The sequence below is a fragment of the Bacteroides sp. AM37-9 genome (assembly GCF_003603455.1).
Lineage (GTDB): Bacteria > Bacteroidota > Bacteroidia > Bacteroidales > Bacteroidaceae > Bacteroides > Bacteroides xylanisolvens.
The window spans coordinates 1-46021 of record NZ_QTNF01000042.1 but is presented as its reverse complement, the minus strand read 5'-3'; the positions used below and the strand labels follow the sequence as shown (position 1 = coordinate 46021).

The 46021-nt window shown below is 41.2% G+C and carries 37 protein-coding genes and 1 tRNA gene; 19 read left to right on the top strand and 19 right to left on the bottom strand.

What is annotated here, in order from left to right:
* The 5 genes from DW862_RS22300 to DW862_RS22280 form a co-directional block, all read left to right on the top strand.
* Positions 1 to 2791 (top strand): SusC/RagA family TonB-linked outer membrane protein (locus DW862_RS22300; protein WP_243636522.1); only part of this gene is annotated, 2791 nt, incomplete at its 5' end.
* Between the two features lie 17 nt (positions 2792 to 2808).
* Entirely contained in the window at positions 2809 to 4359 is a 1551-nt protein-coding gene (locus DW862_RS22295) for a SusD/RagB family nutrient-binding outer membrane lipoprotein (protein ID WP_117808913.1), read from the top strand.
* A 27-nt stretch (positions 4360 to 4386) separates the two neighbouring features.
* Positions 4387 to 5520, top strand: coding sequence for a glycoside hydrolase family 18 (locus DW862_RS22290; RefSeq protein ID WP_120070487.1), 1134 nt, complete (start codon positions 4387 to 4389; stop codon positions 5518 to 5520).
* Positions 5521 to 5528: 8 nt separating this feature from the next.
* The gene (locus DW862_RS22285) at positions 5529 to 6728 is read left to right on the top strand and encodes a DUF1735 and LamG domain-containing protein (protein ID WP_120070484.1); all 1200 of its coding nucleotides are present in this window, start codon (positions 5529 to 5531) and stop codon (positions 6726 to 6728) included.
* A gap of 23 nt (positions 6729 to 6751) precedes the next feature.
* Positions 6752 to 7705 (top strand): DUF4999 domain-containing protein, encoded by a 954-nt coding sequence (locus DW862_RS22280; RefSeq protein ID WP_182425148.1) that lies wholly within the window; start codon positions 6752 to 6754, stop codon positions 7703 to 7705.
* 731 nt (positions 7706 to 8436) lie between these two features.
* Here DW862_RS22280 and DW862_RS22275 read toward each other — a convergent pair.
* Entirely contained in the window at positions 8437 to 9429 is a 993-nt protein-coding gene (locus DW862_RS22275) for a FecR family protein (protein WP_120070481.1), read from the bottom strand.
* Between the two features lie 164 nt (positions 9430 to 9593).
* On the opposite strand from DW862_RS22275, the gene DW862_RS22270 reads away from it, so the two are divergent.
* Genes DW862_RS22270 through DW862_RS22245 form a run of 6 tightly spaced genes read left to right on the top strand, consistent with a single transcriptional unit; the run spans position 9594 to position 18353 of the window.
* Positions 9594 to 10202 (top strand): RNA polymerase sigma-70 factor, encoded by a 609-nt coding sequence (locus tag DW862_RS22270; protein WP_008640553.1) that lies wholly within the window; start codon positions 9594 to 9596, stop codon positions 10200 to 10202.
* Positions 10199 to 10825, top strand: coding sequence for a YhcH/YjgK/YiaL family protein (locus tag DW862_RS22265; RefSeq protein ID WP_004313620.1), 627 nt, complete (start codon positions 10199 to 10201; stop codon positions 10823 to 10825). Before DW862_RS22270 ends, DW862_RS22265 begins: the two co-directional genes overlap by 4 nt.
* 8 nt (positions 10826 to 10833) lie before the next feature.
* Positions 10834 to 14004 (top strand): exodeoxyribonuclease V subunit beta, encoded by a 3171-nt coding sequence (locus tag DW862_RS22260; protein ID WP_120070475.1) that lies wholly within the window; start codon positions 10834 to 10836, stop codon positions 14002 to 14004.
* Positions 14001 to 14618 carry a radical SAM protein gene (locus DW862_RS22255; RefSeq protein ID WP_120070472.1) on the top strand — a complete coding sequence of 206 codons (618 nt, stop codon included), beginning with the start codon at positions 14001 to 14003 and terminating at the stop codon, positions 14616 to 14618. Before DW862_RS22260 ends, DW862_RS22255 begins: the two co-directional genes overlap by 4 nt.
* Positions 14611 to 15444 (top strand): energy transducer TonB, encoded by an 834-nt coding sequence (locus tag DW862_RS22250; RefSeq protein ID WP_120070469.1) that lies wholly within the window; start codon positions 14611 to 14613, stop codon positions 15442 to 15444. Before DW862_RS22255 ends, DW862_RS22250 begins: the two co-directional genes overlap by 8 nt.
* A 29-nt stretch (positions 15445 to 15473) precedes the next feature.
* The gene (locus tag DW862_RS22245) at positions 15474 to 18353 is read left to right on the top strand and encodes a PD-(D/E)XK nuclease family protein (RefSeq protein WP_120070466.1); all 2880 of its coding nucleotides are present in this window, start codon (positions 15474 to 15476) and stop codon (positions 18351 to 18353) included.
* Between the two features lie 147 nt (positions 18354 to 18500).
* On the opposite strand, the gene DW862_RS22240 is transcribed toward DW862_RS22245, so the two are convergent.
* Both DW862_RS22240 and DW862_RS22235 read right to left on the bottom strand, forming a co-directional pair.
* Complete coding sequence (locus tag DW862_RS22240) at positions 18501 to 19634, bottom strand: hybrid sensor histidine kinase/response regulator (protein WP_008017655.1); 1134 nt, start codon at positions 19632 to 19634, stop codon at positions 18501 to 18503.
* A 19-nt stretch (positions 19635 to 19653) separates the two neighbouring features.
* Positions 19654 to 20583: a UDP-glucuronic acid decarboxylase family protein gene (locus tag DW862_RS22235; RefSeq protein WP_120070463.1), complete on the bottom strand. Its 930-nt coding sequence runs from the start codon at positions 20581 to 20583 to the stop codon at positions 19654 to 19656.
* Positions 20584 to 20783: 200 nt separating this feature from the next.
* Here DW862_RS22235 and DW862_RS22230 point away from each other — a divergent pair, with 200 nt between their 5' ends.
* On the top strand, positions 20784 to 21743 hold the full coding sequence (locus DW862_RS22230; RefSeq protein ID WP_004313613.1) for a hypothetical protein: 960 nt from the start codon (positions 20784 to 20786) through the stop codon (positions 21741 to 21743).
* Between the two features lie 236 nt (positions 21744 to 21979).
* Complete coding sequence (locus DW862_RS22225) at positions 21980 to 22939, top strand: hypothetical protein (protein WP_008022188.1); 960 nt, start codon at positions 21980 to 21982, stop codon at positions 22937 to 22939.
* 99 nt (positions 22940 to 23038) lie between these two features.
* Here the strand turns inward: DW862_RS22225 and DW862_RS22220 are convergent, their stop codons facing one another.
* From DW862_RS22220 to DW862_RS22160, 12 genes are all read right to left on the bottom strand, one after another.
* Complete coding sequence (locus DW862_RS22220) at positions 23039 to 26266, bottom strand: fimbrial protein (RefSeq protein WP_120070459.1); 3228 nt, start codon at positions 26264 to 26266, stop codon at positions 23039 to 23041.
* Positions 26267 to 26310: 44 nt separating this feature from the next.
* Entirely contained in the window at positions 26311 to 27918 is a 1608-nt protein-coding gene (locus DW862_RS22215) for a fimbrillin family protein (protein WP_004308181.1), read from the bottom strand.
* Between the two features lie 41 nt (positions 27919 to 27959).
* Entirely contained in the window at positions 27960 to 29072 is a 1113-nt protein-coding gene (locus DW862_RS22210) for a fimbrial protein (protein ID WP_004308184.1), read from the bottom strand.
* Positions 29073 to 29074: 2 nt separating this feature from the next.
* Positions 29075 to 30073, bottom strand: coding sequence for a FimB/Mfa2 family fimbrial subunit (locus tag DW862_RS22205; protein ID WP_004308186.1), 999 nt, complete (start codon positions 30071 to 30073; stop codon positions 29075 to 29077).
* 276 nt (positions 30074 to 30349) lie between these two features.
* A complete protein-coding gene (locus DW862_RS22200; RefSeq protein ID WP_004308188.1) occupies positions 30350 to 32059 on the bottom strand; it encodes an Mfa1 family fimbria major subunit in 1710 nt (569 codons plus the stop codon).
* Positions 32060 to 32116: 57 nt separating this feature from the next.
* Entirely contained in the window at positions 32117 to 33628 is a 1512-nt protein-coding gene (locus tag DW862_RS22195; protein ID WP_087321852.1) for a DUF3868 domain-containing protein, read from the bottom strand.
* 8 nt (positions 33629 to 33636) lie between these two features.
* On the bottom strand, positions 33637 to 34209 hold the full coding sequence (locus DW862_RS22190) for a DUF3575 domain-containing protein (protein WP_004313607.1): 573 nt from the start codon (positions 34207 to 34209) through the stop codon (positions 33637 to 33639).
* Between the two features lie 21 nt (positions 34210 to 34230).
* A complete protein-coding gene (locus DW862_RS22185) occupies positions 34231 to 34596 on the bottom strand; it encodes a hypothetical protein (RefSeq protein ID WP_120070456.1) in 366 nt (121 codons plus the stop codon).
* 702 nt (positions 34597 to 35298) lie between these two features.
* Complete coding sequence (locus DW862_RS22175; RefSeq protein ID WP_004313605.1) at positions 35299 to 35841, bottom strand: ParB/RepB/Spo0J family partition protein; 543 nt, start codon at positions 35839 to 35841, stop codon at positions 35299 to 35301.
* The gene (locus tag DW862_RS22170) at positions 35838 to 37142 is read right to left on the bottom strand and encodes a DUF3440 domain-containing protein (protein WP_004313604.1); all 1305 of its coding nucleotides are present in this window, start codon (positions 37140 to 37142) and stop codon (positions 35838 to 35840) included. The genes DW862_RS22175 and DW862_RS22170 overlap by 4 nt, the downstream gene beginning before the upstream one ends.
* A 3-nt stretch (positions 37143 to 37145) precedes the next feature.
* Positions 37146 to 37553, bottom strand: a complete 408-nt coding sequence (locus DW862_RS22165) for a hypothetical protein (protein WP_008022169.1) — start codon at positions 37551 to 37553, stop codon at positions 37146 to 37148.
* A gap of 112 nt (positions 37554 to 37665) precedes the next feature.
* Positions 37666 to 38073 carry a hypothetical protein gene (locus tag DW862_RS22160; protein ID WP_055236513.1) on the bottom strand — a complete coding sequence of 136 codons (408 nt, stop codon included), beginning with the start codon at positions 38071 to 38073 and terminating at the stop codon, positions 37666 to 37668.
* A gap of 231 nt (positions 38074 to 38304) precedes the next feature.
* Between DW862_RS22160 and DW862_RS22155 the strand changes: the two genes are divergently transcribed.
* From DW862_RS22155 to dnaB, 3 genes are all read left to right on the top strand, one after another.
* Entirely contained in the window at positions 38305 to 38607 is a 303-nt protein-coding gene (locus tag DW862_RS22155; protein ID WP_055236512.1) for a DUF4248 domain-containing protein, read from the top strand.
* A 267-nt stretch (positions 38608 to 38874) separates the two neighbouring features.
* A complete protein-coding gene (locus DW862_RS22150; protein WP_074706544.1) occupies positions 38875 to 39492 on the top strand; it encodes a hypothetical protein in 618 nt (205 codons plus the stop codon).
* 8 nt (positions 39493 to 39500) lie between these two features.
* Positions 39501 to 40880, top strand: a complete 1380-nt coding sequence (gene dnaB / locus DW862_RS22145) for a replicative DNA helicase (RefSeq protein WP_055236510.1) — start codon at positions 39501 to 39503, stop codon at positions 40878 to 40880.
* A gap of 134 nt (positions 40881 to 41014) precedes the next feature.
* On the opposite strand, the gene DW862_RS22140 is transcribed toward dnaB, so the two are convergent.
* Positions 41015 to 41233: a DUF4248 domain-containing protein gene (locus DW862_RS22140; protein ID WP_008022164.1), complete on the bottom strand. Its 219-nt coding sequence runs from the start codon at positions 41231 to 41233 to the stop codon at positions 41015 to 41017.
* Between the two features lie 412 nt (positions 41234 to 41645).
* Here DW862_RS22140 and DW862_RS22135 point away from each other — a divergent pair, with 412 nt between their 5' ends.
* Positions 41646 to 42650 carry a beta-ketoacyl-ACP synthase III gene (locus DW862_RS22135; RefSeq protein WP_117683760.1) on the top strand — a complete coding sequence of 335 codons (1005 nt, stop codon included), beginning with the start codon at positions 41646 to 41648 and terminating at the stop codon, positions 42648 to 42650.
* Between the two features lie 74 nt (positions 42651 to 42724).
* On the opposite strand, the gene DW862_RS22130 is transcribed toward DW862_RS22135, so the two are convergent.
* A tRNA-Asp gene (locus tag DW862_RS22130) sits at positions 42725 to 42798 on the bottom strand.
* Between the two features lie 152 nt (positions 42799 to 42950).
* Here DW862_RS22130 and DW862_RS22125 point away from each other — a divergent pair.
* Together DW862_RS22125 and DW862_RS22120 are read left to right on the top strand one after the other, a co-directional pair.
* On the top strand, positions 42951 to 44267 hold the full coding sequence (locus DW862_RS22125) for a pyridoxal phosphate-dependent aminotransferase (RefSeq protein ID WP_120070453.1): 1317 nt from the start codon (positions 42951 to 42953) through the stop codon (positions 44265 to 44267).
* 94 nt (positions 44268 to 44361) lie between these two features.
* On the top strand, positions 44362 to 44952 hold the full coding sequence (locus tag DW862_RS22120; RefSeq protein WP_004300427.1) for a YqgE/AlgH family protein: 591 nt from the start codon (positions 44362 to 44364) through the stop codon (positions 44950 to 44952).
* 4 nt (positions 44953 to 44956) lie between these two features.
* Here DW862_RS22120 and DW862_RS22115 read toward each other — a convergent pair whose 3' ends face one another.
* Complete coding sequence (locus DW862_RS22115) at positions 44957 to 45493, bottom strand: GNAT family N-acetyltransferase (RefSeq protein ID WP_004326972.1); 537 nt, start codon at positions 45491 to 45493, stop codon at positions 44957 to 44959.
* Complete coding sequence (locus tag DW862_RS22110) at positions 45490 to 45948, bottom strand: hypothetical protein (protein WP_044131866.1); 459 nt, start codon at positions 45946 to 45948, stop codon at positions 45490 to 45492. The genes DW862_RS22115 and DW862_RS22110 overlap by 4 nt, the downstream gene beginning before the upstream one ends.
* Positions 45949 to 46021 lie beyond the last annotated feature (73 nt).

Genomic DNA, 46021 nt, shown 5'->3' with positions numbered 1-46021 from the left:
CTCCCAAACAATCACGCTTGCCAACGCACAACCTATAAAAGTAACCTTAGGAGAAGATACGCAAGTATTGGACGAAGTAGTTGTTACTGCATTGGGTATCAAGCGTGCAACTAAGGCGTTAAGTTATAATGTACAAGAGGTAAAAGGTGACGAATTGACAGCTGTAAAAGATGCCAATTTTATGAATTCACTATCAGGAAAGGTTGCCGGTGTTCAGATTAATAGTGGTGCAACCGGTGCTGGTGGTGCCACACGTGTTGTTATGCGTGGTATGAAATCTCTGACTAAAGATAACAATGCATTGTATGTAATTGACGGTGTACCTATTTTTAATACAGGAAAAAGCGGTGGCGAAGGATTATTTGGAGAGATGGGAGGATCAGATGCTGTTGCTGACTTAAATCCGGACGATATTGCTAGTATTAGTATGATGACCGGTCCTTCTGCGGCAGCATTATATGGTTCTGCTGCGGCAAACGGTGTTGTTTTAATTACTACTAAAAAAGGCCAAACAGAGAAAACTACCATAACAGTATCCAACAGTACTACTTTCTCTAAAGCATATATTATGCCGGATATGCAGAACCGTTATGGTACAAGTTCCGGATTATTCAGCTGGGGAGAATTGGCAAACCGTCGATATAACCCATCTGACTTCTTTGAAACAGGCTCCAATGTTATCAATTCGGTAGCATTATCTACAGGAAATACCAAAAACCAGACCTATCTTTCTGCTTCTACAACTAACTCCGGTGGAATTCTTCCGAATAACTCCTATAACCGTTATAATTTTACGGCACGTAATACCACCCATTTCCTGAATGATAAACTTACTCTGGATATCGGTGCACAATATATCGTTCAGAACAACAAAAACATGGTTTCTCAAGGACAGTATTATAACCCTCTCCCATCACTGTATCTATTCCCTCGTGGAGACAACTTTGACGAAATTCGTTTGTATGAACGTTATAATACTAACTACGGCTATATGGAACAATATTGGCCTTATGGTGATGCAAGTTTGTCATTACAAAATCCATATTGGATACAAAATCGCATCAACCGTACTTCCAACAAGAAACGTTATATGATGAACGCTTCTTTGAAATGGCAGGCTACAGATTGGCTCAATGTTGTCGGTCGCGTCAATCTGGACAATTCCGACTACCGGAATAAAAACGAAAAATCAGCTTCTACATTAACAACATTCTGTGGTGTAAGTGGTGGTTTTGAAGATGCCATGCGTCAGGAACGTTCTTTATATGCCGATTTCCTGGCTAATATAGATAAAACATTTGGTGATTTTCATTTAACAGCCAATGTTGGTGCTTCCATATATCATACTTCAATGGATCAGTTATATATTGCAGGTGACCTGGTTATCCCCAACTTCTTCCAGATCAACAATATTAATTTCTCTGCCAACTATAAACCGGATCCTACCGGATATGAAGATGAAATTCAAAGTATTTTTGCCAGTGCTGAATTAAGTTGGAAAAATCAACTGTATCTAACTGTAACCGGACGTAATGACTGGGATTCAAAACTCGCATTCTCCAAACAAAAATCGTTCTTTTATCCGTCAGTCGGTTTATCGGCTTTATTATCAGAAATGGTTAAACTACCAGAGGTGATTTCTTATGCTAAAATACGCGGTTCGTATACAGTGGTAGCCTCTTCTTTCGATCGTTTCCTTACTAATCCGGGGTACGAATACAACAGCCAGACACATAACTGGGCGAATCCGACCGTATATCCGATGGACAATATGAAACCTGAAAAGACTAAATCCTGGGAAATCGGTTTGAACTTGAAATTCTGGGGAAATCGTTTTAATTTAGACGCTACTTACTATCGTTCTAACACACTGAACCAAACATTTAAGGTAGATATCCCCTCTTCTTCCGGATATAAACAAGCGATTGTACAAGCTGGTAACGTGCAAAATCAGGGTATTGAATTAGCTTTAGGATTCAGTGATAAATGGGCAGGATTCGGATGGTCTTCTAATGCAACCTTCACTCTAAACCGTAACAAGGTGAAACGACTGGCAAGCGGTAGCGTGAATCCCGTGACAGGAGAAGCTATCCAAATGGATGAAATGAATGTGGGTTGGTTAGGTAAAGAGAATGTAGCTCCTCGCGTCATCCTGACAGAAGGAGGTTCCATGACTGATATCTATGTATACAACCAACTGACAAAAGACAATAACGGTAATATAAAAGTCGATCAGAATGGTAATCTGGGTATCACTTCATCAAACACTCCGGTAAAAGTAGGTAATCTGGATGCTGATTTCAATCTCGGATGGACCAATCATTTCACTTATAAAGAAATTGATTTAGGAGTTGTATTATCAGCCCGTGTAGGCGGATTAGCTTATTCGGCTACTCAAGGTATTTTAGATTATTATGGAGTATCCGAAACATCTGCAACGGTTCGTGATAATGGTGGTATACCTATTAATAACGGCAAAGTTAACGCCCAAAAGTATTACCAGACTATTGGTACGGGTGAAGGTGGCTACGGTCGTTATTATCTATATAGTGCAACCAATGTACGTTTGCAGGAATTAAGTCTAAACTATACACTTCCTAAAAGATGGTTTAAAAATGTGGCGAATGTTACTTTGGGTATTGTAGGACGTAATTTATGGATGATTTATTGTAAAGCCCCATTCGACCCGGAATTGTCTGCCTCTACCTCCAGTAACTATTATATGAATGTAGACTACTTTATGCAACCTAGCTTGCGTAACTTCGGTTTTAATGTGAAAGTTCAATTCTAAAAGAAAAAGCTAATGTTATGAGAAAATATTTAAGAAATATCACAGTCGGTGCCGCTCTGTTGTTACTGGCAGGAAATTGTACCGATAAATTTGAGGAGTATAATACGAATCAATATCAAATTCATGATGCAGACCCTGCGACTTTGATGAAGTCTATGATTGAAACAATTGTGAATATTCAACAGAATGACTCTCAAATGCAAGATCAGATGGTGGGACAGCTGGGCGGCTATCTATGCTGTTCTAACACATGGAGTGGTACAAACTTCAGCACATTCAATCAGAGTGATGCCTGGAATGCTACCCCCTGGAACACTCCGTTTGAAAAAATATATGGAAACTTTTTCCAAATACAGGAAGCAACTAATTCTACGGGACATTATTATGCTTTTGCGTGTATGATACGTGCAATAACGATGCTTCGTGTAGCAGACTGTTATGGACCGATGCCTTATAGTCAAGTAAAGAAAGGTAATTTTTATGTTTCTTATGATACTCAGGAACAAGTTTATGCAAATATATTAAGTGATTTAGCTAATGCTGCTGACGTTCTTTATAATTATTATGTAGAGACTAATGGTAACGCACCATTAGGTGCCAATGACCCGGTTTTCGATGGAAATTATTCAGGTTGGGCTAAGCTAGCCAATTCAATGCGTTTACGTGTTGCTATGCGAATCAGCGGAACATGGCCTGGCATTGCTCAAGAGGCAGCTGAAGCAGCAGTAACACATAAAGCAGGATTGATTGAAAGTAATTCGGATAATGCTATGCTTTCTTGTGGCACACAGAGTAATCCATATCAACTGGCAGCTGTAAGTTGGGGTGATCTGCGTGTGAATGCAAATATTGTAGATTATATGAATGCATATGGCGATCCACGTATGCCGAAGTTCTTTAATAAGTCTACCCTTGCCGGGAAAACAGATAAATATGTAGGTATGCGTACTGGAGATGCCGATTTTAAAAAGGCAGATGCAGCAGGATTCTCTATTCCTGCATATACGGCAACTTCTAAATTAATGGTTTTCTGTGCTGCAGAGACAGCGTTTTTACGTGCAGAAGGAAAATTGCGTGGTTGGAATGTCGGTTCTAAAACAGCAAAAGCCTATTATGAAGATGGTATTAATTTGTCAATGGAACAATATCAGGTTTCAGCCACTGAATACATGAAGATTGACGAAGCTCCTGTCGTATCACATGAAAGTGATGCTGTGCAAAATGCTACTGCTACAATTACCAATACAGTGAGTGTGATGTGGGATGACAGTGAGGCTGACAACGTAAATGGAAAGAATTTCCAACGTGTCATTACTCAAAAATGGATCGCCAATTATCCATTAGGATTGGAAGCATGGGCTGAATATCGCCGTACAGGTTATCCGGAACTTTATCCTTGTATCGACAATCTATCAGATTGTGGTGTGAGCAGCCAACGCGGTATGCGTCGTTTAAGCTTCCCTTATACAGAGGCACAAAACAATAAAGCCAATTATGATCTGGGAGTAGCAGAACTAGGCAGTGCTGATAACGAAGCTACTGACTTAAAGTGGGCTAAGAAGAACTAATTTATATAATGCATAAAAAGAACTTTTATGAAGAAAATTTATTTATTATACATTGTACTCATATCACTGGCAACGACCTCATTGATCGGTTGCAGTGACTGGACGGAATCGGAAACAAAAACTTTTCCCGAATCGATCGTATCGGATGAATATTATGCGGCCTTGCGTGCCTATAAGCAGACAGATCATCAGGTAGCATTTGGTTGGTTTGGTGGCTGGAGTGGTGAAGGCGCTTTTATGAAAAGTTCTCTGGCTGGTATCCCGGATAGCGTAGATATCGTTTCTATCTGGGATAATGGAACAAATCTTTCAGAAGCTCAACGTAAGGATATGGCTTTTTGCCAAAACATGAAAGGTACAAAAATTGTATACTGTTCAATTATCGGTTCTGTAGGAGACAAATTAACTCCTCAAAACATACTGGATAATTGGGAAGAAATGGGATATAATAGTAAGCAAGAAGCGATTAACGCATTTTGGGAATATCCTTCAGACGAAAGTAACATACAGGCAGTAGAAGTTTCAATACGCAAATACGCAAAAGCTATTATAGATACTTTAAATCTATATGGCTACGACGGATTTGATATAGATTATGAGCCTGTGGCTGGACCATACACAGGAAATATAGTTGATAAAGATGAACATTTGTTTTTCTTTATTGATGAACTAGGCAAGTATCTGGGTCCAAAGTCTGGAACAGGAAGACTACTGGTTATTGATGGTGAACCTCAAAGAATTACTACCAAGCCTGAAATTGGAACTTACTTTGATTATTTCATTATTCAGGCCTATAAACCTGGTAGTGATTCAAATCTAGACAAACGACTGATTGACGGTAAGGTTTGGGGACCGGGATTGGTAGAAACTTTCGGCGGAGTAATGTCCGAAGAGCTAATTACAAAAAGAACCATAATGACCGAAAATTTTGAGGCAACCGATGCTGCCATGGATGGTGGTTATCCTTATACCGACCGTTATGGAAATAGCATGAAATCTTTAGAAGGCATGGCACGTTGGCAGCCTAGAAATGGTTTCCGTAAAGGCGGGGTAGGAACTTATCACATGGAAGCTGAATTTGGTACCTCACCGGAATATAAGAATATACGCCGTGCTATTCAAATTATGAACCCGTCATCACATTCATTACTTAAAAATTAATGTAAACTATGAAACGTATGAATTATATAAAAATTTTATGCTTCTCCGCAGTCATTACAGGCTTAGGAAGTATAGTAAGTTGTGGAGATGCAAAATACGATACTTTAGATACACATGCTTATATTGAAGAAGCACTTTCCAGTACAAGTCAGAAAGTAACAGTACAAGCTTCTGGAGAAAGCTTTACTACCTTAAATGTGCATCTAAGTAATCTTTCTTCTACTGATAATCACTATAAGCTGGTCACAGATCAATCAGTATTGGATGCTTATAACCATATAAATGGAACCGGATATATAATGTTGCCCGAAGGATATTATACATTACCGGAAACCATTACAGTGAAAGCCGGACAATATGCTACTGATGCCCTTTCTATTGCTTTGAAAGCTTTTAGCCAGGAAATGATGAAGTCAGGAGAATCATATGCACTGCCTGTAAAACTTGTATTGCAGGATGGAAGTATTTCACCGATGGAAAATACCGGAACCTTTGTTATTTTGGCAGAAAGTATTATCGAATTTTCAGCTCCAATGTTTGTTGGCGCTCCTAGCTTAAAAGCTAATAAATTCACAGAATCTCCCGAAACGTATTCACAATATACGATAGAGGTTCGTTTTCAGGTAGCCAACACAGCTGACCGTGACCGTGCAGTCTTTAAGAACGGAGGAGATGATGCAAACTTCATCCTTTTACGTTTTGAGGATCCTCAAAGTGACAATGAAAATTATAAGGCACATTCATTAGTACAGATTGTAGGACGTAACCGGCTTTATTTGAATCCAAGTAATTCTTTCAAGCCAAACGAATGGCAACATTTAGCATTGGTCTGTGATGGTTCCAACTATCGACTTTACATAAACGGAGTTGATTCGGGTGTGTTGAGTATACCAACAGGAGCTACAACTTTCTCTGATGTAAATTGGTTCTGCTTAGGTGATGATTCTTATAGTAGATGGGGAAACTGTAAAATTTTGATGAGTGAAGCACGTATTTGGTCCGTAGTTCGTTCCGCTTCTCAAATTCAGAATAACATGACGCAGGTTAGCCCTAAATCTGTAGGTTTGGAAGCTTATTGGCGATTCAATGAAGGACAAGGTAATGTGTTCGAAGATGCAACCGGTAAAGGTCATACTTTGACAACTTCTGCTACTCCTACCTGGATTGACGGTATTTTATCTACAGATAAGGCTACTGAATGGAAATAGTAAAAATTAAATTGTATATGTATATGAAAAATATATTTCAATCACTATCAATAGCAACTCTACTCGGCTTGTTTGTCCCATTCATTTCGTCCTGTAGTGATGATGAAGAAGTTTTTAACGAGTGGAATGCTACGTATGTGTCTCTACAGAGAAATGACTATTTATCGGGGAATGTAAAAAAGTTCAATCTGACTCATGATGCGAATGGAATCGGAGGAGATGAAATTAAGATGGCTTTTACTGTAAAAACACAGAAAGCAGTCTCTACAGATATGGTTATCGCATTAAGTGCAAAAAGTGAAACAGAAGGGCTTGATGCAAGCCAGATCGTTTTAAGTTCCTCACAGGTTACTCTCAAAGAAGGACAGATGACTTCTGAAGAAATCACTGCAACGGTCGATCCAACGATATTCGCCAGTATCATGGAAAAAACAAGTTTCTCTTTCAGTGTATCAATCAGTAATGTAACTACCAATGATAAGAACACTGTCATTAGCAGTAATTTAAGTATCTTACCTGTCATCATTAATAAAGCTGCCTACTGTAATCTAAAAAGTGGTACTCCTAGCAATAGCCAACTTATCAGTAATCGTGCAGGTTGGATTGTTAATGTGGAAGAAGGAGTAGACGGCGCACCTAATAATTTAATTGATGGCAAGACTGGAACTGACGTTGCTCTGAATAATAAAGGCTTCTGGTTCACCGTTGATTTAGGAGAAACTAAGGTTTTAACAGGCATCAAAACGAATCATTGGGGAAATGCATATGCTCCTAGAGAAGTGGAAATATTACAGTCTGAAAATGGTACGACATGGAAATCATTGAGTTCATTAGCAATACCCGGTAATAGTACACAAAACATCACGTTCATCTCTCCTATTACTACGCGATATCTAAAATATCAGATTATCACTATCTCTACAAACGGTCGTACGGATGTTACAGAATTTAATGTTTACGAACCCAAAAGTGAATAAACATAATGAATAGGTAACATAGAAATGATAAAATAGAGGGTAATCCAATGGATTACCCTCTATTTTAGAAACATACTTCCAGACTATCAATCTATCTCCCAAAAGAATACTCCAGATCTCTACTTGTTAGTTCATCTTTGTACATCTTTCTTATGACTTATGGTTTTGAATTAAATTTCTCCTACTGAATCTTTACGCTATTATCCGGTTTCAGCCGTTTCAGTTTTGTTCGTAAACGCCTTGATAAAGAGCGATAACGGCTGAAACCGGATTTTTGTATCCCCCGCAGGAAGGGATTCTGGATAGGGAGAATGCTTTCAGCCTCTTAGGAGCGACATTGATATGTCGGATTAAAGTCGTTGACATGCCGGGTTAGTAAATCAGAGTCTCTATTCGCATAAAACGAAGGCTATGTTTCACTCAAACAGCGGCTCTATTGAAGGTAAATAGAGACTCTAAAAAAGAGACTATTTACATCTCCTTTTTGTTTTCAGGTTCGCGTTCAGCCAAAAGCACCGATGAAAAGGAACTTTTTAAGTAGACTGAAAGCTGAATGCGGTTTTTAACTAATTCTATTTAGATGGGCTCACCACGGTGAAGTTTGTTCAAAACTGCACCAAAACAAAATTTTCGATCAAACACTTGTTTCTCTAATGATCTAAGAAAGCCATAAAGGAAAGGGGGATTCTTAATGAGTTAAGAATCCCCCTGTAAAAAGACTTATTTATATCTTATTTCTTCATCACCCGAATAATCCGTCCGTCTTTCTTATAAGAAAAATGATTTGTATGCATCAAAACATTCAGTATTTCATCAGCAGTGCTATCAGTAGAGAATTCACCGGTAAACCGTTCTGATTTCAAAGCATCATCCTTATAGATAAATTTAATATCATACAACTTCTCCATAATATTGGTTATTTCCAATAAAGAATGTTGCTTGAATTCCAACTTACCTTTCATCCACAGGAGCACATCCGTAGGCTGGTTATATTCAATCAACTCTGCCTGATAAGTATCCGTATTCACATTCAATGTCTGTCCCGGTTTCAGTAAATAGCCATTCTCTTCCGTTCGTGGAGAATCCACCCGCACCAAACCTTGAAGCAAGGTAGTCACTACCCTATTCTCTTCTTCACGCGCACGCACATTAAATTTCGTACCAAGCACACAAGTCTTGATTTGTTTACTGTTTACGATAAATGGAGCATGTTTATCATGGGAAACCTCGAAATAAGCTTCACCCGACAAATCGATTTGGCGATCCGAACTCCAGAAAGAATTATGATAAACTAATTTAGAAGATGCATTCAGCCATACCCTACTACCATCCGGCAGTACAGTCTGTGCTCTCTGTCCGGCAGCAGTTATCACCTCATAATCTGAAAGTTTATTGGAAAGTAATCCCCAGGCAATTCCACCGGCAAAAACAAGTCCGGTAAGAAAAGCAGCAGACACAGTAGCATAACGTCCCCAACGGATTGAGATATTTTTCCGTTTAGTCTTTTTCTCCTTTTCTCTGATAGCCGACTTAAATTTATCTAATGACGCCTCTGTATCTATAGCATTCATCACCGCTATACGTTCACCTACAAAAAGAGTATAATAAAGTTGCTCTAAAGTTTTCCGATTCCCCGGTTCTTCCTCGCACCAAGTTTCCACCCGGGCAGCTTCTTCATCATTACATTCACCCTGCAGATAATTCAACAAGATAGTTTCATCCATGCTCATTTAACCTTTTTACAATAAAAAAACTATAAAACCTTTGTAGTAATACAGTTGTGAGTACAAATATACTAAACGAAAAAAGAAAAAAATATTTTTTCTCGCATTTTTATTTCATTTATCTACTTCTTTCATTATTTTTGTCTTACATAAATTAAAAGAGAATGCCACAATCTCCGATATATTTGGATATTAATAATAATAAGTCCGTCATCACTGCCTTAAAAGCAGGAGAGGAAAAAGTTTTTGACGTCGTCTACAGACATTATTTCCGTAGGCTATGTGCTTTTTGTTCTCAATACGTAAGTGAGCAGGAAGAAATAGAGGAGATTGTGCAGGAAACAATGATGTGGCTGTGGGAAAACCGTTGTACTCTGATGGAAGATCTGACACTCAAAACTCTTCTTTTTACGATTGTCAAGAACAAAGCCCTCAACCGTCTTTCCCATTTTGAGATTAAACGAAAAGTACATCAGGAAATCGTAGATAAATATGATAGTGAGCTCAATAACCCGGACTTCTATTTGAGTGATGAGCTTTTCCGTCTATATGAAGAAGCATTAAAAAGACTTCCGAAAGAATATCTCGAAGCCTACGAGATGAACCGTAATCAACATCTGACGCATAAAGAAATTGCCGAGAAACTGAATGTATCTCCACAAACGATTAATTACAGAATTGGACAAGCTTTAAAGCTATTACGAGTAGCTTTAAAAGACTATCTACCTTTATTCATACTTATTTTCGGACCTAATTTTTTCGAACAATCATGAAATCAAACTTCGTATTTAGTAGTTCAAGCCTGTTTATCGGACTTTTTCTTTTCTTCTTCACAGAAAATGTATATTCACAAGAATCTGCTGACAACTGGACTCTTAAACAAGCCCGCCAATGGACACAGAAACAAGAATGGGCGAACGGGCTGAAGGCAATGCCTCATAAGACAACCGATTATCAGGAGTTTGCCTCACAATATCACAAGAACAAGAAAGTGTGGGACAAGACTTTCCAATGGCTAGCTACCCACGACCTCGTAAATATGCCTGCCGGACGATACGAAGTAGATGGTGAACATTGCTACATCAATGTGCAGGATGCAACAACACAAGATGTCAGTAAACGTAAAATTGAAGCACACCGCCACGGCATCGATTTGCAATATGTAGTAAAAGGTACCGAACGTTTCGGAATTACTTCAGCCGAATATGCGGAGCCTATCACCGAATATAAACCGGATGTTACTTTCTACAAAGCCAAAAAAATAAAATATGTAGATTCCACTCCGGACACATTCTTCATGTTCTTCCCTAAAAACTTCCATCAGGCATTAGTAAAAGCCGGGAAAGAACCGGAAGAGATACGAGTAATCGTTGCTAAAATCGAATATATCCCTTAAACAAAAACATGAGTGAACTTTTAGTCTATAAAGCCTCTGCAGGTTCGGGTAAAACATTTACCCTGGCCGTGGAATACATCAAACTATTAATTTTCAATCCCCGTGCCTACCGGCAAATTCTCGCTGTAACCTTTACCAATAAGGCAACAGCAGAAATGAAGGAACGTATTCTTAGTCAGCTTTACGGCATACAGATAGGTGATAAAGATTCGGAAGCCTATCTCAACCGTATCAAAGAAGAGACAGGAAAAACAGAGCAGGAGATACGGGAAGCGGCAGGCATTGCCCTTAGCTATATGCTGCATGATTACAGCCGGTTCAGGGTAGAGACTATCGACTCATTTTTCCAATCTGTCATGCGTAACCTCGCACGGGAGCTGGAACTTAGTCCGAACCTGAATATCGAGTTAAACAACACCGAAGTTCTTAGTGACGCCGTAGATAGCATGATCGAGAAACTAGGTCCCACTTCCCCTGTCCTCGCATGGTTATTAGACTATATCAATGAGCGAATTGCCGATGATAAACGTTGGAATGTATCAGACGAAGTTAAAAGTTTCGGACGCAATATTTTCGATGAAGGCTATATTGAAAAAGGAGAAGGACTTCGGCAACGATTGCGTAATCCGAACACCATCAAAGAATACCGCAAACAACTGAAAGCTCTGGAAACGGAAATACTGGAGCAAATGAAAGGATTCTACGACCAATTCGAAGGAGAACTAGATGGCCACGCATTAACTGCTGATGATCTGAAAAACGGTTCACGCGGAATCGGAAGTTATTTCCGTAAACTGAATAATGGCGTTTTAAGCAATGATATCCGTAATGCCACAGTAGAGAAATGCTTGGAAGATGCCAAGCACTGGGCAACCAAGACTTCTCCCCGTTATGCGGACATCATCAACCTAGCTAATTCCAGCCTTATACAAATTCTGGAAGATGCTGAAAAGTTGCGTTCCAAGAATAATTTGTTGCTGAATAGTTGCCGGTTATCCTTGCAACATCTCAATAAAGTGCAACTTCTCGCCAATATCGACGAAGAAGTACGTCAGTTGAACCACGACAACAACCGTTTTCTGTTGTCAGACACGAACGCCCTGCTTCACCAACTGGTGAAAGACGGTGACTCCTCTTTTGTATTCGAAAAGATAGGGACAAATATCCATAATGTCATGATAGACGAGTTTCAGGATACCAGCCGAATGCAATGGGGCAACTTCAAACTGCTCTTGCTCGAAGGGTTGTCTCAAGGAGCAGACAGTTTGATTGTAGGAGACGTCAAACAGTCCATTTATCGTTGGCGGAATGGTGATTGGGGAATTCTCAACAGCCTGAATGACCACATCGAGCATTTCCCGATCCGTGTCAAGACGTTAGCCACCAATCGGAGAAGTGAAACGAATGTCATCCGGTTTAACAATCGAATCTTCACAGCTGCTGCCAACTATCTGAACGGAGTGTATAAACAGCAATTAGGCAAAGATTGTGAGGATTTGCAAAAAGCCTATGCCGACGTTGTGCAGGAATCTCCCCGAAGTACAGAAAAAGGATACGTTAAAGTCTCTTTTCTCGAACCCGACGAAGAACATGACTATACCGAGCAGACACTTATTAGCCTAGGATCAGAAGTGGAAAACCTCCTCACCTCCGGAGTACAGCTTAATGACATCGCCATCTTAGTACGAAAAAATAAAAGTATTCCCCGTATTGCCGATTACTTTGATAAGGAGCTACACTACAAAGTGGTATCAGACGAAGCCTTTCGCCTTGACGCCTCTCTTGCCATTTGTATGATGTTGGACGCCTTGCGATTTCTTTCCGACGAAAACAATAAAATAGCACGTGCCCAGCTGGCCATAGCCTATCAAAACGAAGTTTTACAAAAAGGATTGGATTGGAATACCCTCCTACTCCTCCCTGCCGAGAATTATCTTCCCGCCGCTTTTCTTGAAAAGATAAAAGAATTAAGGCTAATGCCTCTCTATGAGCTATTGGAAGAGCTTTTCAGTATATTCGAGATGAATCTTATCAAAGACCAGGATGCCTACTTATTCGCATTCTTCGATGCTGTCACTGACTATCTACAAAGTAACTCTTCCGAACTCGACGGATTCATCCGGTATTGGAATGAAACGTTATGCAGTAAAACAATTCCAAGCGGAGAAGTAGAAGGAATCCGGATTTTCTCCATACACAAATCCAAAGGATTGGAATTCCATACCGTGCTCCTCCCTTTCTGCGACTGGAAACTGGAGAATGAGACCAATAACCAACTTGTATGGTGTACCCCGCAAGCAGCACCATTCGACGCGTTGGATATTCTCCCTATCAACTACTCCACCCAAATGGCAGAATCTATTTATGGAAACGACTACCTGCAAGAACGTCTCCAACTTTGGGTAGATAACCTCAATCTGTTATACGTTGCTTTTACCCGTGCAGGAAAAAACCTTATTATCTGGAGCAGAAAAAATCAAAAAGGTACCATGTCCGAACTATTGGCAAACACTCTCCCAATCGTAGCTAAGGAAGAAGGTATTGATTGGGAAGAAGACTGTTACGAACAAGGACAACTATGTCCGTCAGAAAAAGAAAGAACAAAGACATCAACCAACAAGCTAACCCAGAAACCGGAAAAGCTCCCTATCCGGATGGAATCCATGCGCCATGATATTGAGTTTCGTCAGTCCAACCGTTCAGCGGACTTCATCCAGGGAATTGAGGAAGAAGATTCGGACGACCGCTTTATCAACCGCGGGCGTATGTTACACACCCTGTTTTCTGTTATTGAAACAGCAGAAGATATAGATCCGGCCATCGAACGACTTATTTTTGAAGGAGTGATCAGAAATGATGAGAAAGAAAAAGTAGCCCGCGAAGTTGCAACGAAAGCTTTTTCTTCTCCTGAAATTCAAGATTGGTATTCCGGAAAGTGGACATTATTTAATGAGTGTGCCATTATCTATAAAGAAAAAGGAGTGCTGCAAACCCGTCGCCCGGACCGCGTAATGATGAAAGACAACCAGGTTGTTGTGGTTGATTTCAAATTTGGTAAGGAAAACCCTAAATATAATAAACAGGTAAAAGGCTACATGCAACTACTTACCAAGATGGGATATAAGAATATCACCGGTTACTTGTGGTATGTGGATGAAGAAAAAATAGAAAAAGTATGAAAGCAGTTCCCCTCATTGGCATCGCCCGCCATCGACTAACTATTGACGGTGAAGGAGTTACAACATTAGTTGCTTTTCATGGTTGCCCGTTGCGTTGCAAATACTGTCTCAATCCGACATCTTTGCAGCCCGATGGTGCTTGGGAGAGTTATGATTGTAACCAGCTCTACGAGGAAGTACGCAAAGATGAACTTTACTTTTTGGCGAGTTGCGGCGGAGTCACATTTGGCGGTGGAGAACCTTTATTACAAAGCGAATTTATCAGGCAATTCCGTCAACTCTGTGGCCCGGAATGGAGAATCACTGTCGAAACCTCTCTCAATGTTCCGCAACAGAATGTAGAAGAACTGATTTCTATTATAGACAATTACATAGTCGACATCAAAGATATGAATAATGACATCTATCAGCGATATACCGGAAAGAATAATGAAAACGTCTTAGGTAATTTACGATATTTAATCGGGCAAGACAAAACCAAGCAAATCGTTATTCGGACACCACTCATCCCCTCCTATAATACGGAGAAGGATATTGACCAAAGCATAGAACTTCTGAAAGAAATGGGAATTACCCAGTTCGACCGGTTCACTTATAAAACCCCTAATGATTAATGACATGGTACGAGGAAAACAAACTTGCAAAATTTTAAAAGAGATTCGTCGGCAGATAGCTGAAGCGAATGATATTGAATTCATCACCTCTGAATGTCAGTATCAGGGAGACTGTTTGGGCACTTGTCCCAAATGCGAAGCGGAAGTTCGTTATTTGGAGCAGCAGCTTGAACGAAAACAGATAGCGGGAAAAGCAATCACAGTATTAGGCATATCTGCAGGGCTGATAGCCATGACTCCAATGACTTCATGCACTAATTCGGCTAATAAAGGAATGAATAAAGAAGTGTCTAGTGATACAACTTCCTATGAAAATCTCATTATGGGAGAGCCTGTCCCCACTCCGGCAGAAGACACCATCATTGCCTCCATAAAAGATGCACCACCTCCCCCGCCACCAGCGCCAACACCCGATGATGTGCTAGAAGGAGATATTTGTGAAGAACCACCTGTAGTAGTTGGATTTATTGCCCCCGATATATCAAATACTTCACTGTCGGTTAGCGATACACTGGAAGTAGCTCCGGTTATGCCGGAATTCCCGGGAGGTCAACAAGCATTAATTCAATTCCTTGGAAAAAAAATAAAGTATCCGACAGTCGCTCAAGGAGAGATGGGACTACAGGGACGTGTAATTATCCGGTTTGTTGTTGATAAGGAAGGAAATGTAGTCAACCCCAAAGTTGTACGCAGCGTAGATCCTTACTTGGATAAAGAAGCATTGCGCATCATCAACCAAATGCCCAAATGGAAACCGGGAGAACTGGAAGATGGTACTAAAGTAGCTGTTTATTTCACCGTTCCAGTTATGTTCCGGGCACAATAAATATATGAATTAGAAAAAACTTAATTAATATGCAATCATTTCTCCAACTAGTCGCTCACGATTTATATGCCAAAATAGGAAATGACCTGTCACGTACAGCACTCATTTTCCCCAATAAACGTGCTAACTTGTTTTTCAATGAATATTTGGCAGGAGAATCCGATCAACCGATCTGGTCACCAGCCGCCATGAGTATTAGCGACCTGTTTCAGAAACTATCAGTACAAAAAAGCGGTGACCCTATTCGATTGGTTTGTGAGCTTTATAAAGTATTCAAAGAGGAAACACAGAGCCAGGAAACATTGGATGATTTCTACTTCTGGGGAGAGTTGTTGATTAGTGATTTTGATGATGTGGATAAGAATATGGTTGATGCCGACAAACTATTTAGTAATCTGCAAGATCTGAAAAACCTGATGGACGACTATGAATTCCTCGACAAAGAACAGGAAGAAGCCATTCAACAGTTTTTTCAGAATTTCTCCATTGAAAGACGAACCGAACTCAAAGAGAAATTTATTTCCCTTTGGGACAAACTAGGCACTATCTACCATCATTACCGGGAAAACCTGACAGAGCTAGGCATCGCATACGAAGGCATGCTCTACCGGAATGTGATTGAACAACTCGATACCGATCAACTCAAATACGACAAATACATATTTGTCGGTTTCAATGTACTGAACAAAGTAGAAAACGAATTTTTCAGAAAGCTGAAAGATGCAGGCAAAGCACTCTTTTATTGGGACTACGATATTTTCTACACCCAACAAATCAGAAAACATGAAGCCGGAGAATTTCTGAAACGTAATCTGAAGGAATTTCCGAACGAACTCCCGGAAAGCTTTTTCGACACCTTCAAAGAACCGAAAAAAATACGTTATATTTCCGCTTCCACCGAGAATGCACAAGCCCGTTTCCTCCCCGAATGGATCAAAATGATTACGGACAATCATTCACAAATCGCTGAAGAAAAGGAAAAAGAAAATGCCGTAGTACTTTGTAATGAAGCCCTGCTGCTCCCTGTACTTCATTCCATTCCGCAGGAAGTGAAGAATGTCAATATCACCATGGGATTCCCATTGGCTCAAACTCCTGTTTATAGCTTTATCAATGCCGCTATGGAGCTACAAACCAACGGTTATCGCTCCGATACCGGCCGATTCACTTACGAGGCGGTATCAGCCATATTGAAGCATCCCTATACCCAGCAAATCTCATCCCATGCCGGTCCACTGGAACGCGAACTAACCCAAACAAACCGCTTCTATCCACTTCCATCGGAACTGAAGCAAGATGATTTCCTGGCTACCCTCTTCACTCCCCGTAATGGCATTAAAGAGCTATGCGATTATCTGATTGAATTAATCAAAGATATTTCAACCATTTATCGCAAAGAAGGGGAATACAATGATATTTTCAATCAACTTTATAGAGAATCCCTCTTCCAAAGCCATACCAAAATCAACCGTCTCTACAGTTTGATTGAAAGCGGAGAACTAAGTATACGCACCGACACCCTGAAACGACTGATTACCAAAGTATTGACAGCTTCCAATATTCCTTTCCACGGAGAACCCGCTATCGGAATGCAAGTTATGGGAGTATTGGAAACACGTAATCTGGACTTCCGGAATCTCATCATATTATCTCTCAACGAAGGACAACTCCCCAAATCCGGAGGAGAATCTTCTTTTATTCCCTATAACCTCCGGAAAGCTTTTGGCATGACCACTATCGAACATAAGAATGCAGTGTATGCCTACTACTTCTATCGTCTGATACAGCGGGCAGAAAATATCACTCTGCTCTACAATACTTCCTCAGACGGTCTCAACCGTGGAGAAGAGTCCCGCTTCATGCTGCAATTACTCGTGGAAGGTCCGCATGATATCACTCGTGAGTATCTGGAAGCCGGACAATCTCCGCAAAGCATCCAAGAGATACAGATAGAAAAAACACCTGAAGTACTAAGACGAATTTATCGTACTTACAATAGCACTAATCCTTCATCGGTAATTCTCTCCCCTTCCGCTCTCAATGCATATCTTGATTGCCGGTTGAGATTCTATTACCGTTACGTAGCGGGATTAAAAACACCGGATGAAGTCAGTGCAGAAATTGATTCAGCTTTGTTTGGAACCATTTTCCATCTCTCTGCCCAATTGGCATACACCGATCTGACTGCCAATGGAAAAATGATACAGAAAGAAGATATTGAACGCTTATTACGTAATGAAGTAAAGTTGCAAAGCTATGTCGATCAAGCCTTCAAGGAAGAATTATTCAAGGTCGCTCCCGAAGAAAAGCCCGAATATAACGGCATACAGCTTATCAACTCCAAAGTAATTGTTTCCTATCTGAAACAATTACTCCGCAACGACCTTCAATATACTCCTTTTGAAATGGTCGCCATGGAAAAGAAGGTTTCAGAAGAGATAACCATACAAACGGGACAAGGACCGTTCACTCTCCGCCTGGGTGGGACAATCGACCGTATGGATGCTAAAGAAAGTACCCTGCGGATTGTTGACTACAAAACAGGAGGAAGCCCTAAGATTCCAGCCAACATCGAGCAACTGTTTACACCATCGGAAACACGCCCGAACTATATCTTCCAGACTTTCCTGTATGCCGCTATCATGAGCCGGAAGCAATCATTAATGGTAGCTCCTGCCCTGCTCTACATTCATCGGGCAGCATCGGAAAGCTATTCGCCTGTTATTGAAATGGGAGAACCCCGCAAACCGAAAATACCGGTAAACAACTTCGCCTTTTTTGAAGATGAATTCCGTGAACGCTTACAGGCATTATTAGAAGAGATCTTTAATGAAAAAGAGCCTTTCACGCAGACAGAGGACACTAAAAAGTGTTCGTATTGCGATTTTAAAGCTATCTGCAAGCGATAGATTAAATTAAAAATTCAGGCACGAATTAGACGGATCACGGTTTTTCCAATTATCTTAAACCGTGTAATTCCGTGTAATCCGTGCCTGAATAAAATATAAAGAAGTTTCAACGCATCCTTTAACAGAGACAAAAACGCATTGAATCAATTATTTTTCAAGCAATGGAATTGAGAAACTAAATGTAGATCCGTCTCCCTTCTTTGAAGTAAACCACAGTTTACCACCATTCTTGACAACAAAGTCCTGACACAATAATAATCCGAGTCCCGAACCTTCTTCATTATTTGTACCGAAGGTACTGAAATGAGTATCAGTGTGCAACAACTTCTTCTGATTTTCGTCATCAATACCGCAACCACTATCTTTCACACTTACGATTGCCATACCATCTTCCTCTGTCAGTGACACCACTACTTCCGAACCTTCATTGCTAAACTTGATCGCATTGCTGATCAAATTACGAATCACTGTCTTAATCATGTCAATATCAGCACGAACAGCCACATTTTCTACAGGCACATCTTGTACTATCTTAATATTTTTCAGGCTGGCCACCATCGTAAAGATTTCACTTACGCCCTCTACGACTTCCACCATATTAATATCCTGATAAACCACTTTCAGCTTACCAATCTGACTCTTCGTCCATTTCAGCAGATTATCAAGCAATGAGAATACATCTTCTGTTGTCTGATTAGCCATCGTTAGCAATTCATACATCTCATCACCGATTGTATCACTCGGCAAATTCAGAATCAGCATATTCAATACCATCTTGATAGATCCCATTGGTGAACGCAAGTCATGTGCAATCACAGAATAGAGTTTGTCGCGTCCCATGATCGTCTTACGCAACTCTTCCGTTTGTGCAACAATGATTCTTTTCGCTGCAACCAACGAAATCTGATGCGTCACACGAATAATCAATTCTTCTTTATTGAATGGCTTTGAAATAAAGTCATTACCACCCACCTGAAATCCTTTTACGATATCCGCCGTACTGTTTAGAGCAGTCAGGAAGATAATGGGAATTTCAGCCATTTCGGGGTCCGCTTTCATTTGTTGAGCTACCTCAAAGCCACTGATATCCGGCATCATTACATCCAGTAATACAAGATCCGGATTTTCCTTCTTCACTTGTTCCAACGCCTGCGTTCCATTACCGGCAGTCACAATTTTAAATTTTTCGTTAGTCAAAAGTACCTTTAATAAAAGGACGTTTGAAATCACATCGTCCACAATAAGGACTTTATATTCAGAAGGATTAATTTCCATATTCATAATTTTCTTTTTTTATGCTTCAGACATTTTTAAAATATTCAATCATACGCTTCAACCCCTCTTCAAGTTCAACAGTAGGCTGCCAGCCCAATTTCTCTTTAGCCAATGTAATATCCGGTTGGCGTTGCTTCGGATCATCATCCGGTAAAGACTTAAATACAATCTTCGAAGATGAACCGGTCATACTAATGATCCTTTCCGCCAATTCCAATACCGGAAATTCATTCGGATTCCCCAGGTTTATAGGACCTGTAAACTCGTCCTCCGTATTCATCATTCTTATCATTCCTTCAATCAAATCATCAATATACTGGAAGCTGCGCGTCTGCTTCCCATCACCATATATCGTTATATCTTCATTATTCAACGCTTGAAGAATAAAATTAGAAACAACCCGTCCGTCATTCGGCAACATTCGCGGACCATACGTATTAAAAATACGGATAATCTTCACACGCACATTGTTCTGACGGTGATAATCCATAAATAACATTTCTGCACAACGCTTTCCCTCATCATAGCAAGACCGGTATCCCACCGGATTCACATTTCCCCAATAGCTTTCCGGTTGCGGATGAACGATTGGATCTCCATATACCTCGCTCGTAGAAGCTTGCAGAATCTTGGCATCCAGTCTCATTGCCAATCCCAGCATATTAATAGCTCCCATCACAGATGTTTTGGCAGTTTGAATCGGGTCATGTTGATAATGAATGGGAGATGCCGGACAGGCCAAATTATAGATTTCATCTACTTCAGCCGAATAAGGATAAGTGACATCATGCCTCACCACCTCAAAATGATGATTATCCATCAAGTGAATGATATTATCTTTCGAACCCGTAAAAAAATTATCCAGGCATATCACGTCATGACCTTCGTTTATAAGCCGTGTACAGAGATGAGAGCCTATAAAACCGGCTCCGCCACTTACCAATATTCTTTTCATTCTAAATATTTCTATTGTTTACTAAAGAGACGCTGTCTCTTCGTTTTGTTTATGGTCACAAATGTAACCGATTTGCTTAAAATAAACAATTTTCGGAGAGGATATTTTAAAAAAAAGAAGATTTAAATAGTTTCAATTTCCGAAACAACTTGCCACTGACAAATGTTTATAATAAAAAAGTATTATTTATTAGAACTATTATGATGACAAATAATCCAAATGCAAACCTCATAGAAGCGATGAAGGAAAAGCTCCCGCTCAAAGGGCAACTGGCAGATATGTTAATGGACACGCTATACATAGGAAAAGAGGCAGTATATAGAAGATTGCGCGGTGAAGTACCTTTCACCTTGCAAGAGTCGGCTCTTATTTCAAGAAAACTGGGTATATCGCTAGACAAGATTATAGGACTAAGTTTCAAATCGAACGCCATGTTCAATATAAACATTGTAGATTATGACGACCCGTTCGAGAGTTACTACAATATCCTTGAAAAATATGTCTCGCTGATTAATACGATGCCGGATGACCCGAATTCTGTAATGGGAACTTCCGCCAACATTATTCCACAGACTCTCTATCTGAAACATGAGCTTCTGGCTAAATTCCGTTTATTCAAATGGATGTACCAGAATAAATATATTGATTGCAAGAGTTTCGAAGAGTTGGATATTCCACCGAAACTGGTCAATATCCAAAAAGACTATGTAGCAATGACACGTCATATCCACTCCATAGACTATATATGGGATAATATGATTTTCCAGCATCTCATCAACGATATTCAATACTTCGCCAGCATCCATCTCATTTCCGACGAAACAAAAGAAGAAATCAAAAAAGAATTATTCTTATTGGCGGATGAACTGGAAGAACTGGCTATCAACGGTAAAACAGCCGATGGCAATCGTGTACGCATCTATGTGTCGAATATCAACTTTGAGGCAACATATAGTTATGTAGACACCAATAACCTGCAACTGAGCCTCATACGTATTTATTCTATCAACTCCATTACCACGATGGACAACGAAATTTTCTGTACCTTGAAAGAATGGATTCAATCTCTGAAAAAGTTCTCCACTTTGATATCCGAAAGCGGCGAAATGCAGCGTATTCAATTCTTCAAGCAACAGCGAGAAATTATTGACGCTCTTTAATTTTATTTTCGCAGATTAGAACTTCAAAAAAAATTAAGTTCCAATAAATGAAAGTAGATAAGAATCTTATCTACTTTTTTTCATTCCCTGTTCCCATCCTACCCACTTGATTCCCAATCAGAAAAAGACCTGTACGCTCATCTCTGTTTTACCACACAAATCTTTCAAACACAAGACGTAATTTTGCATAGAATGTATCACAGAGATTATTAACATTAAAATTAAAGGAACAAACAATGAAAAATGGTATTCTAAACGAATTAATATCTACAATGAGGGAGCGAATTCCTCAAGATATGAATCTGGCCAATACTTTGGCTGACATTTTATGCATGGGAAAGGAAGCTGTCTATCGCAGATTGAGGGGTGAGGTGTCTTTTACAATAGACGAAGTAGCACTGCTTTCTCAAAAACTCGGTATTTCTATCGACCAGATTGTCGGTAGCCATGTCTCTAATAAAGTTACTTTCGACCTGAACTTGCTTCATGCTTCCAGTGCGCTGGAAAGTTATTACGAAATAATCAACCGTTATCTGCAAATTTTCGACTATGTGAAAACAGATAATACGACGGAGGTGTATACTGCATCCAATTCCCTGCCCTTTACACTTTATTCTTCCTATGAGAATTTGTCTAAATTCCGTCTTTGCCGATGGATGTATCAGAATGGAGATATAAAGACGCCACATTCTTTGGAAGAGATGTCTGTAGATGAACGGATCGTCAATGTACATAAGAAGCTGAGTGAAAGTATAAGGCAGTGTCCAAAAACGTTTTTCATCTGGGACACAAATATCTTTTATTCTTTTGTGAAAGAGATCAAGTACTTTGCCAGTCTGAATCTGATAAGCAAGGACGATGTCATGCATTTAAAGGAAGAGCTTCTTCAGTTACTTGGCGTGGTAGAACATCTGTCCATAAAAGGAGAGTTCAGCGAAAACAAGAAAGTATCTTTCTATCTGTCCAATATCAGTTTCGAAGCCACTTACAGTTATATCGAGAAACATGATTACCAAGTCAGTCTGCTGCGGGTATATTCTATCAACTCGATGGATTCGCAAAGCTCATATATCTGCCAGATGCAACGCAATTGGATTCAATCGTTGAAGCGCCACTCTATTCTGGTTTCGGAAAGTGGAGAAGCACAGCGTATTGCTTTCTTGCAAAAGCAGTTGGAAGTTATCAATACGTTGTAAACAATTGTAGATTTTAGGATATAAAGGAAAGGGGGAAAAGACGAGCTGTATCAGAATGTTGTTTATCTTCATTCTGATACAGCTCTTTTCTTTTAGCTTTTATTCTATTGTGCGCACACAACGATACCAAGCCCAATCTGTGGATTCTCCAGTAGTCCATGCGCCGAATTCTCCATTATTATGTCCGACCACCCAATAGCCGCCATCGCGTGAAGTCAATGTCCAATGTACAGCGCTAATCTTCTCGAATCCGCTCCCTGTCCAAGTAGTCGAACCACCGAAACCTTGGTTTTCAATGCTGGTAACGGCCCCTCCCATACTGAGCACCAGATACATCTCACGCTGGGTAGGCAGACGCCAGCCACTCCCTTTGTTTTCGCATGCCGCTTTTGCTTCCGACCAAGTTTTACCATTACTACTGGTATTTTCAATCTGAAACTTAGGAGCAATCTTATTCATCGCGTCACTTGTACCCGGAGTTTCACCTGAAGCAAATAATACCGAAGGATCCGTTCCTCCACTGGCATCACGAGAGACAATAGTGACCCCCGAGGATTCTACCGTTAGATAAGGGTACTTCTTTCCACTATTTGTATTATTCCTCACGCAACGGAAATAATTATTCTTGCTAATAGATTCGGAATCCAAAAAACCTGCCGACATCTCCATCCAAAAACGGGTAGCAGAGCCTTTAGCCTCATAGTATGATGAAGTCCAGTAATTACCGGTCCAGTTTTGATACCACCCATATATATTCTGGCTATCATGATTATTATAATTCTCTGCATTGCCACCCAAAGCATTTTCATAAGCGAATGACAGCAACAGTTCACTGGCAGTAGGCAGACGCCAACCATCGCCTATATTCCTACAGATATCCTCCGCATCGGCTACATTTTCCAACCGTCCCACACTTTGCTTCGTCTCGCCTATTTCCTTATAATATAGCCTGTTATCAAACCGAAGTGGATAAAGATAGAAAAGAGGTTCCCCTGCAGTTGTGTAAGATTTGGTTTCGGATACCATCTGAAGGTCAATCGTACGATAAAACGGGAATTCTTCATCCGACACAGTATGCATTACATTTCTGAACGTGATTCTTATCGTTCCACTTTTTCCCTCTTTCCACTTGCCAGGGTGAAGCTTCAGCCTAAAATCGTATCCGTGGCCAACCACATCATTACCCTTTCCGTCATTATAGCCTATGATAGACTCAAGATACATCTTGTCGTCCGCATTCTTTCTGCCTATAATTACATCATTATCCGAATCGGTCCGAATCAGTCCGGTACCATCATCGTTCGTTATATTCAATTCCTCAATATCCATAATTTCCCAATTGTTATTGACAAACAATTGCAAGTATTGCTCCGCACCCAGATTGACTTTATAAGTACGGCTATTGACTGTAGTGGGAATATATCGGAATGAGAATTCCAACTCCCCTTGATTGATGGGGAATTGTACACGAGTGAGGTATCCCTCCTTATCGTACAGGCCGAATAAGATGAAATCCCAACGCCACCACCAACCTTCACCATCTTCAACAGTACCATCACCTGCTCTTCGCGGATTAGGCTGTATGGTAAACGCCTGCACCCTTTCACTGAATGGTACCGTATTCGTCCTGTCTAATTGCGGAATTAAACCGCCGGCATTATATTGGATCATACCGATATCGTTAGCGTCAAAAAGTTTACCTTCTATCTTATCCACGGAAAACATGACATACACCGTCTGCGGTTCGAGAGGGAGTTCGTCACCATCGGGATTTCTAATCGGGAAAAAAAGACCTCTCTCCAACACATTTCCGTATGCATCGACAAATTTGATAATTCCCGGATCTATCGTATACTGCGTCACTTCAATATTGTGAGTCAAGCGCCCTGCCGTCAACGTAACAGTAGCCTTACGCTCAACACCTATATTATCATTATTAAAATAAGGAATCTTCAATTTGAGTTGGGTATCATCGTTCGCAACGCCCGACGCCGCATCGGCTCCACCTTCAAATTTGAGCCAGTCGCTCCCTGCAGTAACGGTGGCCTTCCAACCGCCGGGATTGTCAGTAAAAACGTCTATGGCATAACTATTATTCTGGTATTGAGTTACAGCGACCTCCGATTCACCCACTCCGAGCATATATTGCCCATTGTAGACTACATCTTTGACCTTATCACGGTCATAGTGTATCAATCGGAATTTCAGGTTGGACATGACTGTATAAGATGCCAACGCCTCGCTAAAACTTTTATAACCGATTCCCAACGCCTTAGTAATGGTAATGATGTATTTATGGTTTCGCTTCAAGGACAAATATTCCACCTGCTCTCCTGTATTTCCGGTTTTGGTAAAATCCACCCGGTAAAATGTCGATTCGCCCGTACCGATTCTTCCTTTCACAATCAGGCAAGTAGCATTCTTACGGCTCGCTTCTCCATCTTGTCCCACACCACCGACATCCTCTGCTGCTATAGATTCAAATGTATAAATCTCCCCTTCGTAGGGTGTGTTGCCATTTACGGAGTAAAGAATTGCATCCCCTTCTTCCGTCATTTTACCACTGTTCACAGGGAGAACCGGAGTATCCGGAGCCGGGTCAGTAACCTGCCCGTTCGTGTTCCATGCCGGAGCAATGTATCCGGTGGTATTGTAATTAGCCAGGTAAACCTCTTCGACCGTGAAATTCGAAGTGGCACTGTTATTACGGATATCGATGCGCGCCAGCATACGTTTCATATTTATGCCAGTTATCGGATCCATCGAAGGAGTGATTTTGCTTATTACCTTCTCCCCGTACATCGGAATCCGCGTATACCCATCAGTCGTCGAACCGTCTGCCAGCCATTTGCCGGTCTGGGCGTGGAGCATCTTTTCCATTGCCTCAACCTTGGTGGTCGTTCCCTTTATGAAGCCCGGCACAATATTATCAAGTTCCTTATTTGCCACAACCACGATGCAAGTAGATGCGGTAGTGGGAGAAAGCACAGCAGAGAAACTCACAGTGGAATTGTCAGCCAAGTCCTGAGTAACTCCTGTAGCGCTGACGCATTCCAGGTATACCGCCGGTGTTTTTGACATATCAAAAACAAGAATATCCACCGTTTCTATTTCGTCTTCTTTCTTTGCTGTTCCCGTTCCAGTCATCGTACGCGAAGATACGGACGGGAGGTTTACATCGGGAACCGTTAATGTAAACCGGATACCGTTTCCTGTTGGAGAAGGTGTCGACCCTAATTCTTCCTGTACGCATCCGGTAAGCCATACCGTCATTAACAAAACAGGCAAAAGATAGCACCTTCTTATGATTGAAATCCCATATTGCATATTTCTATTTCCTTTCCTTAAACTTTAATATTGTATATTCGCCATTATGGCGCGGTCAATGTCACCGCTATTGGCAGATTATCACCATTCGTATTGGTTAGTGTGAGTGTAGCCGTATCACCGGACACAGCATCGGCTCTAAAGTAGAAGTAAACCACATCACCACTCACGCCACTTGTTTCGAGCATTGTCTCACTGTTAAGCAGAATTTTATCCGGATCCTGTATCTGGGTTATCTTCCACTCCCACGTTCCCGGGTTGCCCGAAGTAAAGACAAGCTTGCGACGTTGCATATTTCCGGTTCCACCATCACTGCCGTCCAATTCTACGTTCGAGGTCAACCACTCTCCGTCTTCTTTCCACTGGCTCAACAGTACATGATGCCGCAGATTACCGGCATTGATATAAAAGCCTGTTTCCCGCTTAGTTCCGGTTCCGGAGTTAAATCCGGGCATCACAACCTGGATATTATAGGTATATACACCTCCCGAAAAGGATGTCTCGGCCATATTAACCGTTGCCCACGTATCCATAGTACTTTTGTTTAATGACGCACCCGGCAGATAGCCCGTATCCGGATTGGCATCATAATTCGTTTTCGCTTCTATATTGACAGTGACACCATCACCAGCCGTCTGTACCTTGGTCTGCGATAACTTGAGATAATATTGTTTGTCGAAAATCACATTCACCGGGCTTTCCGTCCATTCAAGCGGCGTGGCTGAAAGCTGATAGGTTTCGTTGGATATCGTAAGATTGTAGTTGATGTACTCGCCCGACTCCCAAGAGTGCGGGTTCTTGGCGATAATATCACTGAACAGGAATTCCCGGTCGCCAAAGTTGGTGGTAACAACGATTTTGGCGGTTGCGGAGAAAGCGTCGGTCGGCAACATGAGGAATGTATCCCCCATCAAGGTGGCATCTTCGGTCACCGTTTTGTTATCGGTGAGAGTAGAAACGACCTTCCCGGTGGCGACATCGCTCCAGACAAACTTCGGTTTGCCGTTTTTCGTCGTGGTGGTCGGAATTTCAGTCATGGCAAGTTTACCGCTTTTTCCCACATTCTGGAATTCTATTTTCTCGATAGTCACCTCATCCGGTACAGGAGCTACTTTCTTGAATGTAAAGGTAACCTTAGTCAATGTGTGGTAGAAGTGTATATTCACACCCTCAACCCATACAGGGCCCGATATAGCCGCCAGTACATCGACATGATTGGCGGCGGATGCATTCGCTGTATAATTCAGCACCATTTCTCCGGGATCAGTGAAACTCGCAGTCGGCGCATTCGCATCGTTGTACGGATACCAGGAGAAGAATTTCATGCTCGCATTCAGCAATCCGGGCCAATATTGCAACGGCGAGATGGTGGCTGTCAGGTCGGCGTTAACCGTGGCACTTGCATTGAAGTATGGTTGGGGAACGGAAGCATTGGGAGTCAGTGAGCCGTAAAGACCGAAAGTCTCTTCTTTCAGATCAGTATTCGAAGAGATTGCCGCACCACGAGTGTAGACATAGCCGCCTTCTCCGATACGTTGCACAACAATTAATTCCTTATCACACGTCATCTCTTCTCTGACACACGAAAAGAGGACAGCCGAAAGGACAGCCATTGCCATAATCATCTTAATATTATTTATAGTCTTTATCATCTTACTTCTTTTCCGAAATTAAAAACAATCAACGAAAGATATTACAAGTCCATATCCAGATCAATGTCTTGTCTTTCACCCCAATCTTCTACGCTTATCGTCAGTATTTGAATACCTATTTTTCCTACGCGTGCCGTTACCTGATACACATTGTTCCGACGGATCTCTGTAAAAGGTTGCGCTGTCGGACTGCCTGTACCGTCAACCTTTGTTACGCTTTCAATTACTTTCTCGGTTATTCCGGTGACGTCCGAAGGGCCTTTCGGGACATTAGCCATACTGATAGACAGTCGGTCGGAATAATCCGACTTGAATAGACGTTCGGCTGTGTAGAACGAGCAAAGCAACTTCCGGTTTTCAGCTCCGGGAGCAGATGAATATGCCCAAGTTTCTGTAGTCGCAGCTGTCCACTTATGCGTTAACAAATTGCTTTCCGACACGTCTTCCTTCACTTTTCCGTAGTTTTTTGAAGAGTCGGTGTTATCACGCGTGCCGTTGTCCACGTTTCCCATCACGAAATAGCTATCGTAGGAGAAATTGTGCAAGGTGACACTAGTGCTTCCGGCAATATATCCGGTCACCGCCCCACCGTCTATAGCTTCGATAAAGACATCTACCCGGGCTACGGCACGTTCGATCACCATTTGTACTGTTTTGGTTTCATCAGGTGCTATGGATATATCCCGGATCACTCCTGTCATAGGCATTCCGGTTGCCGAAATAATCTGCCCGTCACTATTCAGTATGCTGGAGATATCGTAAATCATCTCCTGCAACGTCAAAAGATTGGCTATACCGTCAAGTTTGCTTGTGAGGCTCTGCGGTTCGTTGGCAATAACTACGACCAGGATATCATTACTGGACGTCACTTCGAGAAGTTGCGCATCTATATCAGTAGCTGTCTCCGGAGTACTCAACAGGATGTGTTCATTCACATCCAGCCTCACGCCACCGGGCGTGCTGCCGAATACGATAAACCGCATGGAGTTTATCTTCTCCTGTTGTTCCACATCCCCATTGTTCACCAAGTCGATGCTAAGTTGCGCCCGGGTAGTATGGGCAGGCAACTCATAAGCCACATCAGCTTCTCTACTACATGAGAACAAAAGGATGGTGGATGCCAGACAAATGATATGTAATAGCTTTTTTCTCATTCTTAAACTTCCATCCCGTGGAGCCAATGAATCCAGTTCCCCACGACAATACCAATTTGAAGGAATCCTCCTCCGTTTTTTTCAACAACTGTAAATATCAGGTTCCATTCACTCTGCCTGTCAAGATATTCCTGAAAGGGAAGCTCCGTTCCGTCGTAACGGGAAACCGGCCGTGCAATACTCAAGAGTGTCATCAGATTATAGCTCCAGACTTCAGCTTCGGTATTCGCATCCCTTATAATAAATTTATAATCCCATCCACTCCTGTTGAGCAAACGCATCGTGTTCAGGCGTGCGGACATAACCACGTCGGATATTTCACCCGGACCTGTATAGTAAGGCACATAAGTAACCGGCCCTTGTCCTGCGGGTTCGTTTTCCCAGGAATAAACTGCATTTTCCGGCGCCTGAATTTCAAATGTATATTGTGTGCCATCCACTTTATTTTCCTCATATCCCATTAACGCGAGATTAAACCGATTGGTGTCACGTATCAGGTTCACCGGATAAATTTTATGGTCGGTACTGGATGGCAGGTGGTCCACTTCTACAACCTCTCCGAAGTAAAGATGCTGAAACTCGAAATTAACAACATCCGTCTCTCGCTTCAGGGATACAATGACCTGTTGGAGGGTGCTAGTTCCCGGTGCCAGTTTATTACCTGCATTGTCCGAAAGACGGAATCTGTCAGACAGACTTCCGACGGTCAGTACTTTATAACTTCCGAAATCGAGCTCGTCGGTCAACGACATCCGGTTTCCACCCACCAGCGCAGCAACCTCGGCACTTTTGGTGAAAAGCAATTTATCATCGCTGTCGAACACAAGTACATCCACCGATTTAACCTGCGGATTAAATGCATCCGCATATTCCATATTGTAGTCGAATACAAATTCCAACCAAAGCTCGCACCGTGGAAGGTCTTCGCGTATACTGTCGCACGAAGCCATACATAGCATCGAAGCAACGATAAGGAACAGCGATTTAGTTTTTCCGAACATATCTTTTTCTTTTAGGAGGCAACCCTATCGGTTTGCCATTTTATATTGTCAGAGATCTCTATTTTGTGACCTCCGGTTATTTCCTCTTTTAGGGGCGCGCTTTGCATTTCATTGCATCTCGGATGCGCCGGTATATTTCAGTGCTGTTTTTGGGAAGCCTGTCACCGGCTTGTTTTTACTTTTTTCGGCGGTCTGTTCCGCACAGAATATCTATTAAAAAAAGTACAGGGCAGGCAGTCCGCACTGCCCTGTTTTCTTTGAAAGTAAAGAGTTTCTTTAGATTTCGAAATTTGTAGTCCAGTATATCCACGGAGCAACTTTAATCTCAAAGTGGAGATAAGCACCTTTCTTATCGATATCTTCTTCTTCATCCGGATCTTCGGGTCCACCACCAGGATACCACGGTGTACCGTTACCATTTACCTTTGTCAGCGTAAGCGTATAATAGTTATTACGTACTACACCGTATTTTCCATACTCCATATAAGAGTTGGCTGCATTGTCATGACGAATCTCATAGTAGTAATAGTTGAGACTCTTTGGATACCAATAGATGCAACCTTCTTTTTTACACAGTTCACCACCATTCTTAATGTTGTTGTCATCAAGAATAGTCTGTGTAAGAAGAGCAAAACTACCCGGATCATTGGTGGTAAGTTCAGATTGTATCTGAGTATAGAACAGTTCGCATGCTGTAACCAAGAGTTTCTCCTGGGCGGTCATAGGGTCTGAGTTTGTTTGTTTAGCTTTAGCAGGTGTATAAGCAGCCAGCAAGTCAGCAAAACTTTTGAAGTTTACAGAGTTAGTTCCGTTAGGAAGACGATACCAGTCATCTCCCAAAGTAAATTCACCGGACTTCCAAGGTGCATACTGTCCCTTAAGTACCAGACGCGTAGCCGCACCGAACTTCTGATATCCTTCAGCCATCGTATTCTCGATACAGTATTTATAATTATCACCCGCATCTGCACTTTCAGCAACCCACTCTACCTTAGGTTCGCGGTTAGCATCAAGTGTATTCTTAACAATGCCTGTAAGATATTCAGTTCCACCTGCAGTCGTAAAGTTCGGGTCAACTGTATAGAAGTTACTTTTGTAGAATCCGGTAGTATGAGATGACGCTGTGGTAGTCTTCTTTGCAAAAGGATAGAACAGAGAGTTATAGTAGTCTATAGTCCAGTTTCCAAAATCAAATTGTCCAAGACTTGCATTTGTTCCATCTTCAAAAGGTCCAACTGCTAATGGACTGCCAATCATAACTTCCAACTTTGCAGCAAGGCGTTCTATCTCAAGAGTAGCCGGATTACTTTTCGCTGCATTCTGAGCTTGCGCTTCCGATTTATAGTCACTGACCAAAACAATCTTGTCCGATACATCGAGCAGACATTCATCTTTCCATGCATGATTGGATGGATCCGAATCGGAATCATCGTAGAATCCGACATTAATCATTGCACAACCATTGGAGTGTACAACCTCCTCTACCAGATAAGCATTGTTGGGCTTAGTATTGTTTTCAGGAACTGTAACCATTGCATTGATGGTAGCATAGGTTGCACCCTCTGAAAGGTTATCCAAGCGATCCTTTAATTGGTAACCCGGATTGGCTATAACAAGCAAATACTTAGTATTCGGATCCACTTTAACCGGAGTATTCGGAGTCGTAACTCCACTATTTGTTCCGAAAGAACCTGATCCCAATACCGTGGCATACTTAGTTGCCTTTTCATCCTTAGTCACCACCTTACCCGCATCGAACGTAATCACATAAAGCTCATTAATCGCGCTTTCTGCAGGCAAAGCCGGCTGTTCACCAGAAGCACGTGAACCAGGCACTTTTGGATTAGTCAGACTAATTGATACGTAAGCTACATCATAACCTGCTCCCCCTTCAACCTCCGGATTTTCCTCCAGATTCTCATTTGAACAACTTGCTAATGCCACAACGGCCAGCAACGAAACTAAAATTGATTTAATCTTTAGCATAATACAAAAAATTATTAGAATTAATACATATATAATTTCCCACTTAATTAGTAAGTTTTACTTACCATTTTTTCTCATCTCGGCAGCATTAGCCTTCTTCCTGACTAATTCTTCCAGATTGCCCCTAGCTGCATCCAGACCTAACTGCTCTGCGACCTTCAAATACTTCTTCGATAATTCATAATCTCCCTTCATTAACATTAATATTCCCATAGCATTATTATATTCCGGCAAATTCTTATTCGAATTCACCATACCCAGATAACGTTCGGCCGAAACCAAGTCATTGCGTGATAAAGCGGCAGTAGCAGCATTTATATTTGCAATCTCACTCTGCGGATACATCCGTACAGCCGTTTCGAACACATCAATAAACTCTTGCGAGCCTGTCGGATAGGTATTAGCCACCAGAAACATTTCATTCAAGCTCAAATTCTGCGGACGCGTCTTGATAATCTCTTTCGCTTCCTCCACACTAAAATTCCTCACTTCGTAATTCACTTTGCAGATAGCCACACGCAAACTTGGAAAAATATACTTCAACAAGTATCGGTAAGGTGTTCCTCCGTGAAGTTGCATCAGTTTTGTTTCTCTTCCTTTTTCAATAGGTATATTCCTGATAATATCCAGCACTTCGTCTTTATATTCCAATTCGATTGTTTCAAGCGCCTTCTCCAGTCCGTCCCAGTTTTCACCTCCAAAGACAATGTAGTATTGGTTTCTCGGAAAATCGTATCTGTGTGCCAGATAATCCCGAAGCGCCATGGCACGCCCTTCAGACAGACGTTTGTTCGCTGCCAATGTTCCTTCCGGAGAAGCATAACCGATAATATCCAGACGGTTCACTTTCACATTCGGATCGGACTTCAGCTCATCGATCATCTTGCGGATTTTAGCTAGTTCCTGAGGATTATTCATGTATTCGGGACGAATATTGACTTTATTCACCTCGAAATCCAGAAAACATTCTGCTTGAATATCCCGTTGTTTGATTTCTTCCGCTTTCGGTTGCAGATAAGCAAACTGAGGAACCGCTACGTAAGGCGTCCATACACGTTCCAACGTCACTTTGCCAAACTCCTCTATGTTCATCAATGCCGTTTCGCCGCAACCACATTCATCACGCTGCACGTCCAAGCGCGCATCCTTCATCCATGATTCGAACGGAACCAGATATTGATACCGAATCGTATCATTTCTTAGTTTTCCAGCTTTTTCCACTATATATGGCTTCTCGTAGTTTCTTTTCTCTTTGGCGCTCATCAACGCAAGCTCACGCTCATACGCCAGATACTCGTCACGACCTTTAATAGAAACTTTCGGAAGATTCTGAGTACGTCCGGGAGTCACCAGCCGCGGAATAAAATCCATTCCCCGGGCAGATTTCACTTTCACATTATTCAAAACAAAATCTATATCGACATGAATAAAATCACCTTTCTGTTCCAACCGCACCGGATTCACAGTAATGACACCTTCGTAAGAGCGGGATTGAGCCATAGCTGTGTTTATATTCAGGCTGCAAACCACCAACATACACACAAGGAAACCTATTTTTCTTATTATCATACTCCTCATTATTTAATTACATAAATAAGTGACACACTTGCTTTAGTAGGCCCGAAATAGTTTTTGCTGCTTTCCTTTAGTCTCGTACCACAAGTAGCGCAAGGATACTTGTCATATACAATGTGCGCATATCCCACTCCGACAGATGTTTCTATACTCCAGCGTTTTTTCAGAATCCACGAATATCCTACGGAAAAGCCACCACCATAAAGATATCCCTGATAACGCGTATGCTGCATATTGTCACTGATAAAAGACCAGTCGGGCCATCCCCCTACATTGAAATCGGCATAATGTCCATGCATTCCGACAAACATACGGCGAAAACTCTCACAAAACCAGTAACGGATTTCGGGCTGTACCCCCAAATGACGGAGGCGTTTGCCGTCGGAAAGTTTCCACGGATTATAATTGACCGGAATATCCAGCGTCCATTTACGCGCCAGTCCGATCTCCAGTCCCAGATTCATGGTAGTAGTAGCGTCATACAGCAGATTGCTTTTCAGCGCAACCTTCTGGGCATGACCCTCGGAAATGGCACATCCGAGCATGAATAATATGAGTATAGCAACTTTCTTCATTTATATCACATTTACTGTTGTTTATTGCCCCAATTGAGTAATATCTATTTTTATGCGTTGCACATTACTGATGCCCGTTTTAACGGAAGACACCATTGTTGTGAGATGTACGATTCCGTTTCTGGAATCCGCCTCTACATTGGGCAATACCTTAATATAGATCTTACCGTCTTCAACGATAATGCGTTCTTCTCCTGTATGTCCCTCCGGCATTACGGAAGAATACAGACGAATCCAATTTTTAGCACTTTCATCCACTTCGCCCGTAAGGCAGAAATAATCGATTTCATACACCTCCGAATTTAAATTTCCAGTAGGCATGAGCTGAAGTGTACTTCCCGTAGCAGGAACAGCTTCCCTTTGTCTAATATGAACTTCTTTTTCCAAATTTCCTGTTTTTAATGTTATAAATTCATGGGGATAGTTTCTTGAGTGTCACTATAAGACAGAGAGCCAAGCAAAGGATTGCTCAACGGCTTAGTCAACAACCTGGCATATATATCCGCACAAGTTGTCACCTTCGATGTTAATTGAAAGAGAGTGCCGGTCACATTCGACCCCTGCACACACATCACAGATAATAAAAAAATCAAATATAAAATACTGATTGTAAGTTTTGTTATTTCTCTCATTAATTCTCTAATATACTTTCTTCTACTTCTTGTATATCTCTCTTATTTCTCTTTTTGCTTTTCTCTCAGGACAATATTTTTGTCCAAATCTCATATTGCAAATTTCGGAATATTAAAGGAGATACAAAATTGTATTCATTTCTGTTACAGAGAATCAACTTAGAATAAAGAGGCTAATTATGCAGGTAGCGAACAAGAGGGTTACGAAATTCACAACAAAAATATTTAATATCCTCATTTCTTTCGATATGCGAATATTAAAAAAATCCCAAGTTTCTCTCATAAAAACTTGGACAATGGAGGGAAGTTATAGTTTTCTGTGTCATTTAGACACAACTTAGGCACAAATTAGACAAAAGACATAGCTATTTTATACAACAAAATAGCCCAATAACTTGTATAATTTGTGCCTAAATGACAAAAAGTTCAATTTCTATATGTATATATAGTTATCAAATTATAAGGTTTTACGCTCTGTTTCCGTAGGTGCCACCTCATCAGGAATACTGAATTCGCGATTAGCAAACAGATCGGCAAGTCCTGAAATTTGTTTCAGACGCAACAATTCATCACGGTCCATACCAATATTTTTCATTATCCATTGATCGGACATACCTGCCTTGTCAAGTTCCGCAACAATGTTGCACATCAATTCAATGTTATGCATTCCACGCGCACGGTTGTGCCGGATGGTCGAACTCATACGGTTAGACAGGTCTTTGTCTATCACCACAATCGGCAATAAGCCGTTTTCACGCTTATAGATTCGTTGGGAAGTTTTCAATACCGTATAGCGATGGTAGCCGTCCACCAGTATATAATGGTCTTCATCTTTATTGTAGTAACATACACATGGCATTGTAAAGCCATCTTCCCAAATAGAAAGTTCCAGCAACTTCATTTCAGGCGGTGCAACGACATTCGGATTATAATCGTTCGCATATACTTTTTCTACGGGTACCGCTTTTACCTCGTAAACAGGGCTTTTATCTACACTCATGATACTATGATTCTATATTGTTCCATAATTTGACTCCTCTTACTCATCTCCTCCTTCGTAGGTGAGAATCCCATATATTTGCAGGCATGGTCATTTTTAAGAATACAAACACACATTCGCTTATACGTGGGTATTTCTTTGAATTCCGGAATGTCGATATCATCCTGATATTCCATACGTACCGGTTTTTTCAACGTTTTGTAGTTACTGTTGTCCATAACGATAATCGGTACTTTCGCATCAATCAACTTTTGGATGGTAGCATCACTTAGACATCCACCTTTTGTCCGCCAGAAATTCACGCTCACTGAAAGTTTACGAAGATAGTTTTTCCTCGCCCGTTCCGGCAAAGTGGACAACAAGAAATACATAAACTCTCGCCATGTATATCCTTCAGGAAGTTTCACCGACTGCCATCCCATCGCATGAGTACCGCCATACATACCGGTAAAGTTCACACCGTTCACCCTTCCGACCATTTTGCCCCAGGTATTGGGATCTAGCACCCGATAAAGTTGCAGACTCTCTTGCGCTTCGTTAATAAAAGGACTTGCTACACGCTGACGCTCCAAATTGACTCCGGCACGATAGTAAAGGTCATATAAAGTATTATAATCCCACTGGAATTTTCCATTGGCCGTCCATACATCCGTTGTCTTCCAGTCGAATATAGGATAGGCATTATAAATATCATTCCCTACTTTTGAAGTCCATTTGTATTTATGATACATCTGGAATTTACGGCTCATATAGATACATCTCCACCGGTTGAAACTCTCCTGTGTACGGATTCCGATCAGACAACAAGTGCGCACTGCGTCATTTTTGTTGTGTATCCATTGCGCAAAACGCATCTGGAATTCATAATCCCACATGGTTGTATTATAAAAAGGAAAATCATCTTTGGTCATTGCCTTTTTAGGCATGGAACGAACCCATATATTCTTTTTATTATCTTCCCAGGGACGCCAAAAGGATTGATACATCGAGGTACAGGTAGCCACACGGAAAGGAATACATACCCGGTACACATCCAGAATATCCTTGTTAGCTTCCAACATCCGGTCCACATAGTCGATGGTCATTTTATACTGGATTTCATAATCCATGTGAAAAACTCCCAAACGTACCTTCAGGTTATTCTTCCGGATATAATCGATACACATATTCAGCAGTACCCCGCTGTCTTTACCTCCGGAGAATGACACATATATATTATCAAATTCATTAAATATAACTTTTAGTCGTTCTTGTGCTAATTCATATACATTCTTTGTGCCTGCTATTTTCTTTTTCGCCATAAGTTATCTATACATTTTTACATACCGTGTCCATTTCTTGTCCATCGATACAAATTCAAACTTTTCAAATGTTTCTTTATCTTGTACCAGTGTGACCGAATTGAGCAACCAACTCTCAGGCCCGAATTCCGCAATAACGGCAGGCAACAAATGCGACAGGATTTCCTCCCGTCCGGCGTCTTCTGCCTTTACATAATAATTATTGATTACAGCTTTCTTCCGGCTTTTCTGTTCCACCGGCACGAAGCCCACCACTTCTTTATCTTCAATCGCAATAAACCACACATACTCTTCGCCCGTCTTGAAAGGGTAATTATTGTTTGCGCGTATCACTTCGGGATCCATCACCATCGGCGCCACAAGCCGATATAAATGTTTGTCTTTTCCTTTTAATCGTATTATCTGTATCATATCATTCAAAAATGGACACACAAAAATAAGGAAAAAATATCAAATTCGTCATTTCTGTTCCTAAAACATTTGTTTTTCATGTTATTATCTCTATATTTCGATATTTTTGAAATCACCCGTCCGTCATTCCTCTCTCACGTTTAAAGTAAGTCAGTATGGTGGCAAAGCTTAGATATTCCCGCCCGGGAGTATGCGACCGGCTTTGAAATTGATAACGGGCAAAGATGACTTCACATGCCAGTTTATATTTAAAATGCAGCTTTAAGCGGTGCTGTAAAAACTCAAACACCCGACAGAGATATGCAAACACGTCTCCCACTTTGTCATTGGGAATCACTCGTGGCTCACGATGCGTATCCGATATGTGTTCCATTTCACTAAGAACATATTCCAGCTGCTCTATTTCCTCGCTAGTGTTTTGCATTGTACATTTCATTTGTTCTATTTTCTCTTCCTGACGAATGTACTGTTCACGCTTTCGTTGTAAACGTTCTTTTATGTTCTCTATTCCTTTTGACATTATAAAATTTAGTTATATATAAACGGTTTGACCTTACTGATTATTAACCGGGAAAATGCCATATAAAATCTAATCTCATATGCAAATATAGAGAAGATTGTTTAAATAATTAGATTTTTATTTAAAAATATTCATACTTATAACACATTTAAATTACCAGCATCATAAAATCGGTTTTTCCTTCCAATGAAACGAATCGTACTTTTGCGGAATATTTAAATATTTTAAACAATGGATAATCAATCTTTTGACTGGCTGCTTCATGGCTGCCATGCACTGTCCGAAGTGGCAGTAGCTTATTTTCCGAACTATCAGTATAATTGTTCAGCGGTGAAAGCGTTCCGGCGGATCATCAAAGAACATGCAGTATTACTGAACCAACTCACGGAAGCGGGATTCACCCCGCATACCACAACGCTCACTCCTCAGCAAATTGCGATTATTGTAAGGTTCTGGGGAACGCCTGCATTAGTATACGAAATGATAAAAAAGAATTCATATCTTGCTGTCCCGAAAATGGGGAAAAAGATATAATGTATTTTAATACATTCTTTTTTTCATTTATATATTAATGGATGAAGGGGTGGTCGAAGTGCTAATATAGGCATACCGACCTCCCCTTTTAACAGGGCGTTTGAGCAAGAGTAGAAGAAGGCAGACAGAGAGGTCCAAAAATATAGGTAATAATCAGGGGTATTGGACACATGAGCCAATATTAAAATATTTAGCCGTTCATAACCGTAAAATTGTACATCTCAACCAACCGGACTACCTTCGCACCAAATTAAAACAATATAAAGTATGATTAAATCTACAGCAGAAATGCTTAAAAAGGGATATCTCCTCTTCCCTAAAGTCTTATTCGAGGAGCAAATAAAAGTGACTAAAGGTGCAACAGGATATTTCGACGCGTTTATTTTGGTATTAACGCATGTCAATTATAGTACTGTGGAATGTCGCATCCACCAGTACACATTTCAATGCCGGCGGGGTGAATCTGTAATGTCCATGGTTCATTGGGCAGAATTATTCGGTTGGAAACGCAGTCGCACGCGGTATTTCTTCAATAAAATGTACGATGAAGGTATTATCGAAAGATTGTCTAATCCATATATCACTCACATCCGCATACCCGACTACGATCTGTTGGTCGGACAGAAACGTCGGGAAAGTGTCCGTGCCGAAGCTGACGGTATCACCTTCGATGCGTTTTGGGAAAAATATCATGATATTACCCGGAAGCCTAAAACCAATGTCGGCCGTGCTCGTCGGGAATGGAACAAGTTATCTGTCAACGAACGTTGTCTCAGTCTTAGTCACATCGATGAATATTATGATAATCTGGCGGATATCAAGTACTGTATGCAGGCTGCCTCCTATTTGTCAAATAAGGCATTTATGAATGAATATGACTATTAGAAAAGAAAATGAGTGAGATAACAAACCCACAGGACGCCGAACTCGAAGAAGTCGTGCTCGGCGCCTGCCTGCTGGAAAGCAAAGCTATTACACTGGTTGCCGACATATTACGGCCGGAAGTATTTTACACTGAAACGAACCGTGAGATTTATGCTGTCTTGCAGGGTATGTACCATGCCGGGCAAGTAATTGATATCATGACCATAAAAGAAGAACTTGCCCGGCATGGCAAGCTCGAATTTATAGGAGGGCTTTATACACTGGTGCGTATCAGTTCACGCGTAGTGTCGAGTGCTCACCTAGAATATCATGCCCGGATTCTCAAACAGAAATATATCCGTCGTGAAACGATTTTAGGATCTCACAAACTGCTGGCACTGGCTGCCGACGAAACGACTGATATAGACGATACCTTGGCAGACGCCCATTCCCTCCTCGATCGTTTGGAAAAGGAATGTGGTACTACCGAGCATCTTCGTTCTATGCTGCAACTTATGGAGGATACCATTAAACTAATAGAAGTCCGTACAGCCTCCAACAAGAATGGTGTCACAGGGTTGCCAACCGGATTTACTGATCTTGACCGCCTGACATGCGGCTGGCAAGCAGGTGACATGATTGTTATAGCTGCCCGTCCTGCAGTAGGGAAAACGGCATTCGCCCTACATTTGGCACGCACCGCTGCTTCGGCGGGATATCACATTGCTGTATATAGTCTTGAAATGCAAGGTGAACGTTTGGGAGACCGCTGGCTACTGGCTGCCACTACGGGAGTTAACCCCGATCATCTCCTCAGCGGACAATTAACTCCCAGCGAATTACGGCAAATACACGAGGCATCAACAGAGTTGTCTCATCTACCTATTCATATCGATGATAATCCGTCGGTGAGTATGGATTACGTTCGTTCTTCTGCTAAACTGCTACAAAGTAAAGGAAAATGTGACGGTGTCATCATCGACTACCTGCAACTGTGTGACATGAAAACAGACCAACACAACCGCAACCGAGAGCAGGAAGTAGCCCAAGCTAGCCGCAAAGCCAAGATGATGGCAAAAGAATTGCATATCCCTGTGATACTACTCAGTCAATTAAATCGTAATGTAGAGGGGCATCCCGACAACCGTCCCAGTTTGAGTGACCTTCGCGAAAGTGGGGCTATCGAACAAGATGCTGATTTAGTACTGATGCTTTCCCGCCCTGCTCTCTCCGGACGTGCGACAGACCGCAAAAGCACCTACTCTACAGATGGATTGGGTGTGATGGGTATTGTGAAACACCGCAACGGAATGACTGGTGAGCTTTATTTCAGACATGATCCGAGTATGACGAAACTGGAGGATTACGTACCCGGAATAGATTGGATGAAAAAGAATACAACTACCTGAACGGTATAATAAGACAGTGTTTTACAAGAGCTAAAGCTTAGCTTTAGAGGTCGTAAAGCGATGCTTTAGGTTATGAAAAGCAATGCTTTACGATCTCTTCTTTTTTTAAAGTTTCAACAATCTTATCCCGTGTCTTATGGTTCTCCCAATGCGTCTATAATCACTCTTACCTCCAAAGGTGTGAAAGAACGGCAGTTGGGCTGATAACCCAGGTCATACAGGCGTTGTAGAAGTCCCGGACATAACAGGATCCATTTCTTCATTTTTCGATAAGCAGCGATGTCGGTTAGTTCGGGAGAATAAAGTGAGGCAAGTTCCATACGGCCATACGCACGTATTGTGAATTCTTTCATGATAAATAAGCTTTGATTTATATCTACAAAATTAACAAAATATTTTCACATATGCAATACTTTTTCAATGAATAACTGACTATTATCATGCATTACTGACAGGTACAAATTGAATAACCGACATGCCATCTTTATGCCAAAACAAGTTGCTCGCAAACTTCTTGGTTACCAATATTGGAATAGTACTCATGATGCTCTATCAATCAAGTATTTACGACAGTCTGTCACCTTAAACAAAAATCGTCTATTAAAAAGTCAGACAAAATTTGGTCAAATATTCCTTTTTATTAATTAAAAAGGCTACAGTTTCACAAACTAATATTGGATTTCAGTCTCTTTTCCATATATTTGCGCCCGCATTTTTATTATTGGATCAACCTCCTTATTCAATTTACCAAACTAGATAAAACAAATGGAAAATATAAACGCAGTAATTACAGGAGTCGGAGGATATGTACCCGATTATATCTTGACCAATGATGAGATTTCAAAAATGGTAGATACCACCGATGAATGGATTATGGGGCGTATTGGTATTAAGGAAAGGCGTATTCTGAAAGATGAAGGACTAGGAACTTCTTACATAGCTCGTAAAGCTGTCAAACAACTGATAAAACGCACCCATACAAATCCGGATGATATTGATCTGGTAATTGTAGCTACAACAACTCCTGATTACCGCCTTCCTTCCACTGCTTCTATTTTATGTGAGAGACTGGAACTGAAAAGAGCTTTTGCTTTCGACATACAGGCCGTTTGCAGTGGTTTTTTATATGCATTGGAAACAGGAGCTAACTTTATCCGTTCCGGAAATTACAAGAAAGTGGTGGTTGTAGGTGCTGAAAAGATGTCGTCAATAATAAACTATACCGATCGGGCAACTTGTCCTATTTTCGGCGATGGCGGAGCAGCCGTCATGCTTGAACCTACTACTGAAGATTTGGGTATTATGGATGCTGTGTTAAGGACAGATGGTAAAGGATTACCTTTTTTACATATTAAAGCCGGTGGTTCCGTATGCACCCCTTCTTATTATTCATTGGATAATCAAATGCACTACATCTATCAGGAAGGACGCACTGTATTCAAATACGCGGTATCTAACATGGCAGATGCCTGTGAATCTATTATTGCAAGAAACCATCTAAGCAAAGACAATATCGACTGGGTGATTCCCCATCAAGCTAATCAACGCATTATCACTGCTGTAACACAACGTTTGGAAGTTCCCGCCGAAAAGGTCATGGTTAATATTGAACGATACGGCAATACCAGTGCAGGCACTCTCCCACTCTGCCTTTGGGATTTTGAAGATAAACTCAAAAAAGGAGATAACCTAATTCTCACTGCATTCGGAGCAGGATTTGCCTGGGGAGCTATTTATATAAAATGGGGATATGATGGAAAAAACAGATAGCGATTAATCGCTATCTGCCAAATAAAAAATCCTCTGATTTACTAGAAACCAGAGGATTTTTCATTTGGAAAGTGCGGTGCGTACGGGACTCGAACCCGTGACCCCATGCGTGACAGGCATGTATTCTAACCAACTGAACTAACGCACCAAAATATTCACTAAAGCATCTCTCTCGATTGCGGATGCAAAGGTAGATATTTTTTTGAAACCTGCAATAGCTTCAGTATCTTTTTTCTGAAAAAGTGGGTTTATTAAGAATTATCGTGTACATTTGCAGCTACTAATAAAATAGAAAATAGAATGAAAAATACACCAATTGAACGACATCTGATTGATGAAACTATAAATGAGTTTCAAATTGTCGATTTTTCAAAAGCTACCATTCGGGAAGTGAAAGCTATTGCTTCAAAAGCAGAAGCTGCATCGGGAGTTGAATTTATTAAAATGGAAATGGGCGTTCCGGGGCTCCCTCCTTCCGCAGTAGGTGTGAAAGCAGAGATTGAAGCGTTACAAAATGGCATTGCCAGCCTATACCCCGATATCAACGGATTGCCGGAACTGAAAAAAGAGGCGTCCAACTTTATCAAAGCATTTATCAACGTGGATTTAAATCCGGAGGGATGCGTACCTGTTACCGGCTCTATGCAAGGAACATTCGCTTCATTCCTCACTTGCAGCCAATGCGACGAAAAGAAAGATACGATTTTATTCATCGATCCCGGATTTCCGGTACAGAAGCAGCAGTTGGTAGTAATGGGACAAAAGTTCGAAACGTTTGATGTATATGACTACCGCGGAGACAAACTGAAAGAGAAACTGGAAAGCTATCTGAAAAAAGGAAATATATCAGCTATCATTTATTCGAATCCCAATAACCCCAGTTGGATTTGCCTGAAAGAGGAAGAATTGCAGATTATCGGTGAATTGGCAACGCTGTATGATGTGATTGTTTTGGAAGACTTGGCTTATTTTGCCATGGACTTCCGGCAGGATTTAAGCAAACCATACCAACCTCCTTTCCAGCCATCAGTAGCCCATTATACAGATAATTATGTATTGTTGATTTCCGGTTCGAAAGCATTCAGCTACGCCGGACAGCGTATTGGCGTAAGCTGTATCTCTGATAAATTATACCACCGAAGCTATCCGGGACTGACCAAACGATATGGCGGCGGTACCTTTGGAACTGTTTTCATCCATCGCGTACTTTATGCACTTTCATCAGGAACGAGTCATTCCGCACAATTCGCCATGGCTGCCATGCTGAAAGCTGCCAACGAAGGACAATATAACTTCCTCAACGAAGTGAAGATCTATGGTGAGCGAGCACAAAAATTGAAAGAAATCTTCCTCCGTCACGGTTTCCACCTGGTATATGACAACGACTTGGGCGACCCGATTGCGGACGGATTCTATTTTACCATCGGATATCCGGGAATGACCAGCGGCGAACTGGCCAAAGAACTGATGTACTACGGAGTAAGCGCGATCTCATTGGTTACAACAGGAAGCCATCAGGAAGGTTTGCGCGCGTGTACCTCTTTTATTAAAGACCATCAGTATGCGCAACTGGACGAAAGAATGAAACTATTTGCAGAAAATCATCCGATAGCCTGATTATCTGACATAAGATATTCATAAAAGCCATTCTTTAAATGAAAAAAAACGGAAATAACGATTGTTATTCCGTTTTTTTTCTTACATTAGTGGCATGAATATCGACTCTGACATATTTAAGATTCAATCGAATAATGTGTTACCATCAAGAGGAAGGATTTTAATATCTGAACCTTTTCTGCGTGACGCAACGTTTGGCAGGTCCGTAATTTTACTGGTCGATCATACGGACGAAGGAAGTATGGGATTGGTTATCAACAAACAACTGCCATTATTCCTGAACGATATCATCATGGAATTTAAATATCTGGACGAGATTCCTCTATACAAAGGTGGACCGATTGCCACTGATACTTTATTTTACCTCCATACACTATCAGACATCCCCGGCTCTATCTCTATCAGCAAAGGACTTTATCTGAATGGAGATTTTGATGAAATAAAGAAATATATATTACAAGGGAATAAAATCAGCGAATGTATCCGTTTCTTCTTGGGGTATTCCGGATGGGACAGCGAACAGTTAAATAACGAAATCAGAGAAAACACATGGCTGGTGTCTGAAGAAGAAAAATCATATCTGATGAAAAACAATATCAAAGATATGTGGCGGACTGCTTTAGAGAAACTAGGCAGCAAGTACGAAACGTGGTCACGCTTCCCACAAGTGCCTACTCTCAACTAATATTTTATTTCTTAGGATTCAAACATTGGAGGAGCAATGCATCTTTGTAGCAGCCCTCCACTTGCAGCCAGTTTTTCAATAATCCGCATTGAACGAAGCCACAAGACGTGAACAGCTTTACACAAACGTCATTATCTGTCGTGACATGTGCATAAAGCTGACTTAAAGACAGAAAATCAAAAGCATATTCACAAAGCAGCTTCAATGCGTCGGTGGCATACCCTTGCTGCCGATAATCCTTATGCACGGCAATTCCTACTTCTCCCCGCGAATGAAGGGGAACGAAATCCGTAATATCAATCGTACCAAGGATACACTGGTCGGATTTACGTACCATCATCAAACGTAATTGCTTATCCGCAAACACATCACACTGCGAACCTTCAATATATTGGCGCAACACGTAACGGGAGTATGGAACCGTAAAGTTACTGATGTCCCACATCGAAGGATCATTTTCCATCTCATACATTATATCCATATCTTCCGGTTCTACCGCACGAAGATAGATACGCTCGTTCATCAAGAAAGACTGTCTCATAGCTTTTCTTCTTTTGCAATGTGAAGTTCGTTACGCAATCTCTTCTCACTGGGCAGACAGAAAAGTGACGCTGTGAGGCCAATCAGCATACAGAGGTTACCCGTGCTGCTCAACGTCAGGTAGTAACACAAAAGGTTCACCACAATAGCTACTTCAAGCACTCCCAAGCGAACAATGTTCCATTGCACATATCGCTTCAAGGCAAGCGTGATAGTCATGTGATCTATCTTTTTCTTAAGCACCAAGCTATATAATTTGAGAGAAAGAGGCACACACAAAGCAGTAAGCAAAATGCCGACCGTCTCAAAATAGTAGATAGCCGGTGCGTTATCTACCAAACCTCCTACGGGAAAGAGTTCAAACTCTCCTGCCCCAAGCAAAAATGCCGGGAGCACCCAAAAGAAAACATAACTGATATTCAAATTTCTGACAGCTCGTTTTATCTGTTCTTCCATGTTCGTTCTTAAATGATTAATAATGCGAATCAGTAGTTGAAATCACTAGCTGATTCAGTTAGTTAAATTGTTA

Excerpts from the sequence above, each read along its gene's own strand:
- DW862_RS22295 (WP_117808913.1), top strand. The coding sequence starts at position 2,809 with ATGAGAAAATATTTAAGAAATATCACAGTCGGTGCCGCTCTGTTGTTA.
- DW862_RS22290 (WP_120070487.1), top strand. The coding sequence starts at position 4,387 with ATGAAGAAAATTTATTTATTATACATTGTACTCATATCACTGGCAACG.
- DW862_RS22285 (WP_120070484.1), top strand. The coding sequence starts at position 5,529 with ATGAAACGTATGAATTATATAAAAATTTTATGCTTCTCCGCAGTCATT.
- DW862_RS22280 (WP_182425148.1), top strand. The coding sequence starts at position 6,752 with ATGAAAAATATATTTCAATCACTATCAATAGCAACTCTACTCGGCTTG.
- DW862_RS22275 (WP_120070481.1), bottom strand. The coding sequence starts at position 9,429 with ATGGATGAAACTATCTTGTTGAATTATCTGCAGGGTGAATGTAATGAT.
- DW862_RS22270 (WP_008640553.1), top strand. The coding sequence starts at position 9,594 with ATGCCACAATCTCCGATATATTTGGATATTAATAATAATAAGTCCGTC.
- DW862_RS22265 (WP_004313620.1), top strand. The coding sequence starts at position 10,199 with ATGAAATCAAACTTCGTATTTAGTAGTTCAAGCCTGTTTATCGGACTT.
- DW862_RS22260 (WP_120070475.1), top strand. The coding sequence starts at position 10,834 with ATGAGTGAACTTTTAGTCTATAAAGCCTCTGCAGGTTCGGGTAAAACA.
- DW862_RS22255 (WP_120070472.1), top strand. The coding sequence starts at position 14,001 with ATGAAAGCAGTTCCCCTCATTGGCATCGCCCGCCATCGACTAACTATT.
- DW862_RS22250 (WP_120070469.1), top strand. The coding sequence starts at position 14,611 with ATGATTAATGACATGGTACGAGGAAAACAAACTTGCAAAATTTTAAAA.
- DW862_RS22245 (WP_120070466.1), top strand. The coding sequence starts at position 15,474 with ATGCAATCATTTCTCCAACTAGTCGCTCACGATTTATATGCCAAAATA.
- DW862_RS22240 (WP_008017655.1), bottom strand. The coding sequence starts at position 19,634 with ATGAATATGGAAATTAATCCTTCTGAATATAAAGTCCTTATTGTGGAC.
- DW862_RS22235 (WP_120070463.1), bottom strand. The coding sequence starts at position 20,583 with ATGAAAAGAATATTGGTAAGTGGCGGAGCCGGTTTTATAGGCTCTCAT.
- DW862_RS22230 (WP_004313613.1), top strand. The coding sequence starts at position 20,784 with ATGATGACAAATAATCCAAATGCAAACCTCATAGAAGCGATGAAGGAA.
- DW862_RS22225 (WP_008022188.1), top strand. The coding sequence starts at position 21,980 with ATGAAAAATGGTATTCTAAACGAATTAATATCTACAATGAGGGAGCGA.
- DW862_RS22220 (WP_120070459.1), bottom strand. The coding sequence starts at position 26,266 with ATGCAATATGGGATTTCAATCATAAGAAGGTGCTATCTTTTGCCTGTT.
- DW862_RS22215 (WP_004308181.1), bottom strand. The coding sequence starts at position 27,918 with ATGATAAAGACTATAAATAATATTAAGATGATTATGGCAATGGCTGTC.
- DW862_RS22210 (WP_004308184.1), bottom strand. The coding sequence starts at position 29,072 with ATGAGAAAAAAGCTATTACATATCATTTGTCTGGCATCCACCATCCTT.
- DW862_RS22205 (WP_004308186.1), bottom strand. The coding sequence starts at position 30,073 with ATGTTCGGAAAAACTAAATCGCTGTTCCTTATCGTTGCTTCGATGCTA.
- DW862_RS22200 (WP_004308188.1), bottom strand. The coding sequence starts at position 32,059 with ATGCTAAAGATTAAATCAATTTTAGTTTCGTTGCTGGCCGTTGTGGCA.
- DW862_RS22195 (WP_087321852.1), bottom strand. The coding sequence starts at position 33,628 with ATGATAATAAGAAAAATAGGTTTCCTTGTGTGTATGTTGGTGGTTTGC.
- DW862_RS22190 (WP_004313607.1), bottom strand. The coding sequence starts at position 34,209 with ATGAAGAAAGTTGCTATACTCATATTATTCATGCTCGGATGTGCCATT.
- DW862_RS22175 (WP_004313605.1), bottom strand. The coding sequence starts at position 35,841 with ATGAGTGTAGATAAAAGCCCTGTTTACGAGGTAAAAGCGGTACCCGTA.
- DW862_RS22170 (WP_004313604.1), bottom strand. The coding sequence starts at position 37,142 with ATGGCGAAAAAGAAAATAGCAGGCACAAAGAATGTATATGAATTAGCA.
- DW862_RS22165 (WP_008022169.1), bottom strand. The coding sequence starts at position 37,553 with ATGATACAGATAATACGATTAAAAGGAAAAGACAAACATTTATATCGG.
- DW862_RS22160 (WP_055236513.1), bottom strand. The coding sequence starts at position 38,073 with ATGTCAAAAGGAATAGAGAACATAAAAGAACGTTTACAACGAAAGCGT.
- DW862_RS22155 (WP_055236512.1), top strand. The coding sequence starts at position 38,305 with ATGGATAATCAATCTTTTGACTGGCTGCTTCATGGCTGCCATGCACTG.
- DW862_RS22150 (WP_074706544.1), top strand. The coding sequence starts at position 38,875 with ATGATTAAATCTACAGCAGAAATGCTTAAAAAGGGATATCTCCTCTTC.
- dnaB (WP_055236510.1), top strand. The coding sequence starts at position 39,501 with ATGAGTGAGATAACAAACCCACAGGACGCCGAACTCGAAGAAGTCGTG.
- DW862_RS22140 (WP_008022164.1), bottom strand. The coding sequence starts at position 41,233 with ATGAAAGAATTCACAATACGTGCGTATGGCCGTATGGAACTTGCCTCA.
- DW862_RS22135 (WP_117683760.1), top strand. The coding sequence starts at position 41,646 with ATGGAAAATATAAACGCAGTAATTACAGGAGTCGGAGGATATGTACCC.
- DW862_RS22125 (WP_120070453.1), top strand. The coding sequence starts at position 42,951 with ATGAAAAATACACCAATTGAACGACATCTGATTGATGAAACTATAAAT.
- DW862_RS22120 (WP_004300427.1), top strand. The coding sequence starts at position 44,362 with ATGAATATCGACTCTGACATATTTAAGATTCAATCGAATAATGTGTTA.
- DW862_RS22115 (WP_004326972.1), bottom strand. The coding sequence starts at position 45,493 with ATGAGACAGTCTTTCTTGATGAACGAGCGTATCTATCTTCGTGCGGTA.
- DW862_RS22110 (WP_044131866.1), bottom strand. The coding sequence starts at position 45,948 with ATGGAAGAACAGATAAAACGAGCTGTCAGAAATTTGAATATCAGTTAT.